Raw genomic sequence first — 53,914 nt, 5'->3', positions numbered from 1 at the left:
CGGAGGCGGCGTCCGCGCAGTCCTGCGCGCGCACGGGCAGGGCCGACAGGCGCAGGCAGGCGGATTCCGGCACGGCCTCCACCTTGATGTTGATGAAATCGGGGTTTCCCTTGCCGTGGCGCTGGGCGCGGGTCACCAGATCATGGGTTAGCGCGGGCACGCCTTGCGCCCCGACAATGCGCTCCGCCCCGGAAATATGCTCTTCCTCACCCCGAACCTTTCGGCTGGCGCGCATTTTCACGCTGAACAACTGCATGCCGTATCCTGTCCTTGATTCTCATGGCCGCCCGTATCCGGCGCGGCCTGCCCAGCATGCCAGACTTGCCCCGCGCGGTCGAGAGGCCCGGCAAAAGGCCGGACGCAAGCCGGCGCGCAGGGCCTTCAGATATGGCTCACGCGCTCAGGGCTCCCTTCATCCGCATGACATTCCTGCGCGGCGGATTGCCGAACAGGCGCTTGTATTCCCTGATGAATTACGTCGGGCTTTCGTAGCCCACGGCAAAAGCGGCCTGGGTCACATCGTGCCCGCCGGACAGCATGAGGCGCTGGGCTTCGCTGAGGCGCAGGCGCTTTTGGTACTGCAACGGGCTCAATGTGGTGATCTGCTTGAAATATTTGTGAAAGGTCGATGGAGCCATATTGGTTTGCCCGGCCAGCTTTTCCACCCGCAACGGCTCTTTGTAATTCTCTTTCAGCCAGGATATGGCCCGCGAAATCTGGTTGCCCTGTGAGCCCAGGGTATTGAGGCTGCGCAGAATGCCGCCGAACGGACCCGCAAGCAACCGATAATGGATTTCATCCAGCAGGAGGTTTTCCATGACAGGAATGTGCTCCGGCGTTTCCGTCAGTTCGAGCAGACGCAAAAACGCATCCAGCAAGCCGGGACCGACAGCCTGCACCGCCGCCCCCCTGGGCGCGGCGTCGCCGGGGGACGGCGGCGGCACCCTGGCCGCAAGGTTCGCAATACGGGCGGCGTCCAGATTCAGCGACATGGACAGGTACGGCTTTTCCTCGCTGGCCTCCATGACGCAACTGGTGACCGGCATGTCCACCCCGGCCACAAAGCAGACATTTTCGCCGTAATGGTACTCATCCCCGCCGATTCTTACCAGCTTCCGTCCCTGGGCCACCACAATGATCACCGGCTGATAAAAGTTGGGCCAGGGATCGGCGCTGCTTGTATTGCAATGCAGCACGAAACCTTTGACCGCTGTGGGATAATTTCCCGCCCCCGGCGCCCCGCCAAGCAGTTTCGCCCTGAGCACGGCCCAGTTCCTGTCCGCATCCACACGTCTGTTTTCCGCCATACAACGCCTCCTTCCTGATCCGTTCTCTCCTCCGCCGCCGTTTCTCGCCGCAACATTTTCCAGGAGAATCAGGCAGATGTGAAAAACTCCGCGCACATGTCTTTTCAGGGACAGCCATATATATTCGTATAATTATCCGAATCACGGATCAAGTGTTTTTCATTCAGCTATAGAGAAACAGGCAGAAAACAGAGAGGAATGTCTCTATCTCCCGGGCCGGGGCGCAGCTATAAGAGCATGCAGCATTTGAAATGCTCGTTTGCGACGGGCAAAGCCCGTCTACTCGCATTTCGCGGCAAGGATTTGTCTGCGAATCCTTGCGGAGCGGCTCACGCATGAAATGCGTCAACCGCTCTGGCGCATCCCATGAAACGCCGTTCGCATCGCGGACATAACCCTGAACACAGGAGAAAACAGATCATGAAAAAAAGACGGCTGGGAAAAAGCGGCCTGGAAGTATCGGCCATCGGCATGGGCTGCATGGGCTTCAGCCACGGCTACGGCGCTGTGCCCTCCGAAGGGGAATCCATCAGGCTTATGCGCAAAGCCTATGACGAATACGGCTGCACCCTGTTCGACACAGCCGAAGTGTATGCGACCTATGCCAATGAAGAGCTGGTGGGCAAGGCGCTGAAGCCCATTCGGGATAACGTGATCCTGACGACAAAGTTCATGCCCGTTTTCCTGCCCGGCCAGGAAATTCCGGAGGGAAAACTCAGCCGGAAAGGACTCAGGAACGCGCTTGAATCCTCTCTGAAACGCCTGCAAACCGAGTATATCGATCTCTACTACGAGCACCGGGTCCCCGAGGACAGCGATCCCGCGGAAGTCGCCTTCTGGATGGGCGAACTCATTCAGGAGGGCAAAATCAGGGCCTGGGGGCAATCCGAACCGACGGCGGAACAGATCCGCATTGCGCACGCCGTAACGCCCCTGGCCGCCGTGCAGAATGAATATTCCCTCATGCAGCGGCGGCCCGAAAAAGAGGTGCTGGCGACCTGCCAGGAACTCGGCATCGGTTTTGAAGCCTACTCTCCCATGGGCGGCGGTTTTCTCAGCGGCAAATACGACAAGGATACGAAGTTTACGGGCGATGACGTGCGGCGCGTCATCACACGATACAGCAGGGAAAACATGGAAGCCAACCAGTCGCTTCTTGACCTGCTGCGGGCCTATGCCGCGGAGAAGCGGGCCACGCCCGCGCAACTCGCCCTGGCCTGGCTGCTGCACAAAAAAGACTTTATCGTGCCCATTCCCGGTATGCGCAAGGACGAACGCCTGGCGGAAAACTTCGGCGCGACGGACGTTGCCCTGTTGCCTGAAGAACTTGCCGAGATCGACAAGGCCCTGGGCAAGATCGCCATACACGGCGACAGAAAAGACAGCGACATCGTCAAACTGGGTACGGTTCAATCCGTTATTCTCGAATAGCGATGCAACTCTCCGTACAGGAGAGATGATCGGAACATGCACGAAACCGGGCAGAGAATAAACCGGGCGACCTACAGCCCGACGCAAAAAAAACGGGCCGGACGCGCGTCATATCGCGTCCGGCCTGGAAAACAGCTCACGCCCGAAGGCGGAGATACGGCTTTAGAACTTGGGGAAGAGTTTGGCGTCCACCGGCTTCAGGCCCTTGAGCAGAGCCTTGGCGCTGTCCAGGGAGCTGCCGAGCACCGTGGTCACGGCAAATTCCTTGCCGTTGGAGCCGAACCAGGACATGCCCTTGCCGGCCCCCTGGCTGAACGAACTCTCATACAGGCCGTTCTTTTCCACCGGATCGCTGGGCGACATGCCGCCGTTCTTCATATTGGCCACGGTCTGGGTGGCCGCGTCCTTGGCGGACATGCCGTTGGCCACCACCGTGATGGTCACGGCGCTGCCGTCCTTGCCGCTGACGAACAGGGCCATCAAAGCGCCGTTGCCTTCCTGCACGGGCTGGGGCTGGGTCCAGTCAGCGGGCAGGTCAATGCTGAAATATTTGGTTTTCACTTCCGCGGCCTGAGCCGGGGCGGCCAGAGCGACGGCCAGCACGGCGGCCGCGACCAGCAGGGAAATCCTGCCGAAAAACTGCAACATGAAAGTCTCCTTTTACAGAAAAAACAAAAGATTATGACGCATGACAACGTCCGGCCAGACCTAATACCATCTCTCCCCGCTGGCAAGTAAAAAATCACGGACGACAGGGCCGCCCCGTAACGCCTCCCCGCAGTTCCCGCGCCCGGTGCCGGGACTTGCGCCCCGGTCTTTTTTGGGCAATACTGCTCCCCCGAATCCACAAGGGGGCTCTAGCATGCAAGACGTCAAAAAAGTCGTGCTCGCCTATTCCGGCGGGCTGGATACATCCGTTATTCTCAAATGGCTCATTGAAACCTACCATTGCGAGGTCATCACCTGCACCGCCGACCTGGGCCAGCCCGAGGATCTTTCCGGCGTGGAGGAAAAAGCGCTGAAAACCGGCGCTTCCAAAGCCTATGTGGTTGACCTGCGCGAAGAAATGGCCCGCGACTTCGTCTTCCCCATGATGCGCGGCGCGGCCCGCTACGAAAACCGCTACATGCTGGGCACCTCTATCGCGCGCCCCTGCATCACCAAGGCCCTTATCGACATCGCCCGCAAGGAAGGCGCCGACGCCATCGCGCACGGTGCCACGGGCAAGGGCAATGATCAGGTGCGCTTCGAATTTTCCGCCAAGGCCCTGGCCCCGGAAATCCGGGTCATCGCGCCCTGGCGCGAGTGGGATCTCATGTCCCGCACGGCCCTGACCGCCTTTGCCGAAAAGCACGGCATCTTCATTTCCAAAGAGGCCAAGCGCTACAGCATGGACGCCAACATGCTGCACACTTCGTTTGAGGGCAGCGAACTGGAAAATCCCGGCAACGCGCCGCACGAAATCTGCCACGACCGCTGCGTGCCCGTGGAACAGGCCCCCAACGAACCTGAAATTATCGAAGTGGGCTTTGAGGCGGGCAACCCCGTTTCCGTCAACGGCCGGAAGCTGTCGCCGTACACCATTATCAAAACCCTGACAGAACTGGCGGGCAAGCACGGCATCGGCCGCGACGACATGGTGGAAAACCGCTATGTGGGCATGAAGTGCCGCGGCGTGTACGAAAATCCGGCGGGCACCCTGCTCTTCGCGCTGCACCGCGACCTGGAAGGCATCTGCATGGACCGCGAACTGCTCGGCATCCGCGACATGCTGGCCGTGCCCTATTCCCACGCCGTATACAACGGCTACTGGTTCTCGCCCGAGCGCGAAGCCATGCAGGCCTTTTTCGACAAGTCGCAGGAGACGGTCACCGGCACCGTGCGCGCCAAGCTCTACAAGGGCGGCGTGTGGCCCCTGGCCCGTACCTCTCCCTACTCGCTCTTCTCCGAGGATCTGGCCACGTTCGAAGGCGGCGACTACGACCACAAGGACGCGGCGGGCTTCATCCGCCTCAACGGCCTGCGCCTGGGCATGTACGCGGCCATCAGAAACAAGATGGCGAAATAGAGCATTCCAACTTTGAAATGCAACGCGTTTCAAAGATAATCCGGTCCAGTCCCGTGCCGGCACGACCGCAAGGCCCCGCTCCCGCTTCGGCACGGGCGGGGCTTTTTTATAACGGAAGCGCTGATTAATGAAGATTTTTGTTCTCTGCCCGCGCCCGGCTCGCTCCGTGCGAAGGTCGAATATATTTGAATATACTCCCTTCGCCCGGAGTTTCCCGTCCTTGGCAGAGAACAAAAATCTTCATTAATCAGCGCTTCCAGCAATGAGGAACGCACGATGAAAACCAATCAGAGTTGGGGAGGCCGTTTCGCCGAAGGCCCCAAAGAGGCCGTGGCCCGCTATACGGATTCCCAGACCTACGACCGGGCGCTCTACGCCCAGGATATCCGCGCTTCCCGGGCTCACGCCCGCATGCTGGGCCGCCAGGGCGTGATCACCCCGGAAGAGGCGCAAATTCTGGCGGACGGCCTGGACAGGGTGCGCGCCGAGATCGAGTCAGGCGGCTTTGTCTGGAAGCCGGAACTGGAAGACGTGCACATGAACATCGAGGCCCGGCTCACCGAACTGACCGGCGATGTGGGCAAAAAGCTGCACACCGGCCGCAGCCGCAATGATCAGGTGGGTCTGAGCTTCCGCCTTTTCGTAGCCGACAGGCTGGACATCTGGCGGCAGCGCGCCGCCGCGCTCTGTGCCGTGCTGGTCAAACGCGCCGCCGAGCATCAGGGGGACATCCTGCCCGGCTGCACGCATCTGCAGCCCGCCCAGCCCGTGAGCCTGGCCCAGCATCTGCTGGCCTATGCCTGGATGTTCCGGCGCGACGCCCTGCGCCTGACCGACACGCTCAAGCGGGTGCGCATCTCGCCCCTGGGCGCGGCGGCCCTGGCCGGCACCACCTACCCCCTGGACCCGCAGAGCGTGGCCGACGAGGTGGGCTTTGCGGAAATTTACGGCAATTCCATGGACGCCGTATCCGACCGGGATTTCGTACTGGAAGCCCTGTTCGACGGCTCCGCCGCCATGATGCACCTTTCCCGCCTCTGCGAGGAAATCATCCTCTGGGCCAATCCGGCCTTCGGTTTCGTGAAGCTGCCCGACGGCTACGCCACGGGCTCCTCCATCATGCCGCAGAAAAAAAATCCGGACGTGGCCGAACTGATGCGCGGCAAGACCGGCCGGGTCTACGGCGCGCTCACGGGCCTGCTCACGGTCATGAAAGGCCTGCCCCTGGCCTATAACCGCGACATGCAGGAAGACAAGGAAGGCTTCCTGGACGCGGACCGCACGGTGGAATCCTCCCTGCGGCTCATGGCCGGGATGCTGGAGGAACTGACCTTTCGCACGGACCGCATGCGCGAAGCCTGCAAGGCGGGCTTTCTCAACGCCACGGAACTGGCCGACTATCTGGTGGGCAGGGGCCTGCCCTTCCGCGAGGCGCATCATGTCACCGGCCAGGCCGTGGCCGCCGCCGAACGCGAAGGCAAGGGCCTGGAAGACCTCACCCTGCCCGAATTACAGGCCCTGGAACCGCGCATCGACAGCGACGTCTACGCGGTGCTGGATTACGCGGCGGCCGTGCGCCGCCGGGAAACGCCGGGCGGCACGGGTCCTCGCTCCGTGGCGCGTCAGCTGGAACAGCTTGAACTGTGGCTTGCCGAGCAGGAGCAACGATGAGCACGACCGGCTCCGACAAGGCCACGGGTTGGAAAATTCCGTTACTGTTCTGCGCCACGGTGATTCTGATCGTGAGCGTTGTCGCTCTCTGGCGGTATCTGAGCCGCCCGGAGATTCCGACTCTGGATCCGGGCCTGCTGGAACAGGCCCGGGCCCTGCATATCGACCTTGAGGCCGACGCCTGGGGCCGATCTTTCAAAAATCTGCTCGTGGACAGCGCCGCCGGCTTTGCCGGGCACGCCCAGAAAGACGCCAAGGTGGAACTGCTGGCAAGGGAAGCCATGGGATCGGGCCGTTTCGACGGCGCTTGCGCGGCCTCGGCACTTGTTTATAATGATTACAAACGCGACGGCCTGCTGGCGGATATGGTACGCCGCACGGCCAATGACTGCGCCGACCTGCCCTGGGGCGCCTTTGCCGCCAAAAAGATGAACGGCGCGGGCGTGCGGGTCGACGCCCACGTTCTGCTCAACACTCGCTGGCGCGAATGTGCCGGTCGGACGGCGGACCGCTAGGAGTTATAGCACATAACGCATACACGCGACCTGCCAACCAACGCTATAAGGAAAGAATCATGCCCGACGCCCTTCAGACGGAACTGACCCGGAAGCCGACGCCTGAGCCGGTTGAAGACACCGCCCGCTGGCCGGAATGGGCGGAAGAGGCGCGTCTGGACGACGAACTGACGGCCAAGGCCTATGAGGCCACGCCGCCTTCCTGCCGGGCCGCCCTGAAAACCGGTCTGGCCCTGGCCCACATGCATTTCGGCCAGAGTCAGGGCTGCCTGCGCGAAGAGCGCCGGGACGGCCATCTGGGCTTCTGGCGGCATAGGGCCTCGTTTCCGGCTCCCTGGGCCGTTCTGGCCTTTACGCCCGAATACGCGGCCGCGGCCCGGTTGACGGCGGCCTGTGCGCCCGCCCTGCTGGCCAACGTGCCCCTGGTGGGCGCGGTCTGTGTGGGCGGCACGCCCCACGGCGCGGCCCTGGTCAGTCTGGAACTCAGCGGCGTGGAAGACATTTTCTGCCTGGACAAAGCCGGACTCTGCGCCCTGCTGGAAGAAAGCCAGCCCGGTCCGGGCCGACTGGTTCTGCTGCACAAGGGGGAACTGGACAGCGTGGCGCACACGGCCCGCGTGCTGGGCCTGCCCTGCTATGAGGAACGCCGGGCTCCGGCCCTGATCCTGCCCGAGCCCGAAGCCTTTGATCTGGATATTCTGTCTTTTGCCCAGGGCGACGCTCTGGAGCAGGCCCTGGAACCCGCGCGTCCCGCCCTGCCCTCGGCCATTTACCTCAGGCCCGAGGCCGCGCGCGGCCACTGCAGGGCCCACCGCCACGGTCCTTTCCGCTATACAGGCTCGCTGGCCCTTTCTCCCGGCTGCGAAGGCTTCTGGCTGCACGAGGATCTCACGCCGGACTTTTTCACGGTTTCACGCCAGGCTTTCGGACCGCTGTAAAAGGAAAAGGCGGGACGCTTTGAACGCCCCGCCCAGACGGACTTACCGCCGCTACAGCCACGAATCTTTTTCAGGCTTTCATGCCGCGCTTGGAAGCCTTGAGAGGGTTGATTTTCTTCTTGGCATCCCCTTCGCCGATTTTCTTCACCCGATGCTGGTTGGCACTGGTCAGGGCCGCCGTGTCCAGTTGCAGGGCCTCCAACCGAGCGGACATGCCGACGCGGGCCGCGGAATAACGGTTGGGATCCGCCAGACTGCTGTCCAGATATTTCTGTGTGGTGAGGTAAAGCCCTTTCTCGTCAATGGCGAGCAGATACTGCGCGCCGTTTTCCTCGACGCTTTGAATGACCATGTCCGAGGTGCTTCCGAAACGATTGACCATATGTTCTCCTTGGGCTGAGCATTTCGTAGAGACACACTCTATATAAAATGAAATTCATTTTCAATATGTCAACCCAAATTAACTCCCACTGTCCCTACCCTGGCAGAAAAAGACTTTTTCCGCCCCCCGCGCACCGAGCAACAGACCGTAACGCGGCAGACGTTTTCCCGTGTCAGTCAGGCCGCACGCACGACGGCGCACAGGCCGGCGTGCATTGTGGATCATACCTCCACATTCAGCTTCTGGCCCACGCCGGTGGCCGCGATGCGCAGTTGTTCGGCCATCTCCGTGGATTCCTGCAAGGTTTTGCCGATAATCAGGTTGCTCATGACCTGCTGCGGCGCAATGCCGTCGCGCAACAGTTCCTCGGTGCTCTGGAAGGTGCCGTTGTCCTGTATGGCTTCCATAGGCGCTCCTTCTCCCTGTTCCCCATTTCTCTTTTCGGCATTCCGCCTCGAAACATTAGGCTCCCCGTCCCCTTTTTCGCGAAAATGACAACGTCTTGCGTTCCGGCTGAAACTGGACCATTCTGAAAAAGTATAAGTCATGGCGTCCGCAAAGGGCACGGCAAGGCAAATACTCCGCAGCCGGAACCCCGGCACGGGAATCACCGGCCTGCCGGGCCGACAAGTCAAGCAAGGATGTGCTGTGAACAGGATCAATCTGATATGTCTCGGTGTGCGGGACATAAAAAAATCTTTGGCCTTTTACAAAAATATCGGCTTCAAGACCTATGAAAAAGCGGACCAACCGGTCGTTGTTTTTTTCGACAACCAGGGCAGCAAACTGGAACTCTATCCTCTTGAGGAACTTGCCCGGGACATAGATGCCGAAAATCCGCCGCCGCTTTCACAGGGCGGCTTCGCCGGCATGACCCTGGCCTGCAATATGAAATCCAGAGAGGAAGTCGACGTCTTCATGAAAATGGTCCAAGAGCACGGCGGCGTGATCGCCAAACAGCCAAGGGACGTTTTCTGGGGCGGCTACAGCGGTTACTTCCGGGATCCGGACGGCTATTACTGGGAGGTTGCCTATGGCCCGGACTGGAAATTTGATGCGCAAGACATGCTGCGGATTGAAGACGCGGACTAGTACGGCGTGCCCGCGGGACTCGGAATACCTCATCCGTGGTTAACCTGCTCCAAATACAAAATCACTCTGCCCACGGCAGGAGAGCGAAATGCCCCTGGGGTTTCGCGCCCGCCCTTGCCGTGGGCCTGAAAAAACCGTACCACTGAAGCAACGCCACCCAGCCGGAGCCAGCCATGCCCCCAATCAGCGACATCCGTAATATCGGTATTATCGCCCATATCGACGCGGGCAAGACAACTCTTTCCGAGCGTATGCTGTTCTACAGCCGCAAAATTCACCGTATGGGCGAAGTCCACGACGGTGCGGCCACCATGGACTATATGCCCGAGGAACAGGAACGCGGCATCACCATCACCTCGGCCTGCACCTCCTGCCAGTGGCGGGAGAAAATGATCAATCTCATCGACACGCCCGGGCATGTGGATTTCACCATTGAGGTGGAGCGTTCTCTGCGCGTGCTGGACGGGGCCGTGGGCGTCTTCTGCGCCGTGGGCGGGGTGGAGCCGCAGTCCGAGACGGTCTGGCGGCAGTCCGAGCATTTCGCAGTGCCCAAGATCGCCTTTGTGAACAAGATGGACCGCCTGGGCGCGGATTTCGAAGCCGCGCTGGAGGCCATACGCCGCCGCCTCCAGACCAATGCCGTGGCCGTCACGGCCCCCTTGGGCCAGGGCGAATCCTTTGCCGGGGTGCTGGATCTGATCAGCGGCGAAACCCTGACCTTCGATCCGGCGGACCAGGGCCGCACCGTGCTGCGCGTGCCGTTCAGCCCGCGCGAGGCTACGCTGGCCGCGCCCTGGCGCGAAACCCTGCTGGAAAAACTGGCCGAGGCCGACGACAAATTTCTGGAGCTCTGGATGGAAGGCTCTTTCAGCCGGGAGGATGTCCGCGCCGCCCTGCGCCGCGCCACGCTTTCCCGCGGCCTGACGCCCGTGCTCTGCGGCTCGGCCCTGCGCAATGCGGGTGTTCAGCCCGTACTGGACGCTGTCTGCGACTATCTGCCCTCGCCCCTGGACGTGCCCGCGCCTGTGGGACGAGATGCGCAAGGCCGCGAAGAAGCCGTGGAGCCGGACCCGGACGCGCCGCCCGTAGCCCTGGTCTTCAAGGTGCTTATGGAAAACGGGCGCAAACTTTCCTTTCTGCGTCTCTATGCCGGGCAAATCAGGGAAGGCGACTCGCTGCGCAATGTGACGCGGAAGAGCGACGACCGCGTGGGGCGCATCTTCCGCCTGCATGCCGACCGGCGCGAACAGCTCGAATCGGCCTCGGCCGGGGAAATCGCGGCGGTGGTGGGCCTGCGCACGGCCCATACCGGCGAAACCTACGCCGCGCGGGCCCGCGAACTCGTGCTGGAATCCATTGAAGCCTACGCCCCGGTGCTCACTCTAGCGCTGGAGCCGCGCAACGCCGATGAGGGCAAAACCCTGGATGAGGCCCTGGCCCGCTATGTGGAGGAGGACCCCACCTTCCAGGTCAGCCTGGACGATGATTCCGGCACGCGCATGATTTCCGGCATGGGCGAACTGCATCTGGACGTGCTGCTGGAGCGCATGCGCCGCGAATACGGCATCAGCCCGCGCGCCGGACAGCCGCAGGTGGTGCTGCGCGAAACCGTGCGCAGGGAAGCCGAGGCTGAAGCCGTCTTCGACAAGGAGTTGGGCAAGGAGCATCACCAGGGAGCGGTGGCCCTGCGCGTGGCCCCCCTGCCCCGCCATACGGGCAATCAGGTGACGGTGGGCGATTTCCTGCCCGCGGATCCGCAGGAGGCCCGTAAAATTCTGCCCCCGGCCCTGCTCCAGGCCGCCTTGGACGGCGTGCGCGACGGCCTGCAAAGCGGCGAGCTGACCGGCTGGCCTCTGGTGGACGTGGCCGTGACCCTGACCAATGTGGAGCGGCGCGAGGGCCTGACCACCATACCGGGCTGTCACATGGCCGCCGGACAGGCTTTGCGCGAGGCACTGTCCAAAGCCGCGCCCGTGGCCCTGGAGCCCGTCATGCGGGTGGAAATCAACGTGCCCGAGGATTTTCTGGGCCCGGCCATCAGCCTGTTCACTGCCGCCGGAGGCAAAGTGGAAGACCTGGAGGACCATGCCGGGCGCAAGCTGCTGCGCGGCACGGCCCCGTTGCGCCGTCTGTTCGGCTTCTCCACCTCCTTGCGCTCGGCCACCCAGGGACGGGCCGGATTGATGCTGGCCTTTGACCGTTTTGATCTGCCCTGAGGCCGCCATGCCCGCATCGCCGGAAAACAGAAATCAGGCCCCCCGCGCCAAGAAAAGCCTGGGCCAGCATTTTTTGCGCCGGGAGGAAATCTGCGACCGTATTGCGGCCCTGCTGCTGCCCCAGGCCGAAGACCGCGTACTGGAAATCGGCCCCGGCCCCGGCGCGCTGACCAGGGCGCTGGAAGCCGCGCCGCACGCCTGCCTGCTGTTGCTGGAAAAGGACCGCCACTGGGCGGCCGAACGGCAGCGCCAGGCCGCTCCGCGCACCCAGGCCGTGCTGACCGACGCCCTGCGCTTCGACTGGCGGCGCATCAGTCCGGAGCACCCTTGGAAAGTCATCGGCAATCTGCCCTATAATGTGGCCTCGCCCCTGATCTGGGATATTGTGTCGCGCGCGGAAGGGCTGAAGCGAGCCGTGTTCATGGTCCAGAAGGAAGTGGGCCAGCGCCTGGCGGCCGCGCCCGGCAACGGCCACTACGGCGCCCTCTCGGTCTGGGTTCAGAGCTACGCCCGCCCGCGTCTGGAATTCGTGGTCGGGCCCGGCGCGTTCAGCCCGCCGCCCAAGGTGGATTCGGCCGTGCTTTCCTTTGAGCCGCTGCCGCCCGAGGCGCAGCCCGCCCATCCCAAGGCCCTGGCCCGCCTGTTGCGGATCTGCTTTCAGCAGCGCCGCAAGCAGCTGGGCGGCATCTTCCGCCGGGCCGGTCTGCCGCAGATGGAAAGGGCTCTGGACCAGGCGGGCCTGGCCCCCAGCCTGCGGCCCGAAGCCTTGAGCACGGATGATTTTCAGCGCCTGTCCTCTTTTTTGGCGCTGAATCTTGACAATCCGCGCTAAAAGAGGTTGAGTTAAGTCCGCTATCATAATGGTATTGCGCGCGGTGGTTTTGCGCCACGGACTTGGGGAGTCAGGCTCGCGGTATCTGTTGGCAAATCTTCAGGAGGATATGCTGATGACTAAAGCTGATCTGGTTGAAAAAATCGCCGCCAAGGCCAATCTGACCAAGGCCGCCGCCGAGCGCGCCCTCAATGCCTTTCTGGCTTCCGTGGAAGACTCGTTGAGCAAGGAAGCCAAACTGACCCTCACCGGTTTCGGCACCTTCGCCGTGGAAAGCCGCAAAGCCCGCCAGGGCCGCAATCCGCGCACCGGCGCCACCTTGACCATTCCCGCCTGCAAAATGGTCAAGTTCCGCCCCGGCAAAATGCTCAAAGACGCCTTGAATTAATTTTTCCCCGCATGCGGCGACACGGCAAGCCCGTACGGGCTTGCCGTTTTTTTCTTGTCCACTGGAAAATGCGCCTTTCCGGACCTTGAGGGCTGTTCAACAATTTTGAAATTGAACCGCTCCAGTGCTTGCTTTTTTTCCAGCCAAGCACTATACAGACTCTTCATATTTTGCAGCGCCGTGCTTTTTACAGCCCGGCCTGTCCGCCGGAGGGGGTGATATTCTTGCCCGGAGTTTTTCTCAACGACGACGATTACAACTTCGACATTGCCTTGCGCCGTTTCAAGAAGCAGGTGGAGAAGGCCGGCATTCTTTCTGAAATGAAGAAGCGCCAGCACTACGAAAAACCGAGCGTCATGCGCAAAAAGAAGAAGGCCGCCGCCCGCAAGCGGTTGATGAAAAAAATCAGAAAAATGAACATGGCCTAGCCCATCCCCACAGCGCGCCATGCCGCGCATTGCGCGGTGCGGTTCCGCTGTCCCGAGGCCATCACGCATTCGGACAGACACTGCGGGAAATCCCTTGGGGATTTCCCGCAGTTTCCGCTTCTTTTCCACTCTTACCCCCGGCACCGCCATGAGCCTATCTGAACAGATCGAGAAAGAATACATCCAGGCCTACAAAGCCAAGGATGCCGTGCGTCTTACCGTGTTGCGGCTTCTGAAAACCGCGGTCAAAAACAAGTTGGTGGACCTTCGGCGGCCCGGCGGCAGCCTTTCCGACGAGGAAATGCTGGACGTCATCATCAAGGAAGGCAAGCAGCGTCAGGATTCCATTGAGCAGTACACCGCCGCCAACCGCGCCGATCTGGCCGAGAAGGAAGCTGCCGAACTGCGAATTTTGCAGGAATACCTGCCCAAAGCCCTCAGCCCCGAGGAACTGGCGGAGATTATCGAGACCACCGTCACCGAGCTTCAGGCCGCCACGCCCAAGGATATGGGCCGGGTGATTTCTGCCGTCATGGGTTCATACAAGGGCCGGGTGGACGGCAAGGCGCTGTCCGAGGCGGTCAAAAAACGGCTCAGCTGAAAACGCGCCTTTTGTCCTCTGGACTGCGTCAGAATGTCGTTTGCAGGCCGGGGTTGCACGGGAAAGTGCTACCCTCGGTCCGCAAGCGACGTCTTCCCTGTCAAAGAACAAAGTCCATGTTTTCAGGGAAACGTTTTGCCGTAGCTCTTTTATTTTTCAATTCCCCTTGGGGGTGTTTCTAGAGCGGATTAACTTTGAAATTTTACAAATTTCAAAGTCGGCATTCCGGCGAAAAATATGGTTATCGTTGCTACTGCTCCCCGTATGGTTCCGTTGTCGCCAACGGGGACAGCCCTTCGGGCTGCCTTCGGTCGCTTTTCCGGAATCCACGCCGCGCTGCTCTCAATGCCTGTACGCCCTTTGGACTACAGGCACGGCCCTACGGGCCGCCCGTCGGGCCGGTCTTCGCGGCGCGCCTCACCGTGTTCGGCGTTAGAGCATTTCAAAGTTGAAATGCTCTAGTGCTGGCGCAACCCTTATGGCACAAAGAAATCATGATTCATACCCGCACTCTCAGTTCCCTCGAATTCGGCAAGATCACGGAATACCTGGCCGGGCTCTGCTGCTCGGGCGTGGGCCGCGAACGCGCCTTGGCCCTTGCTCCCCTGCCGGACTCCGAGGCCGTGACCCTGGCCGCGCGCCTCTATGAGGAAGCCGCCACCTGGGCCGCCCGCCCCGTGGGCGACGGCGGCAAGGGCTTCAGCCTGGCCACCTTTCCCGATGTCGGCGGCCTGCTGCACGCCGCCGAGCGCCCCCAGTCCCGGCCCGACGCCGACGCCTTCTGGGCTCTGCGCGAAGTGCTGCGCCTGGCCCAGAGCGCGCAGGCCGCCATCAATACGCCCGAGGCCCCGCGCCACTGGCCGCATCTGCTGGAGCTGGCCCAGGCCGCGCCCATGCCCGTGCAGCTCACGGCGGCGTTGAGCCGCTGCATTTCCGACGACGGCCTGATCAGGGACGAAAGCTCGCCGGAACTCTATCGTCTGCGCGGCGAACTGCGCCGCCTGCACCAGAGCTGCATGCGCAAGGTCAAGGATTTCGCCCTGCAGTACAATATGCTGCCCTATCTGCAGGACGAGTTCATGACCCTGTCCTCGGACCGCTATGTGCTGCCGCTCAAGGCCAATTTCAAGGGCCGCATGCAGGGCATCATCCACGACTGGTCCCAGACCGGCGAAACCTGCTATTTCGAGCCCATGTTTCTGGTGGAGATCAACAACCGTCTCCAGGAACTCAAGCATGAGGAGCGCGAGGAGGAGCAGAAGGTACTGGCCTATCTGCGCGACCTGCTGGCCGCCGAACTGCCCGGCGCCTGGGCCGCCCTGGACCTGCTGGCCCGGCTGGACGTGTTGCAGGCCATGCGCCGCCTGGCCGATCTGTATGACGGCCGCTGCATCAGCCTCTCGCCGGTGGAGGAAGGCATCAGTCTGCTGGAGGCCCGCCATCCCCTGCTGGCTCTGGCCCGGAGCAAAAACACGGGCGCGGACAAGACCGCCGCCGCGCCGGTCCGGCCCCTGGACATTCTGCTGCGCCCCGGCGAACGGGCCCTGGTTATCACCGGCGGCAACGCGGGCGGCAAGACAGTCTGCCTGAAAACCCTGGGGCTCGTGGTGGCCATGACCCTCAGCGGCCTGCCCGTGCCCGCGGGCAAGGGGTCGCATCTGCCATGGTTCAACCGCATGGACGCCTTCATCGGCGACGAGCAGAGCCTGGATGACAATGTTTCCACCTTCACGGCCCAGATAGACCATCTGGCCAAGGCCTGGAAGCATCTGGACCAGCACGGTCTCGTGCTGCTGGACGAATTCGGCGCGGGCACGGACCCGGCGCAGGGCGCGGCATTAGCCCAGGCGGTCCTTGACGAATTGCTGGACAAACATACCTTTGTACTGGCAGCCACGCATTTTCCGGCGCTCAAGTCCTACGCCCTGACCCGCGAGGGAGCCAGGGCGGCGTCCATGTTGTTTGATCCGGCCACAAAAAAACCGCTGTTCAAGCTGGCCTACGGCCAGGTAGGGGCCAGCCAGGCTCTGGATGTGGCGCGGGAGCACGGCCTGCCCGAAACCATTGTGCACCGGGCCGAACACTATTTGCTGCAGGACGGCCAGGACGCCACGGCTCTGCTGGGGCGGCTCAACGATCTGGCCGCCCGGCGCGAGGAAGAACTGCTCGTCTTGCGGGCGGAGCAGGAAAAAGCCCGCCATGCCGTGCAGCAAAGCCGCGAGCGCCTGGAAAAGGAACGCGTCCGCCTGCACGAGGAAGTGCGCGGCAAGGCCGCCGAACTGATGCGGGCCTGGAAGGAAGGACGGGCCACGTCCAAGCAGGCCCTGAAGGAAATGTCCCGCCTGCGCGCCTCCCTGGCCCCGGCTGTGGAGCCGGAGACGCAGTCCGTGCTGCCCAAACCGCAGCATTTCACGCCGGGTCAGAACGTGCTGCACAGTGTGTTCAACAAGCGCGGCGTGATCACGGACGTGGATGAACGCCGGGGCCGAGTGCGCCTGGACATGAACGGCGTGAATCTCTGGGCCGAGATGAAGGACCTGCGAGAAAGCGGCGGCCAAGCCCCCCAGGCAGCGCCGCGCAGTGCGGTGAAACGCGGGACCGACGAAAACGCCTCCCAGAGCCTGGATTTGCGCGGCATGCGCGCGGACCAGGCTCTGGCCGAAGTGGAGCGTTTTCTGGACAAGGCCCTGCTGGCCGGTTTTTCCGAGGTGGAAATCGTGCACGGACGCGGCACGGGTGCGCTGCGCCGCGAAGTTCACGAATTTCTGCGCGGCTTTCCGGCCGTGGACCGGTTCGTACTGGCCCCGGAGGACAGGGGCGGGGACGGCATGACTATCGTCACATTTCGTTAACCACTGTCGTTACATGAACCTTTTTGACTGCCGATCGCGTCATCGAGGTTGCCTTTATCCGTAGCGCCGCTGCCCTTCTCTGCAGGCCGCATTGCGGCAGAGGCAAAGGCAAGGCGGCAACGCCGCCGACGGCCGAAGCAAACGCGCTTTTTGCCCCGGTCGGGCATGCTACGGGAAGGGCACTCTTCCATCACAAACAACGCGTTTTCCTTGCCGGAAAGCCAAAAATTCTCAGTGTAAGCGGCAGTACTCGGCAAGCGCCCCACGTGGGTGCCTTTTCCGTTTTCCATTGCTGCGTTGACGGCATTCCCCCGCAACGCTAGACCGGAGCACAGGGCTGCATGCAATCCAAAGACGCCATCCGCGCCATCAAGGAGCGCCTGAACATCGTGGACATTGTGCGCCGCTTTGTGGAGCTCAAACGCAACGGCCCGCGCTGGGTGGCCCCCTGCCCCTTCCACCAGGAAACCAAGCCCTCCTTTTCCGTCAATGAGGAACAGGGCATGTTCTACTGCTTCGGCTGCCACGCCTCCGGGGACATTTTTGATTTCTACGGCCGGATCAACGGCCTGGATTTCAAGGAATGTCTGGAGCAACTGGCCGCCGAGGCCGGGATCACCATTGAACGCGGCCGGAGCAACGCCCGCAGCCAGGGCGAGGAGCGGGAGCGCCGCTCGGGCCGCCAGCAGATGCTGCGCATGTATGAGCTGGCCGCCGGGCATTTCAGCGCTGCCCTGCAAAGCCCGGAAGCCGCCGAATGCCGCGAGTATATCGAAAAGCGCGGCCTGAGCGAGGACATCGTGCAGCGTTTCGGCCTGGGCTGGGCCCGGCGCGAATGGCAGTCTCTGGCCGACGCCCTGCGCCGCGCGGGCTTTGACGCCCGTCTGGCCGTGGAGGCGGGCCTGCTGGGCCAGTCCGGCAACGGCCGGGCCTATGACCGCTTCCGGGGGCGGCTGGTCTTTCCCATCAAGAGCCTTTCCAACCAGATCATCGCCTTCGGCGGACGGATCATCGCCGGAGAGGACGAGGCCAAGTACATTAACAGCTCGGACACGCCCATCTATAAAAAAGGCGAGCATCTCTACGGCCTGGCCCAGGCCCGGCGCGGCATCACCACCAAGGGGCGCGCCCTGCTCACCGAAGGCTACATGGACGTGCTCACCCTGCACCAGTTCGGTTACGACAACGCCGTGGGCGTGCTGGGCACCGCGCTGACGCCGGAGCAGATCAAGCGGCTTTCGGGCTTCGCCTCCCAAATGGTGTTGCTCTTCGACGGAGACCGGGCCGGGCGCAAGGCCGCTCTGCGCTCCTGCGAAATGCTGCTCACGCGCGGCCTGGCCTGCAACGTGGTGCTGATGCCCGAAGGCGAGGACATCGACAGCCTGCTGCGCACCGCCGGGCCCGAGGCTTTTGAGGAATTGCAGGCCAAGGCGCCGGACGGGCTGCGCTTCTGCGTGGACGTACTCAAGGCCCTGGCCCCGCGCGAAACAGTGGAATGGGCGCGCAACTTCCTGCGCCAGGTGGAATTGCCTGAACTGGTCAGCCCGTATGTCTCGCGGCTGGCCGGGCATTTGCAACTTTCGGAAAACGAGCTGCGCCAGGGCCTGGCCGCCTGGCACAGCCAGAAACAGGACAGCCGGGGCCGCGCCCCGGCGCAAACGGCCAAACCCAGCCTCGCCCGGCAGAACATGCGCGACCGCCAGATTATGATGTACGCGGTGCGCTATCCCGAACGGCTCGACGACCTGCGCGCTCTCGGCGCGGATCTGACCCTCCAGTCGGCCGTTGCCCGGCGGCTCTGGGACAAGATTGAGGAATTGGGGGAAGAAAGCCCCTATCATCTGGACCAACGCGAAAAAAACTTCTGGACCCTCTGCCGGGGGGCTGAAGCCGCGCCCCGCGACAACGGCGACAAGGAACTGGAATTCCTGCGCCGCGACCTGGACGCCTATTACGCCTCGGCGCAAAAATCGTCTGTTTCCGCAGCCTTACGCGAGAATACCGGTACAGGTGACTTTGCGGCTGATTTGGATTATCTTCGCGCACTGCAGGAAACCTTGGAGAAAGGGCATGAGTAATCTTAAAGATATCCAGCAAATACAATCTCTTATCGCCAAGGGCAAAGGCACGGGCTTTCTGACCTTTGAAGAGGTCAACAAGGCTCTGCCCGTGGAAATGAGCACGCCCGAGCAGTTTGAAGAGATTATCGGCATTTTCGAACAGCTGGAAATCGTCATTGTGGATTCCGAAAAGGACGGCAAAAAAATTTCCGCCACCGCCGCCGAAACCGACGACGACGTGAGTGAAGACACGCTGGACCTGACCGAAGACGAGGAATCAGCCGACTACTCCTCCCGCAGCACCGATCCCGTGCGCATGTATCTGCGCGAAATGGGCGCCGTGCCCCTGCTGGATCGCGACGGCGAAGTGGTCATCGCCAAAAAAAATCGAAATGGGCGAACAGGACGTGCTCTACGCCCTGGTGGAAGTGCCCGTAGCCGTGGAAGAACTCATCAACGTGGGCGAGGATCTGCGCCAGAACCGCGTCAAGCTCAAGGATGTGGTCAAAACCATTGAAGAAGACGACCCCAGCGAAGACGAGATGAACCAACGCTCGCGGGTCATCCTGCTCCTGGACGAAATCAAGCAGGTCTTCAAGAAAAAACGCAAGATCTACAAGAAGCTGGACGACTGTTGCACCCTGGAACGCCGGGTCACGGCCACCCAGAAGGAAATCATCAGCTTCAAGGAAGAGATCGTCACCCGCCTGCGCGACATCAAGCTGGAAAAGACCCTCATCGACCGGATCATCGAGACGGTGGAAGACTATGTGCGCCAGATGCACAACTGCCAGCGCGATCTTTCGGCCTACATCCTCTCCACGGGCCGCACCCAGGTGGAAATCCAGACAATGTTCGACGGCCTGGAAAAGCGCGAGGTCAATCCCACAGAGGCGGCGCGCGACCTCAAGCTCAGCGTTGACGAGCTCTTTTCCTTCAAGGAAATGATCATCGGCAAGATTGAAATCCTCAAGCGCCTTCAGGAAAAATGCTGCCACAATGTGGGTGACCTGGAAGAAGTGCTCTGGCGCATCAAGCGCGGCAATACCGCGGCCATGCGCGCCAAGCAGGAGCTGATCCGCTCCAACCTGCGTCTGGTGGTTTCCATTGCCAAAAAATACACCAATCGCGGCCTGCAGTTCCTGGATCTGATCCAAGAGGGCAACATCGGCCTGATGAAGGCCGTGGACAAATTCGAGTACCAGCGCGGCTACAAGTTTTCCACCTACGCCACTTGGTGGATCCGCCAGGCCATCACCCGGGCCATCGCGGACCAGGCCCGGACCATCCGCATTCCGGTGCACATGATCGAAACCATCAACAAGCTGATCCGCACCTCGCGCTATCTGGTGCAGGAACTGGGGCGCGACCCCACGCCCGAGGAAATCGCCGAGCGCATGGAATATCCGGTGGAAAAGGTCAAGAAAGTGCTTAAGATAGCCAAGGAGCCCATCTCTCTGGAGACGCCCATCGGCGACGAGGAAGATTCCAGCCTGGGCGATTTCATTGAGGACAAGAAGGCCGTGGCTCCGGCCGAGGAAGTCATCAACACCAAGCTCTCCGAGCAGCTGGCCGCCGTGCTGGCGGATCTGACCCCGCGCGAGGAGCAGGTGTTGCGCAAGCGTTTCGGCATTGCGGAAAAGAGCGATCACACCCTTGAGGAAGTGGGCAAGCTCTTCAACGTGACGCGCGAACGCATCCGCCAGATCGAGGCCAAGGCTTTGCGCAAGCTGCGGCATCCGGTGCGGAGTCAGCCTTTGCGCTCCTACTACGAAAACTGATGGCATTTGATTCTTTTTGCCGCTGGCTGTGTTAGGCGGCGCGGCCCGGCTTGGTTACGTAGACAACAGCTTTGGCCGTTGCGACAAAGGAAGCTATGGACAAAGACAGCAACTGGTTACTGCAACTATGTGTGACTAGTTGCTGTCGCCATCCGTAAGCCTCGTGAACTCGGCAACGGCTAGCGCCCGCGCCGGGCCGCTTGCCTGCCGTGCCAGCGACAAAAATTTCTCAAATGCCATTTATTTGCTAAGACGGCACAGGAAAGTAAAATGGCTGCGAGTACAGCGAATTTCAGCAACAGCAAATGGCCCCGCCATGCGGGGAAAGCCGTTCTGCTTCTCCTGCTCTGCTGCCTGCTTCTGCCGTCGGCGGCGCGGGCGGAGGAAGACGCCCTGCCCCAGCCGGAAGGCGTGGTGGCCCGCTGCTTCGACGGTGACACTCTCAAACTTACGGACCGGCGCGTGGTGCGTCTGGCGGGCATCGACACGCCGGAGCTGGGGCGGGACAACAGGAAGCCCCAGTTTTACGCCCGCGAAGCCCGGCAGGAACTGGACGCTCTGGCCAAAGGTCAGAAAGTCCGTCTGTTCGCCGCCGGAGTCAAAAGCAAAGACCGCCACGGCCGCATCGTGGCCGACGTGCGGCTGGAGGACGGCCGGTCCCTGAGCGATCTGATGCTCGAACGGGGCGCGGCCTTTTACTATCCGCATCAGGATCAGAGCCCGCGGTTGCAGGAACGCCTGCGCGGCCTGCAGGAACAGGCCATCAATGCGCGGCGCGGCCTCTGGGCCCATCTGCTCTCCCTGCCCCTGGCGCACCAGAACTACACGGGCAACCGCAATTCCCTGCGCTTTTTTCCGGCGGACTGCCCGGAGGCCCAGCACATCAAACCCCGCAACCGGGTCTATTTCGGCACCCTGATGGACGCCTTTCTGGCGGGCTACGCCCCGGCCAGGGTCTGCCAATTCTGGCCCACCCAGCCATGAGCACCGCTTCCCCCACTCCCCTGCAACAGGAACAGGCCCTGGTCATCTTTTCCGGCGGTCAGGATTCCGCCACCTGCCTGGCCTGGGCTCTGAGCCGCTTTGAGCGTGTCCGGACCCTGGGCTTTGACTATGGCCAGCGGCACAACGTGGAACTGGCCTGCCGTCAGCGTCTGCGTGCGGCTCTGGCGGAACTTGATCCGCTCTGGGCCTCCCGTCTGGGACCGGATACCCTGTTGAATGTGGATATTTTCCGCCAGCTGGCCGACACGGCCCTGACCTCCGAGGCCCCCATCGCCGCCGACGGTCCGGGCGGCCTGCCCACCACGTTCGTGCCGGGCCGCAATCTGCTGTTCATCCTGCACGCCGCTGTCTGGGCCTATGCCAAGAATATCCGCCATCTGATCCTGGGCGTCTGCCAGAGCGATTCTTCCGGTTATCCCGATTGCCGCGACGACAGCATCAAGGCCATGCAGGTGGCGCTCAATTGCGGTATGGACAGCCGCTTCGTCCTGCACACGCCGCTGATGTGGCTGAGCAAGCGCGGAGCCTGGGAGTTGGCCGAGTCTCTGGGGGGGACGGCTCTGGTGGACCTGATTCTGGAAGAAAGCCACACCTGTTACGCGGGCGAGCGCGGCCGGCGTTATGACTGGGGCTACGGCTGCGGGGTCTGCCCTGCCTGCCGCCTGCGGGCCTCCGGTTACGCGGCCTACCGGGAAGCGCGGAAAAACGGAGAACGGGGCCGCACGGAGGTCTGATGTCCAAAAAGCAACTCAGCGCGGCCCAAGGCATTGAAGCGGCCTGCATCCTCTTTCAGCTCAACAGCAAAACCGCCGACATCCTGCGTCTGGCTGAAAATGCTGGGCTGCCTTCCGCGTATGCGCACGGGCCGGAACAGGCCCGGCTCTGCGCCGAATGGCGGGCTTTTGTCCACGCCGTGGTCACGGCCGGGCTCATGCAGCACGCACCCAACAGCGTTCTGGCGGGTTATCTGCGGGAAACAGGCAATCTGCTGCGCGCGGCTGAAACGGACGCGCCCGCCGAAAGCAACAATGCCCCAACAGCGGGAACTCTCGTTCAGGCCGACTTTGTGGACGGCCCTTTTGCCGCCTATATGGCTCTGCTGGGGCACGGCGAGCAGGCCGGTTGCCCGGAGCTCTTCTGCCGCCGCCTGGCCGAAGGGGCAGCGCCCGGCGTTGCGGCCGAACCGGCCGCGGATGCCCGCGCCCAGGCCCGTCTGGCCGCTGCCATGGCACTGGTGATCAGCGCCGTGTGGGATAAGCTGGAAGAGTATGAGATCCTGCCCGATTAGGGGCTGTGATCAACATTCCGGAGTGTTGTTTGCCGACGCCAGCAAGGGAACGTGGTGTTGGAGTAGTCGAGGCATCTTACGGCTGCATGCGGCCTTGGAACACACGGTGTTTCAAGGCCGATCTGTTTTTATTCCCCCGCCTTTTCCCCTCAATCCCCGCGCCGGTTCGCTTTTCCGTAACGGCGGATTCCCCGCAGGCCCCGGACCAGGGGCGATTCCCGGTGAAACAGAAAGAGCGGCAGCACGGCCCCGATAACCAGGGCGCACATGATGAAGAAGGTGGTCAGGCTGTTGTAGACGATGCTTACCAGCAGTTCCTGGCGCAGGGGCATGTCCGCTGTGCCCAGAAACTGCATGGTGGCCAGGATGGCCTTATAGGCGAACATGCCCGGAATCATGGGCAGGAGCGCGGGAAAGGCGAACATCTCCGCCGGAATGTGCCAGCGCCGGGTACACGGCATGCTGCACAGCGAGATCAGCAGGGCCGCGCAGAGTGAGGCGCTGGCGATGCCCACACCTTCCCGCATCAGCGCGAAACGGCCCATATGCCCCACGGCGGCCAGTGCTCCGGCCACAAGCACGACCTTCTTGGGCGGGTTGGAAATGACGGCGAACCCCATGGCCGCCACGGCCGCGAAAAAGCCGTCCGCCAGCATTGTCAGCAAAGGGGTCACAGCGAACTCACCCCCAGCAGGGCCATGGTCAGGGCCAGCCCCAGAGCGATGCAGGCAATCAGAATACTGGCCTGCACGGCCCGGGCAAAGCCCATCAGCGCATGCCCGTCCATGATGTCCAGCATGGCGTTGATCAGGGGAATGCCCGGGATCAAAAACAGCACGCTGGCCGCCAGAGCGGTCTGCGGCGTCGTGCCCCAATGGAACAGCACGCCCGGCGCGGCCAGCAGGGAGGCGGCGAAGGCGCAGAGAAAGAAGACGATCTTGCCGTCCACGCGCCAGCGCACCAGAAGCTGGCGCAGATAAAAACCCGCCAGGGTGGCGATGAAGACCAGGCCCATGGCCGTGGCGTCGCCTTCAAACAAACGGCAGAAGGCGGCATTGGCGCAGGCCACCAGAATGCGCACCAAAGCCGGATGATAGCGCGGCCCGCTTAGGATGGCGTCGAGACTTTGCCGCGCTTCCTCCAAACTCAGACGCTCGTCCACAATGCGCCAGCCCAGAGCGTTGAGGCCCGCCACCTTCTGGAAGTCCGGCGCACCGGCCTTGATGGAGCCCACCGAGGTACGGCGGTCCCGCCCGTCCGCCGAGGTGACGGAGAGCATCAGATGCTTGGGAAAGACCGCCAGATCCACCGCAAAACCAAAGGCCCCGGCAATGCGCACGGCATTGCGGTCCACGCGCGCGGTCTGCGCGCCCAAGGCCAGCAGGGCCGCGCAGAAGACGCGCAGAAAGTCGTTGACCTCCCATGCGCTGGGGGTCTGCGCGACCGGGCCGAGGCTGCCGGAACTTTTGTGCGGGGCACGGGAAAGCGCGGCCGTGGCCGCGCTTTGTTGTGAAGAATCGGACATATCGTGTCTATACTAAAGCAGATTCATTTTGACGGCGGGCAAAGGCCGCCTGCTCACATTTCGTGACAAGGATTTGCAGCTAACAGAGCCGTTGACGCATTTCATGCGTGAATTGCTCTAAACACCTAGGCCGGGCTCTCGTTATCCAGAAACACCCAGTGCAGAATCCGCTTGTGCACACGCAGGCGGTATTCGGCCTGACGCACCAGCCAGGAAGCCGGACTGGAAAGAATCTTCTGGTCCACGGGAATGGCTTCCACGGGCGAAGCGCTGAGCAGCAGGCGCGCGTCGGGATTAGCCTTGCTCATCAGCGCGGCGTCGAGCCGCCAGGAGCCTACATCCTCGGCGCTCATGCCGCCCCGGCAACCGGCAAAGACAAAATTGGCGCCCTTCACGGCTTCCTCCGGCGTTTCCACAAATGTCACCGGGGTTTGCAGCTTGTCCACCACGGCCTTGAGCGGGGCCGGGTCCAGATGCGGGGGCAGGGCCACGCGCAACGCAAAGGGGAAAAAGGCCGTGGCCGCGATGAGGGAATGGAGCGTGCCGTTGGCGCACCCCAGCCAGGAGGCCGTGACGCCCTGCAGATAGCGGGAAGCGCGCAGCATGCAGGCGATGTCGGCCAGGGCGTGGGCCGGATGCGCGTCCGGGCTGCCCGCATTGATGACCGGAAAATTCACATTGGCGGTCCGCATGTCCCAGGTGTTCACCGGCAGGCCGTAGGTGTACAGGCAATCCAGATAATAGCCGAAAATCGGCATCAAATGTTCCTGATAGTCATTGAGCTCCATGCGCCAGGTGCCCTGCTCACCCTCATACACTGTAAAGCCGCCCATCTGGCGTACGGCCGCCGTCACGCAGAGGCGCTCGGACAGGGATTGCTGGGCAAAAATCAGCACGGCCACCCGCTCGGTCATGAAGTCGGTGCGCGCCTTGGCATCCGGAGTGCCTATGGCCTGCTGCACCAGCAACCAGCAGGCGTTCTCTCCCAGATCCTTTATGGTCAGTACATGTCTTGGCATTATTTCCTCCCGTGAGGGGCCGGCACGGGCAATATGCCACGGCCGCATACAATTTGAGTGTAGCAAAGGCAGCCCGGCCCTGTCCAGAAGCCGAACAGCAGGAAACAGCACGATTCAGGCAGGTTGGGGAGTGGAGATCGTCTGGCGTCGTATGGAAAAGCGCGGTGTTGGCGCGGGAACGGAACTCTTTTGGTCCACGAGCCGTGACAACTACGCCCGGACGCGGCATGTTGCCCAACCGATCCGCCATCGTCAGGGCAGACGCATCTAATTCCAGGCTTTGCAGGCCTTTTATTTGCCGTGATGATCCGTCAAAACCAGCCTTTTGTGTGCTGGCTGCGTCATCTGGCGCTTTTTGCTGCTCATGTACTTGAGTACATTCCGCGCAAAAAGCGCCATTTTCCTTGCCGGCACGCAAAAATCTTATTTTTTAGGATTCTCCCGGCACCAGCCATCCGCCTGCGCTTCGCTCCGGCGGAGTAAAGGTAGCTTCGCCTCTTTTTGTTCGTTCCCCGATCTATCGGGGAATAAAGGCTTTTTAGATGTGTCTGCCCTGCCGCCATCGTACGCGACACTTGGGATTATGGCGTTTTTCGGCTATACTGGCAGACAAACTCGCTGACGGCGGATACACCCGAAGGCGGCGCAAAGCCGCGAGGCAACGTTTGTTCAGTAGAATGGAGCGGATATGAAGGCTTTTATTTTTGATCTGGACGGTACCCTGCTGAACACGCTTGAAGACATCGGCCAGGCCTGCAACGCAGTTCTGGCCGCCCACGGCTATCCCACGCATCCCCTGGCGGCCTACCGCCGGATGGTGGGCAACGGCTTCGGCCGTCTGGTACGCAGCGCCCTGCCCCCGGCGGCGCTGCAAGCACTGACGCCCGAAGCGCTCACCACCCTGGTGGACGAGGCTCGCGCCTGGTACGGACGACATATGCACGAGCGCACCTATCCCTATGACGGCATGCCCGAAGCCCTGACGGAACTGGCCCGGCACGGCCTGACCCTGGCCGTGCTGTCCAACAAGCCCGACGACTTCACCCGGACTCTGATCAGCCGCTATTTCCCACAAATTCCCTTTGCCGAGGTACGCGGCGGGCGATCCGGCACGCCGCTCAAGCCCGATCCCGCCGGACCCCGGGCCATCTTGGCCGCGCTGGGCCTGGAGGCCGGGCAGTGCTTTTACGTGGGCGACAGCGACGTGGACATGCTCACGGCGCGCAATACGGGTATGGTTTCCGTAGGCGTGGCCTGGGGCTTTCGCGGCCTTGAAGAAGTGCGCGCCGCAGGCGCGCGACATCTGGTGGACACACCGGCGCAATTGCCGGAACTAGTACTCATGTCGTAACTCGCCATAGGCGATTTACGAGGATCACTGAGCCGGAAAACATGCTTTCCGGCTCTTCCGGCGGTTTTGCCGCCGCGCCGGGCTCTCGCCTGACGAAGGAAGACTATGAAACGACCCATTATTGAGATTGATGAGGAAAAATGCAACGGTTGCGGCCAGTGCGTGCTGGACTGCGCCGAAGGCGCGCTGGCCGTCATTGACGGCAAGGCCCGTCTGGTCAGTGAAGTATTCTGTGACGGTTTGGGAGCCTGCCTGAACTGTCCGCAGGGCGCGCTGACCCTGACCACGCGCGAAGCCCCGGACTTTGACGAGGCGGCGGCCCTGGCGGCCAAGGCTCAGAGGGAGACCCCAAACAGCCCGGACCGGCCCGCGCCGATGATGCCTCCGGCGGGCGGCTGTCCCGGCAGCGCGGCGCGGGTGTTGCGGCCCCTGAACGGGAACGCCGCCGTTCCGGCCGCCCCTGAAGCTCTGCGCGTGGAGCTGCCCACCTGGCCCATCCAGTTGCGGCTGGTGCCGCCGCAGGCCCCCTTTCTGGACGGAGCGCATCTGCTGCTGGCCGCCCATTGCGCGGGCTTCGCCCTGCCCAACCTGCACAAGGACTGGCTGGCGGGCCGCGTGCCGCTCATCGCCTGTCCCAAACTGGAAGACAATACGGTCCTGCTGGAAAAACTGACGGCCATCCTGCGCACCGGGCGCATTGCCGGGCTCACGGTGCTGCGCATGAGCGTGCCCTGCTGCGGCGGGCTGGAGCGCCTGGCCGGACAGGCCCTGGAGGCGGCGGCTTGTGATCTGCCCCTGGAAATCCATGTGGCGCGGCTGAGCTGAACAAAACAAAACCCGGCTTTGGCCACACATCAGGCCAAAGCCGGGAATCAACGGCGCTGACGGCGCCTCGCACGGGGCTGCGGCGCGGGTAAAATTTTTTGTTACGCCTTGACAAAACCTAGCAAACAACTATGTTTTAAGCACGGCTTGATGCAACGACATCGTATATCTGAGGATAAGCACGCTTTGCCTTTGCGCAAGGTCTTGTAAAGGATTGTGGACATGCCCATCAAGATTCCCGCTGATCTCCCGGCCCGCGCCGCCTTGGAAGATGAAAACATCTTCGTCATGACCGAGGACCGCGCCCGCCGGCAGGACATCCGGCCTCTGGAGATCGTCATCGTCAACCTGATGCCCACCAAAATCGCCACGGAAACGCAGCTGCTGCGCCTGCTGGGCAATTCGCCCATCCAGGTCAACATCACCTTGCTGCGCACGGCGGCGCACGAATCCAAGAATACGCCCCTGCGCCATCTGGAGCGTTTTTACAAGACCTTCGCGGAGATCCGCCACCGCAGTTTTGACGGCATGATCGTCACCGGCGCGCCCGTGGAACATCTGCCTTTCGAGGATGTGGACTACTGGCAGGAACTGCTGGAAATCATGGGCTACGCCCAGGGACACGTCTACTCCACGCTTTATCTCTGCTGGGCGGCCCAGGCGGCTCTGTACCATTTCTACGGCCTGCCCAAGTACATTCTTCCGGCCAAGGTCTCGGGCATTTTCTGTCATGAGGTTCTGCATCCGGAATGCCGCCTGTTTCGCGGCTTTGACGACGAATTTCTGGCTCCGCACTCACGGCATACCGAAGTGCGCGCGGAGGACGTGCTCAAGGTGCCCAATCTGCGCGTCCTGGCCGAGTCCGGCGAGGCCGGGCTGGCCCTGGCTGAGAGCCTGGACCACAGCCAGGTCTTCATGACCGGCCATCTGGAATACGATCGGGGCACCCTGGACGCCGAATACCGGCGGGATCTGGGCAAGGGCCTGGACCCCGTGGTGCCCAGGCACTACTATCCCGGCGACAATCCCTCGGCCATGCCGTTGATGACCTGGCGGGCGCACGCCCACCTGTTTTTCAGCAACTGGCTCAATTATTATGTATATCAGGAAACCCCGTTCAGCCTCACGGCCATTTCCAGAAGCCGTGAGACACGGGCGGAATAACCGGCCGGAGCCTCTGTCCGACCAGCGAGGTGCGCATGCGTTTTTCCACCAGAACCCGTTACGGTTTACGTTTTTTGCTGCGGCTGGCGGCCCAGCCCAAGGACAGTCTGCTGCAGCTGGGTCAAGTGGCCCGCGAGGAGAACATCTCCTCGGGCTATCTGGAGCAGATTGTCCGGGCCCTGAAGCCTCTGGGCATCCTGCGGGCCGTGCGCGGCTCGGGCGGAGGCTACGCCCTGGCTAAAGATCCGTCTGAAATCAATATGGAAGATGTCTTTCTGCACCTGGAGGGCGAGATCGCGCCGGTGCGCTGCCTGACCAAGGGGCGGTGCTGCCAGCGTGAACAGCAATGTTCCACACGTGGCTTCTGGAAAGAACTGGACGGCCACATCCGCGGATTCTTGCAGCAGCACACTCTCCGGGAAATCATAGAATCTGAGAAGCATTCCGCTTCAGGAGGCAATTATGTGGAATTATAGCGAAGCCGTGCATGATCATTTCCTGCACCCGCACAACGCGGGCCCCCTGGCCGACGCCAACGCCGTGGGCGAGGTGGGCAGCCTGGCCTGCGGCGACGCGCTCAAGCTCTATCTGAAAATCAATGACCAAGGCGTCATCGAGGACGCCGGTTTTGAAACTTTCGGCTGCGCCAGCGCCATCGCCTCCAGCTCCGTGCTCACGGACATGATCAAGGGCATGACGGTGGACGAGGCGCTCAAGCTGACCAACAAGGACATCGCCAATGCCCTGGGCGGCCTGCCCAAGCAGAAGATGCACTGTTCGGTCATGGGCCAGGAAGCCCTTGAGGCGGCCATCCGCCAGTGGAAGGGCGAGCCGCCCGTGCCCCACGCCCATGAAGAGGGTAAGCTGGTCTGCAAGTGCTTCGGCGTCACGGATGCCCAGATCATCCGAGCCATCCGCGAGAACAATCTGAAGACCGTGGAGGAAATCACCAACTACACCAAGGCCGGTGGCGCCTGTGGTGAATGCCTGGACGAGATCGCCGAAATTCTCGCCACCGAGCTCAAGCAGAAGCCTCTGGCCGAACTCAAGCCCAAGCCGCGCATGACCAACGTGCAGCGCATGCAGCAGGTGCTCAAGACCATTGACGAGGAAATCCGGCCCCAGCTCGCGGCCGACGGCGGCGACATCGAGCTGGTGGACGTGGACGGCAAGCGGGTGACCGTTTCCCTGCGCGGACGCTGCTCGCACTGCCGCTCCAGCGAGGTGACCATCCGCAATCTGGTGGAGCGTCTGCTGCGCGAGCATGTGGAACCCGACATCGTGGTGGAGGAGGCTTAAGCCATGAAGACCATCTATCTCGACAACAACGCCACCACGGCCGTGGCCCCGGAAGTGCTCGCGGCCATGCTGCCCTATCTGGGCGAACTCTACGGCAACCCTTCCAGCATGCACAGCTTCGGCGGCCAGGTGGGCGAAGCCGTGGACACGGCCCGCGAACGCATCGCCGCCCTGCTGGGGGCCGGTCCGGATGAAATCATTTTCACCTCCTGCGGCTCGGAGAGCGACAATACGGCCATCTGGTCCGCCCTCCAGACCCAGCCGGAAAAGCGCCACCTGATCACAACACGGGTGGAGCATCCGGCGGTGCTCAATGTAGTTCAGTACTGGGAGCGCCAGGGCTATCACGTGACCCTGCTCGGCGTGGACGGCAAGGGCCGCCTGGACCTGGACGAATACGCCGCCGCCCTGTCCGACGACACGGCCTTGGTGTCCATCATGTTCGCCAACAACGAGGTGGGCGACATCTACCCCATCCAGGCCATGGCCGAAATGGCCAAGGAACGGGGCATACTCTTCCACACCGACGCTGTACAGGCCGTGGGCAAAACCCCCATCGACCTCAGGCATCTGCCGGTGGACATGCTCTCCCTGTCCGGGCACAAAATCCACGCGCCCAAGGGCATAGGCGTGCTCTACGTGCGCAAGGGCGTGCGCTTCAGACCGTTTCTGCGCGGCGGCCATCAGGAACGGGGCCGCCGGGCGGGCACGGAAAACGTGCCCTACATTGTGGGCCTGGGCATGGCGGCCCAACTCTCCAGCGACCATATGCAGGAAGAGCGCGTCAATGTGGCCCGGCTGCGGGACAAGCTGGAAAACGGCCTGCTGGAGCGCATCCCCGACTGCATGGTCAACGGCGATGTGGAAAACCGCCTGCCCAACACCAGCAATATCGCCTTCAAAAATGTGGAAGGCGAGGCTATCCTGCTGATGCTCGACCGTCTGGGCATCTGCGCCAGCTCCGGTTCGGCCTGCACCTCGGGCAGCCTGGAGCCGTCGCATGTGCTCAGAGCCATGGGCGTGCCCTTCAACTACGCCCACGGTTCGGTGCGTCTCTCCCTCTCCCGCTACACCACGGAAGAGGATGTGGATTACGTGATTGAAAACTTCCCCGGCGTCATTGAAACCTTGCGGGCGATTTCCCCCTTCAAGAACTGATCCGGAATGCGGCAAAACGCCGGAGGGCATGCCCTCCGGCGTTTTCATATGCCTCCCGCAGGACAGACGGTGAAAACGCCCGGCGGCGGGCCATGGCTTACAAAAAAGTGTGCATTACATAAAAACGGCGTACCCGCTTGCCTCCCGAACCACTATGATTTAGTTTTGCTCAGCCCTTCAGGGTATTCTTCCGGTGAGGGCAACAGCGTGAGGCTTTATGCGGACGATCCGTCTTTTTGATTTGCTCAGAGGCTTTTCCACCGCGCTGGACATGGTGACGCCGGCTCTGGCCGGACATCACGCGCGCGTGGCCTATCTGAGCCTGCGCATGGCGGAGAAACTGGGCTACAGCCGACGCAGGCGCAGCCAGCTGCTGACCGCGGCCATCCTCCACGATATCGGCACCGTGCCCTTGAAAACGGAAACCAGGGATCTGGTTTTTGAAATCAACGAGGGCCCCCACTCCCGTGCGGGCTGGGCCTTCTGCAAAACAGCGGGACTGCCGGAGGCCATCCATACCCTGGTCCTCCACCACCATACCCCTTGGAGCACGGCCCGCGCATGCGGTGGGGACGCCCGTCTGGGCAATCTCATCCATCTGGCCGACAGGCTGGACATTGCCCTGCGTGCGCAGAAAAATACGGATTTCACCGCCGTGGCCGAGCATCTTTCCCGCCAGAGCGGCAAGTTCGCCCCACGCTACCTGGAGGCCCTGCGCGCTTTGGCCGAAGACCGGGAGTTCGTAGAACAGGCCGGCCATGCGGAAGCCATGCTCCAACATTTGGGCGAAATCGCCCCCACAGAATGCCTGGGGCCACGGAAATTGCTGAAGGTCTGCGGGCTGTTTTCCCTGATCATCGACTCCAAAAGTCCGTTCACGGCCACCCATTCCAGCGGCGTGGCCTGTACGGCCCGTGCCTTGCTACAGCGCAGCGGCCTGGCAAGCGCAGAGGAATATACCACCATTTTTGTGGCCGGTCTGCTGCACGATATCGGCAAACTGGCCGTGCCCACGGAGATCCTGGAAAAACCCGCTGCCCTCACCCCCGAGGAATTCGCCGTCATTCAGCGTCATGCCGAAGTCGGCCTGGATCTGCTGGGCAGCGTGCCCGGTTTTGCCTGCATCCGGACCTGGGGCGGCCTGCACCACGAGCGGCCCGACGGTTCGGGCTATCCTCTGGGCCTCAGCGGACGGCAACTCCCCCTGCCCGCGCGGATCATGGCCGTGGCTGACGTGTTCACCGCCCTGACTGAGGACAGGCCCTACCGCCAAGGCATGCAGATCGACGATACCCTGACGATCATGCGGGACATGGCCGGTCGGAGTGCCCTGGACGCCGACGTGGTGCGTCTGCTGGCCGACGACGTGGCCCGGATCAATCGGGCCCGCCTTGACGGGCAGCGTAAGGCCGCTGAAAATTTTCAGCAACTGCGCGCCCTGTGCCGCAAGCCGGACAAAACCGGCCCCGAGGGCGAAGCGCCCGTCCACGACGGCGAGCCTTACGGCCACAGAGCATTTTGATACTGTCAAAATATTCCGCGCACGCTTGCTTGACCGTCAAGGAACAATTTCAAGCGCGACAGGCTCCAGGAGCTGTTATGCGCAAGGCAGGATATAACGATGCGTACCACTCTCTTTCTGCTGCTGGCCTGTGGGCTGCTGGCGGGTGCGGCCACGGTTCTGGCCCCCGCCGCGCCCCTGGACTGGATATTGCCGGTTCTGGCCCTGCTGCTGGGCGGCTGCGGCCTGATTCTGCTCTACCGGGCGGTATTCGCCCCGGCAAAGGCGCTGGAACGGGATCTGCTCGGCCTGAAGGAGACCGCCGCCCTGCCCTGCGACGCGGCCTACGGCCTGCTGCGCCCAGTGGCGGACGCGGCGGCCGGACATGCGGAGCTGTTACGGCGCGAACTGGCCCAGGCCCGGTGGGACGCCGAGGAGGCGACCCAGTCGTTGGAGGAGTGGCGCGAAAAATACAAACTGATACAGGCCGGTCAGCAGCTGATCCGCGAGAACTTGGCGGCAAGCGCCACGCGCATCCACATACTTTCCGATGAATTATCCCGCTTGCTGCCTTCCCTGGCCGAATCCGGTCCCGGCGCGGCCCCGGCCGGTGAGGAAGCGCTCTCGCGCCGCGCGCGCGGCGCGGATGCGCTCATCACGCAATTTCTGAAAAAATTCAACAGTGATCTGGATTTTCTCAATGCCTGTCTGGCGCAGGTGGAAAAATTCACCGACATGGCGCAGACAGAACAACCAGCCGTGTTCCGACCCAGCGGCGACGCCATTGTGACCTGGTCCGACAGTCTGTCCACGGGCGTACCGGCCGTTGACGGGCAGCACAAACTTTTGCTTTCCTACATCAACAAGCTGCACCGGGCCATCCGGGACGGCAGGGATGAAAAGACACTGCTGGAAGTGCTGGACGCTCTGGCGGGCTATGCCTTCACCCACTTCAATACAGAGGAAATCTTCTTCAGCCACTCCGACTACCCGGATGTGGAGAAGCATATCCGCGTGCACGACCAGTTCAAGGCCAAAGTGGTGGAATTCCGCGACGCGGTTTCAGACGGCAAGGCCAATGTGGATACGGAAGTGCTGGACTTTCTGAAAAACTGGCTCATTGAGCACATTCAGGGCATGGATGTCGCCTTTGCCCCCTATCTTGCCAAAGCGTCGGGCGACGGTCGGGAATGATTCCGGCCGGACCGAATTTACGCTGAAACACATTTGTTCAGGCGCCGCCATTCTTCACAGCGGCGCCTGAACTTTTTTTATACGCTCATTTTTCGTCATGGCCATTCGCGACAAGGACTGCCGCACGGCGGAAAAGATCGGAATCAGCCCGGCTCAGGCCGCGTTCTTTGCATGCTTTCCTGCAGCGTGCGCCAGCTGACGCCGCTGCTCCCTGTCCAGCAGACGCTGGTTGGAACTGCCCCGGAAGGGCAGATCCAGATCCCGCAGAGCTTCCAGATACGGCCCGTCAATGAGCAGATCGGTCAGCTCCAGCAGGCGGGCTATTTCCGGAGCGTCTCCGCGTTCCGCCCGCGCCAGCAAAGATTCATAGGTATAGCCGGTGTACGTGACCACATCCCCGCCCCGCGCGCGGACCCTCTCGGCCACGGCGCAGAGCGCCGCAGCCTGGAGAAAGGGTTCGCCGCCGGAAAAGGTCACTCCGGCCAGCAACGGATTTTCGTCATACACAGCGAGGAGTTCGTCCACGTCGCGGATGAAACCGCCCTCCAAGCTGTGCGTTTCCGGATTGTGGCAGCCCTTGCAGCCGTGCGGACAGCCCTGGGTAAAGAGCACAAAGCGCAGGCCCGGGCCGTCCACAATGGATTCTTCGACAATGCCGGACAGACGCAGAGACGGGCGCGCTTCACTGTCCGACTGCAACCCCGCCCGCGCGCGGGCCGCAGCGGGCGACGCGGACGCGGTCCGCTCAGGCATGGCGAACCCGGTCATGCTCCTCGGCTCGCTTGGCATTGTTGAAGCGGTCCAGGGTGCCCACCAGATAACCGGTGATCCGGCGGATGCGCTCAAAGCCCATGCCCTGGCCCACCATCTTCTGTTTCGTTTTCGTTTCCTCAAACAAGCGCGATTCCATCAGCATTGCCGCAATCTCCTTTCTGGTTCTGAAAGTTGTAAAAAATTTCCCACCGGTTCGGGAACCGGGGTTCAATAACGCGGATCAACTTTGAGAAGTTACATTCTCAGAGTATCTGAGACGCCCGCTTCGGCGCTTAACGGCGCAAGTGAATCGCGCCCTCGCCTTCGCAGCCGCCAGAGCAATTTCAAGTTGAAATTGCTCCACTATGATATTCCACCTCGACCATTCATTCCCACTTGGGCATCTGGGGGTATTTTCTGCGGAGTTCCCGCAGCGCCTCCAGACTGATCCCCTCGCCCTCGCGGCGGCCGCAACGCGGGCAGACGTCGTTGATGACGCCCGTGTAGCCGCAGACCGGGTCGCGGTCCAGGGGATGGTTGATGGAGCCGTAGCCCACGCCCTGATCATGCATGTAGCGGATGATGCGCTCAAAGGCCTCGAGATTTTTGCAGGTATCCCCGTCCAGCTCCACATAGGTGATGTGCCCGGCGTTGGTCATGGCGTGGTAGGGAGCTTCCAGCTGGATCTTCCTGAAGGCCTTGATGGGATAGTAAACCGGTACATGGAAGGAATTAGTGTAATAATCGCGGTCCGTGACGCCGGGAATACTGCCGTAGCGCTCCCGGTCCAGGGACACGAAACGCCCGCTTAAGCTTTCCGCCGGGGTGGCGATGAGCGTGAAGTTCAGGCCGGTCTTTTCCGCTTCCTCGTCGGCGCGACGGCGCATATGCCCGATGATTTCCAGGCCCAGCTTCTGGGCCTCCTCGCTTTCGCCGTGATGCGCGCCCACCAGGGCCTTGAGGGCCTCGGCCAGACCGATGAAGCCGATGGTCAAGGTGCCGTGCTTGAGCACTTCCCCTATGCCGTCGTCCCAGTCCAGCTTGCCGGAATCCAGCCAGATGCCGTTGCCCATGAGGAAGGGATAGTTGCGCACCTTTTTGGCGCTCTGGATCTTGAGCCGGTGCAGCAACTGCCGGAAGACCAGGTCGATCTTCTCATCCAGCAGGGCGTAAAACTTTTCCGGATCATTACGGGCTTCCAGGCCCAGGCGCGGCAGGTTCACGGAGGTGAAGCTCAGATTGCCGCGTCCGCAGGTCACCTGGCGCTCCGGATCATACACATTGCCCAGCACACGCGTGCGGCAGCCCATATAGGCCACTTCGCTGTCGTAATAACCGTCCCTGTAGTACTGGAGGTTGAAGGGGGCGTCAAGAAAGCTGAAATTGGGGAAAAGGCGTTTGGCCGAGGTTTCCATGGCCAGTTTGAACAAATCGTAGTTGGGGTCCTCAGGATTGTAGTTGACCCCTTCCTTGACCTTGAAAATCTGCACCGGGAAAATGGAAGTCTCGCCGTTGCCCAGACCGGCCTGGGTGGCCAAGAGCAGGTTTTTCATGACCATCCGGCCCTCGGCGGAGACGTCCGTGCCGTAGTTGATGGAGCTGAACGGCACCTGGGCCCCGGCCCGGGAATTCATGGTATTCAGGTTATGGATAAGGGCCTCCATGGCCTGGTACACGCGCCGGTCCGTATTGGCCAAAGCTTCGTCCACGGCATAGGCGTGGGCGCGTTCCGTCAGTTCTTTCCACTGTTCGGGAGCCGCTTCGGTCAGCGCGCGGCCCAGAGCATCGGCTCCGGCCATGCTCGGGCGCACGCCCACGGCATCCAGCAGTTTCCCGGCCAGTTCCTCCGCAGCGGCCGCGTCCAGGCCCCCGGCAATGCGCAGGCAGGCGCAGAAGGCCTTGCGGTATTCCTTGGCATAGGTCTTGATCACGCCCTCGGCCATGGCATAGTCAAAGTGCGGCACGCTCTGGCCGCCGTGCATTTCATTCTGGTTGGCCTGAATGGCTATGCAGGCCAGGGCCGAATAGCTTTCAATGGAATTGGGCTCACGCAGATAGCCGTGCCCGGTGGAGAAACCATTTTTGAACAGCGGGATCAGATTGATCTGGCAGCAGGTTTCGGTGAGCATGTAGAAATCTTTGTCATGAATATGGATATCGCCGTTAAGGTGCGCGGCCGAGGCGTCCTTGGGCAGGATATAATTGTCGATGAAGAATTTGGAGCCCTCGGAACCGTACTTGAGCATGGTGCCCATGGCCGTGTCGCCGTCAATATTGGCGTTCTCCCGCTTGATGTCCTCCCGGATGGCCGGGGAGTACGTCAGCTTTTTGTAGATATCCATCAGGTAGGATTCCGCGTTGCGGATCTTGGCGTGCTCCGCGCGGTAGAGAATATAGGCCTTGGCGGTTTTGGCGTAATCGTACTGGATCAGCGTTTCTTCCACCACGTCCTGAATTTCTTCCACATGGCGGAGGCTGCGCTCATCCAGCTTTCTGCAGACTTTTTCGGTGACGAAAAGCAGGTCCGTGGGCGACATGTCCTCGCCGCCCACAGCCTGATTGGCTTTGGTGATGGCGTTGAGAATCTTGACCGAATCAAAGGGCACGGACGCACCGTCCCGTTTCATAATACTGGCGGGCATGAAAAACTCCAGGCATGGAGGGGCTGTATGGAATAAAAAACCTCCGCCCGCAACACAGGCGGAGGAGGAAGCGCATTTATCCTCACTGCAAGACCTGACGGCAAAAGCCCCGTTGCCGGCGGTCCGTCCTCAAAGACGATGAATGAAAGCAGGTCTTCCGGCTTGCCGGCTCGCTTTTCGGCCTTCCCGGAGCGAATCCAGTGGCGCGCAAGGAAAAGCGGCATCAGTTCGGCGCACGGCGGCGGGTCCGCTCCCGATTTGAACGGGATTCCCTATTAAGCCCCGAAGGGCGCTTCCGTATCTCTAGAGATAGTCAAAACAGCCCCTTTCTGTCAATCAGAGGCGCGAAAAAAGGCTTCCTTGCTTCGTAGCAACATATTGAATTTAAAAGATAAATTTTAAGGGTACGGCCCTACGGCGACGACCGTCAGCGCTCCGGCCACAGTGCCGGGCCGCCATGCCCTCCAAAAGGTAGCGCCGGATGGTTTCATCGCCGACGATGCCGGGCAGGAGCATCTTGCCGCCCCCGCCGGTTCACCGCGCCGGGGCGGCCTGGCTTTCGGCTCCTCTCCCTGACGGGCCGCCGAGCCGCGCCGTGATCCAGAGGTCCAGACCGGGCACGCCCTCCTCGCCCACTGGCTGCCAGTCCAGCACGGCATCCCGCCGCGCTGCGGACAGATAGCGCACAAAACGCAAATGCAGATTCAGAGCGCTGTCCTTTTTATTCCGACCGACAAGCACGCTGTGGGCAGCCAGAAAAAACTTGCGGGACTCTCCTTCCGGGCCGTTGCAGTCCAGATAGAGCAGGCAGAGCGTATTCTGATCAATATCAATGTCGTTGAGCAGATCGTAATCGACCAGCCGCACGAACGCACCACCGGCGGAGACGTCGATCAGGCGTATTTTCCGTTCCAGATCCTGGCTGTAACGGCTCATATAGATCTGCACCTGGCCGCGCTGCTCCGGCAACATGGGCGCGAACCAGAAGCGGAATTTTTTGAGCATGCCCGGCCCCAGGCGCAGCCGTTCGTGCCGACGCAACTCCCGCCATAAGGAACGGAAAGGCGTCTTGAGCGTGATCTCGGTCAGGGCGTTTCCGGCGTCGCGCCGCACGTCCTGCACGCGGCAGTTGCAATAAAAACCGTGCCGCGCGACGGCAGCCTTACCGCTCTCTTCCTGCCCGTCCCTGGCCTCTTCCGGCTTCGCCTCGATATCCGGCTTGAAATAGATGCGGCACTCCCCGCCCTTCAGTTCAGCGGGAATCAGGGGCTCCGCCGTGGACAGGACCGTGATGTCGCGGGCGGTAAAGGTTACGGTGCAGAGCAGAGGTCCCGCTTCGCGCGGACGGCCGTCAAAGGTGAGTTGGACCGGAAGGGCCCGGTCACGGGCGTATTCCAGGGCGGTTGCGATATTCGGACGCCAGAGGCAGAGGGGCATTACGCGGATCTCCTGTCATCACCAAGGATGCATGCCATGTCCTTTGGCACAGAGCAAGTTGGGGAATTGCCATTCTCAAAGCCGGCGCTGACCTCAGCCGGCTGTTGTCGTTATTCGCAGCAATGCTGTCCTCGTCTGTCGCGTTGCGGCTACAGCCAGGCTTCGCCATGAACGGTTCAGGCAAGCCCCGGCGGCAATAGCTGACGCCCGGTGGGACTGAGTTTCAGCCCTTTGCCTCAGGCGCGGGCGGCCACGCGAGTGAGCACCGGAGCAGGGGATCTTTCAACGTTAACCTGCCCTATTTCCCAAGGATTTTTCATGGATAGCTCACGCGGACGCGTTCTGTAAAGTCGCAACAGCGCCCCGTCCCGGTCGAACTTGACCGCGACGGGGCGCTGTTCAGACAAAACCTGCGAACGCCGGGGATATTCTAAGCAGATTAACTTTGAGAATTGACATTCTCAAAGTTTTTAAGCCGCTCGCTCTGCTCTCGATGTCCGTACGGCGGCATAGCCGCCAACGGCTGACGCTCGTGGCGAGCGCCTGCTTACGCAGCCGCCAGAGCAATTTCAAAGTGAAATGGCTCTAGGTTGGAAGTTTCATTCCCTGCCCAAGAAAGCGAATTCCGGCGCAGGACGCATGGTAAAGCATATTCGAACTTCGCATGGAACGGGCCTCGCGCAGGAGAGAATGAAAGCACGTTGGGAGCGGCTCCTACGGCAGCAGGGTTACCTCATAGGCATTGGCCGGTTCCAGATACTTGCGGGCCACGGCCTGCAAATCAGCCGGGGCCAGCGTGGCGGCCTTGTCCAGCAACTGCTTCTGGAAATCCTGGGGATAGTGCAGCACGGCATCCGTGGCCGCCTCACCGGCGCGGTCCGCCAGGCTTTGCCTCTCGCGCAGGTATTCGCCCAGCAGGCGGTTGCTTCCGGCGGCCAACAGGGCCTTGGGCAGCGGCTTGGCCTTGATTTCGGCAATGATCCCGGCAAAGCCCCGCCGGGCCTGCTCCAGCTTGTCCGGCGTGGTGCCGATGTAAAAGGCCATGAAGCCCGTCTCCGGCATGCTGCGGTTGAAGGCGGTTACGGTATAGCCCAGGCCCTGCTCGTCGCGCAGGCTGGCAAACAGCAGGCCGCTCTGGCCCGAAAGCACGGATTGCAGCAGCATCAGGGCAGGCGCGTCCGGATGGGTGGGCGGCACGGTTTTGAAGATCTGCAGGAGATGGGCCTGATTACGGCCCGGCAGATTCAGGCTGAGCGCTCTGTCCTTGCCCCAGTCGGGCGCGGCCACGGCCAAGCCTTCCCCTTCCGGCGCGGGCAGGCCCTGGGCGAAGGCCAGCACGGCCTCGCGGTCAAAGCTGCCTGCCACGGAAAGCACCCACGGCTGGCCGGACTGACGGGCCCAGAAAGCCTGCACGTCTTTGCGGTCAAAGCCGTCCAGGCTCCGGGGCGTGCCCAGGCCGTCAAAGCCATAGGACTGTCCGCCGGGATAGAGGAAGGGATTCAGCTTGGAGAACATATAGGCCAGAGGATTGTCCGAGCGCTGGCGGATGGCGGATTTCATGTTATCCACCTCACGGCGCAGTTCCTTGGTTTCGAAACGCGGCTTGGCAAGCACATCGCCCAGCGCGCTGAAATACTCCGCGTTGAAGCGCGAGGGCCCGGTCAGGGAGATGCCGAAGGTCTGCAGGCCCGCCTTGGCGGCAATGGAGGCCGCGCGTTCCGCGAAATAGCGCTCCACGCCCTGGGCATCCAGATTGCCGCTGCCGTCGGTGAGCAGGCGGGCGGTCAGATCCGCCAAGCCCTGCTGTTCGGGCTTGAGCAGTGCGTTGCCGCCGGGCAGCATCAGGTCCAGGGAAATATAGGGCACCGTGGCGTCGGGGATCATGATCAGGGTGCGGCCCTGGCCCAGTTGAACCACCTCGCGCTTTCCGGCGGCCACAGCTGCCGCCGCCACGCTTTGCGCATGCGCAGCGGCGGGCCAGTTCTTCCGCAGCACGGCTTCCAGGTCGGGCAGGGCCGCGCCTTCCGGTGCCAGCACGCGCACTCGCGCCCGTTCCGGCACGAGCCACTGGCTGACGGCATTCTGCAACTGATTTTCATCCACATTGCGCTGGGCGAAACGCATGTTGCGCTCCCCCTGCTCCCCGCCCAGATCAAACTGGATGGTTCCCTTCCAGGATGCCAGACCGTTGAGGGTTTCCCCGGCCCGGTCCATGCTGTCCTCCAGATTGAACTTGGCCCGGCGCACGGCGTCGGCGCTGAAGTCCTTGGCCGTCAATCCGGCCAGATCCCTGGTCAGCTCCTGCCAGAAAGGTTCCAGCTTGTCGGCGTCCAGCTGGGCGGTGATGGTCAACAGGCCCGCGCGGGCCAGACTCATATTGTCCACGCTGATGCCGTCCACCAGTTGTTTTTCATACTTGTACTTGCGGTAGAAGGTCGAGGTGCCGTCGCCGCCGAGCAGATAGCTCAGCACGTCCAGATCCACGGCGCGCAGGTCGCGCAGGCCGGGCGCGGGAAGGGAAATGCCCAGATAAACCTTGTTCCAGGGTCCCCGGCTCACTTCCACGCGCGGACCACCCGCCGCGCCGGACAGGTCCAGCGGCTGGGGCACGGGCAGGTCGCCGCCGTTCTTCAGGCCGCCGAAAATCTTCTGGGCATAGGCCAGCACCGCGTCGGGCTCAATGTCGCCCGCCACCAGCAGCATCATGTTCTGCGGCTGGTACCAGCGCTTGACATAGTCGCGCAGATCTTGGGCGGTAATGGCCTTGATGGTGTCCACATAGCCGATAATCGGACGGCCGTAAGGCGTATTTTTGAGCCCGGCCACCTGAAGGTTTTCATAGAGCTTGCGCATGGGCGAATCCTCGCCGCGCTGGAGCTCGGAAATGACCACGTTTTTCTCGGCTTCCAGTTCCTTGGGATCGAGCTGGGCCTGGAAGGCCATATCCTTGACCACGTCCATGCCGGTGCGCCAGTGCGCGGCGGGCATGTCGGTCAGATACCAGGTTTTGTCAAAGCTGGTGGCCGCGTTGAGATAACCGCCCAAGGCCTCCACCTCACGGGCCACCTGGCCTTTGGGCCGGTGCTCCGTGCCCTTGAAGACCATATGCTCAAGCACATGGCTGATGCCCGCATGGCGCGGCTCTTCATTGGCCGAGCCCGTGCGCACATACAAGCGGGTGCAGACCAGGGGGAAACGCGTGTCCTTGAGAATATAGACGGTGAGCCCGTTGGGCAGCCGGGTCAGCACCTCGTTCGCCGAAACGGAAGAGGCAGCGGCTGCGCGCCCGGCGGCAAAGGCCTGACCGATGGAAAGCAGGACGGCGGCCGCGCAGAACAGCGCCGCTGTCAGAAAGGAGATACTATGTCGCATGAAAACTCCTGAAAACTGGTTTCAAGTCTTCCGGCAGTCTCCGCATGATGCGGATTTTTTCCGGAGGGTCGCTCATTACAGCATGTTGCGTTTGAAATATGTAATATTTCAAATTCTACGCAGCCCGCGTACCGTGGAAGCGGCAACCGTTGGCAAGTCTCCGAGCCTTACGGATGCCGACAGCAACGCTAAAAAAATAGTTTATCGCTGCTGTCGATACCCGTATTTGGGGCCAACGGCACGGCTGCGCCGCCTCCGGGCGCTTTCTTGCGCCTGGGCGCGGGCGTCTGCTCCGGCTGTAAAAACACAACCGGATGGAAGGCATGACGCATTCCATCCGGGAATAGTAGTTTTTGCCGCCGCTCAAGGCAAGCGGGGAAAAAACAGCGGATTCCGGCAAAAGGCCGGGACACCCGAGGTTTTCCGGCTCAGCCCTGCAAGGCGGGCACAAGTTCGCGCAGCACTTCCTCGGCCCGCTCGTTGGGCACCTGGCAGGTTCCGGCGGCCAGATGCCCGCCCCCGCCGTGGGCCAGCATGACCTGACCGATATTGACCGTGCTGGACCGGTCCAGAATGGATTTGCCCACGGCAAAGACCGTGTTCTGCTTTCTCAGGCCCCAGAGCACATGCATGGAAATGTTGCACTGCGGGAAAAGCGCGTAAATCATGAAACGGTTGGTGCACCAGATGACATCCTCATCGCGCAGATCCAGCACCACCAGTTTGCCGTGCACCGAGGAACAGCGTTTGATCTGCTCCGCGGCCTTGGGCTGCTGCTCAAAATAGAGCTCCGTCCGTTCCTTCACGTCCGGCAATTGCAGGATATCCTCAATGAGATTGGTGCGGCAATGCTCGATAAGCTCCATCATCAGGTCGTAGTTGCTGATCCGGAATTGGCGGAAGCGCCCCAGGCCGGTGCGCGGGTCCATGATATAGTTGAGCAGGGTCCAGCCCTCCGGCGCAAGGATGTCCTCCCTGGAATACCGGGCGGAGTCGGCCTGGTCCACGGCGCGCATCATTTCCTGCGGGATGCCCACAAAGCGCTCCCGCCCGCCGAAATATTCGTAGACGACCCTGGCCGCCGAGGGAGCTTCGGGATCAATGACGTAATTCTCGGGCCGCGCGCCGCCCAGGCGCAGGGTTTCCGAGAGGTGGTGGTCGAAGACCAGATGAGCCTTGGAATTGTACGGCAGATTGGTGGTGATGTCGTTTTCGGTGATCTCCACCTTGCCGTCCTGCATATCCTTGGGATGAACGAATTTGATGCTGTCCAGTATGTCCATTTCTTTTAACAGAACGGCGCAGACAAGGCCATCGAAATCGCTGCGGGTCACAAGCCGGTATTTTTTCTCAGCCATGCCGATCAGCTCCTGTGATGTATGAAGATATGACCATGATGCGGGATGGGCGGCATATTTTCAAGAGGCCGTCCAAGAGCCGCCTCAGGCATTTTGTTTGCTTTGCCTGATCACATCCGCGAACGTTTCAAGCGTGTAGGATGCGTTGAGATCCACATCCTCTTTGACCAGCTTCACAAAACAATTGGGAATTTCCCGAAGACGCAAATTCTTTTCAATACAGGGAGAACAGCCCTTATCATGCCTGGAAGGATGCAGAGGGCAGGCTTTGTTCGCGCAGGTGCAGAAATCTTTCATGGATATTCTCCGTATCCGCCGCTCCCGGCATAAAGGAGCTTTAGCCGTAGGCAAACCTTGTGATCCGTAACACGGCTTCGCCGTGAACGGCTCAAGCAAGCCGCCGGCGCGGTAACGGCTAGTGCCCTTGGCAGAGAATGGAAATCCTAATTTAGAAACAGCCCACAGAACAGTCAAGACTTGAAATGCTCTGGCCGCCCACGCATCAGCCGCCCAGATAGGCTTCCTTGACTTTGGGATTTTCCAGCAGTTCCCGGCCCGGACCTTCCAGCACAACCCGGCCCACTTCCAGAATATAGGCGTAATGGGCCACGGAAAGCGCGGCAAAGGCGTTCTGCTCCACCAAGAGCACGGTTTTGCCTTCCGCGTTGATCCGTTTGATGATTTCAAAAATTTCACGCACCAGCAAGGGCGCAAGGCCCAGCGAGGGCTCGTCGAGCATGAGCAGGTCCGGACGACTCATGAGCGCCCGGCCCACGGCCAGCATCTGCTGCTCGCCGCCGGACAGGGTGCCTCCCTTCTGCCAGCTGCGCTCCTTGAGGCGCGGGAAAAGGGTGTAAACCCATTCCAGGTCCGCCGCGATCTCGTCCTTTTCCTTGCGGGAATACGCGCCCAGATAGAGATTTTCCTCCACGCTCAAATGCGGCAGGATGCGGCGGCCCTCGGGCGAAAGGGAAATACCCTTGCGCACCATGCCCTCGGGCTTCAGGCCCATCAGGGACACCGGCTCCTCGCCCTCATGCCGGGTAAAAAGAATTTCGCCGCTGATGGTCTTGTTCAGACCGGCGATGGAACGGATGATGCTGCTTTTGCCCGCGCCGTTGGCCCCGATCAGGGTCACGATGCTGCCGCGCGGAATGGAAAGGCTGACGCCCTGCACGGCCTGGATGCCGCCGTAACGCACATGGAGATCACGTATTTCAAGCATGTTGCACCACCACATCCTCACCCAGGTAGGCGCGGATGACCACAGGATTGTTGCGTACGGATTCGGGATCGCCCTGGGCGATCAGCGCGCCGTACTCCATCACCCAGATATACTGGCACACGCCCATGACAACCTTCATGTCGTGTTCAATGAGTAGAATCGTCAGATTGAATTCGTCCCGGATGTGCCCGATGAAGTGCATCAGATCCAGGCTTTCCTGAGGGTTCATGCCCGCCGCCGGTTCGTCCAGGAGCAAAAGGCGCGGCTCGGTGGCCAGGGCGCGGGCGATTTCCAGGCGGCGCTGGGCCCCGTAAGGCAGGCTGCCCGCCTTTTCGTCCAGTTGGTCGCCCAGATTCACGCGCTCGGCCAGCAGCCGCCCCTTGCGGGCGATCTCCGCCTCTTCCCGGTAGAAACGGGGCAGGCCCAGGGGAGCCATCCACCAGGGGCAATGGCGGCGCACATGGCAACCCACCATGATGTTTTCCAGCACGGTCATCTGGCGCGAAAGCCGGATGTTCTGAAAAGTGCGGGCCATGCCCAGGCGGCAGATATCATAGGGTTTGCGCCCCTTGATGCTCTTGCCCGCGAAAATCACGTCGCCTTCCTGCGGCGTGTAGAAGCCGCTCAGCACGTTGAATACCGTGGTTTTACCGGCGCCGTTGGGGCCGATGATCCCCGCGATGGCCCCCTGGGGGACGGCCAAGGTCAGCTCGCTCACCGCCGTCACCCCGCCGAAGCGCATGGTCACGTCGCGGGCCAGCAGCAGCGCGCCCTCATAGTCGGGCGGCGTGGGCAATGCAAAGCCGCTCATGCCTTATGCCTCCTCAGGAAGGCGAAAATTCTCGTCCAGGTCAGCTCGCGCGTGCCCATGATGCCCTCGCGCCGATAGAGAATGATCGCCAGCAACACCAGTGAAAAGACCACCATGCGCATGCCCGGAATGCCCGGCAGCTCGATGAAGCCCAGATTCATGGGTTCCTCGATGGCCCGCAGCCATTCCAGCAGGATGGTGATCACCGTGGCCCCCAGGATGCTGCCGGTCAGGGAGCCCAGGCCGCCGGCCACCACGAACATGAGCACGTTGAAGGTCAGCAGAAAGTTGAACATCTTCGGGTCGATGGTGGAAAGATGGCTGCCCAGCAGCGCGCCGCCCACGCCCGCGAAAAAGGCCCCGATGCAGAAGGAAAGCACCTTGTAGCGAAAGACGTTGATGCCCATGACGCTGGCCGCGATTTCATTGTCGCGGATGCAGCGCAGCACGTTGCCGAAATTGCTGAAGACCAGACGCGCCAGCACAATAAGAGTAAACAGCGTCCAGCCGTAACAGGCCAGCAGGGTGGCGTGGCTCGGTATGCCCTTGATGCCCAGGGAGCCGTTGGTCACGGCCGTGGCGTTGACGATGAGCACGCGGATGATTTCAGCAAAGCCCAGGGTGGCGATGCCCAGATAGTCGTCGCCCAGGCGCAGCACGGGCACGGCGATGAAAAAGGCGAAAATCATGGCGACAAAGCCGCCGGCCAGCACGGAAGTCCAGAAGGGAGTGAACAATTCGGAGAAAGGCCAGATGATGGGTTCCAGAATCCACATCATTTCTTTCTGCTCGGGCGGCAGGATACACAGTGCCGAGACATAGGCCCCCACAGCGATGAAGCCCGCCTGCCCCAGGGAAAACAGGCCCGTGAAACCGTAAATCAGGTTCAGGGAAAGAGCCAGGATGATATTGATGAAGATCAGCTTGGCGATGTAGATCTGGTAGTCGCCCAGAAAGCTTTCCGCCTGCCAGAGCACACAGCCCAGCAGGAACATGGCCACGATGTTCAGGAGGGTGCTGCGGTTCAGGCGCATCAGATTTTCTCCTCCATGCGTTCGCCCAGCAGGCCCGTGGGTTTGATCAGCAGAACCAGCACCAGCAGCACAAAGGCGAAGGCGTCGCGGTATCCGGAAAGCTCGGGCATGAAAGCCACGGTCATGATTTCCACAAAGCCCAAGGCCACGCCGCCGATCACCGCGCCCTGGATGGAGCCGATGCCGCCGAACACCGCCGCGATAAAGGCTTTCAGGCCGGGCATGATGCCCATGTAGGGATGCACCTGCGGATACCGCAGGGCCCACATGATGCCCGAGGCCGCGGCCAGGGCCGAGCCGATGCAGAAGGTGAAGGCAATGATGTTGTCCACCCGCACGCCCAGCAGACGCGTGGTCTCAATATCCTTGGAAATGGCCCGCATGGCCAGGCCAGGCTTGGTGCGGTAGACGATGTAGAGCAGTATGCCCACCAGCACGGCGGTCATGGTCGGCACGAAGGCCGTCAGGCGCAGGATGCGCAGGCCGCCCACCTGCCATTCCGAAACCAGCCACTCCGGCTGGAGCACGGGCCTGGGCTGTCCGGTAAAGACCACCACGGCGAGGCTTTCTATGAAAAAGGATACCGCAATGGCGCTGATCAGAGCCGAAATGCGCGGAGCGTCGCGCAAAGGCCGGTAGGCCACCCGCTCAATGATCACGCCCAGCAGGCTCGCCCCGGCAATGGACATGATGGCGGCCACGCCCCAGGGCCAGCCGAAGGCGAAGGTGCCGAAAAAGACGAAATACGCGCCCACCATCAGGATGTCGCCGTGGGCGAAGTTGATCAGGCGCAGGATGCCGTAGACCATGGTATAGCCGATGGCGATCAGCGCATAGAGCGAGCCCAGGGTCAGGGCGTTGAAACAGTGCTGCAAAAACATCTCAAGGCTCATGGGCCACCTCTGGGCGCGGCCGTGCCGCGAAGCCCGGACACTGGCGGTCCGGCCTCGGGTCAACGGCGATCACAGCGGAAAAAGAGACGACAGCGGCCCCGCGACGGCAAGCCGCCGCGGGGCCCAGATACTGCAACCGTTTTACTTGGGCGTCACTTCGCCCACATAGACGCGCTGCCCATTCTTGTATTCGATGATGCCCACAGGCATTTCGGCATCGTGGGTCTTGTTGATGGAGAGCTTGCCCAGAGCGGTGGGCAGATCCTTGGTTTCGGCCAGGGCCTTGGCAATGGCCTGGGGGTCGGCCGAATTGGCGCGCTTGATGGCGTCCACGATCAGGAAGTAGCAGTTGTAGCCCAGAGCGCCGTTCACGTTGGTTTCCTTGTCGGGATAGGCCTTTTTCCAGGCCTCGGTGAAGCGCTTGGCCTCGGGGCTCATGTTGGTCATCTTGGAATCATAGGGGAAGGTGGTGTGCAAAAAGCCTTCCGCGGCCTTGCCGCCCAGCTTGACGGTGTCGGGATTGTCCATGGCGTCAGCGCCCATCAGGCGGAAGGTGGCGCCCAGTTCGCGGGCCTGCTTCATGATGATGGCGCCTTCGGCGAAGTAGGCGGGCATAAAGACGATGTCGGGCTTTTTGGCGATCAGCTCGGTGAGCTGGGCCGTGAAGTCCTGGTCGCCGGAGCTGTATTTGAGGTTGGCTACCACTTCGCCGCCCAGCTTCTTGAAGGAGCGGGTGAAGAAGCTGGAGAGACCCACGGCATAGTCGTTGGTCATGTCCATAAGCACGGCGGCCTTTTTAAGGCCCAGGTTTTCATAGGCATAGGTGGCCGCGGCAGCGCCCTGATAGGGGTCGATGAAGCAGGCGCGGAAATAGTATTTCTTGCCCTGGGTCACCAAAGGATTGGTGCAGGAGGTGCCCACGCCGGGCACCTTGGCCTTTTCGGCCACTTCAGCGCCGGCCATGGCCAGGGAGGAACCGTAGGTGCCGATAAGGGCCACGACCTTGTCGCGTTCCACCAGGCGTTTCACGGCATTGGCCGCTTCCACCTTGTCGGACTTGTTGTCCACCACCACAAGCTCCACGGGGCGGTCCAGAACCGTGGGCATTTCCTTCTGGGCCAGGCGCACGCCTTCCAGCTCCAGCTGGCCGCCGAAGGCGTTCTGCCCGGTCAGCGGCAGATACACGCCGATTTTAATGGGATCCTTGTCCGCGGCGGACGCGGCCTGCGCGCCAAAACCCAGCGAAAGCGTCAGCGCGGCCAGCACCGCAAGATGTTTGCCCAGTTTCATCCTAACCCTCCAGGTTGTGCGGTTCACGACACGACAGTCCTGCACGGGCCGTTTCAGCGGCCCGCAACGGCAGTCCTCCCGCCGCTGTGACAGGTATGTGACAGCAAGTATAGACCACTTGGCCTCTTGTCGCAATTCACAAAAAAAGCGGAGATATCAGTGCGTTATTTATACATGGCCGCGTAACGCGCAAAAAGCCGGAGGCTCGGCCGCGAAAAACTGTCCCATTCCGCGGTAAGCTCCAGACCCGGAATCAGAACGCGGACCACGGGCAGATTCAGATCCGTCCGGGTCAGGTCCACATAGAGCGGGCTTTTGCCGTGCCCGGCCAGCACGCTTTCCAGCAAGCGCAGATTGGCCTCGGCCGACGGCAGGCTGTAATCCGGCAGATCTTCCAGCACGCGCTCGGGCAACGCCGCCAGGCCTGGCCCGGATGCTTTGCCGAAAGGGGCCGGACGCGCCCAGGCATAGGGCCAGGGCGTTTCGGTCAGGGCGGCCAGGGCCGCGCGCGCGCCGCTCAGATTGGCGCCGGTGGCCCGCGCCACGGTACCGTCAAGAGCCGTGACGAAACACTGGTACACGGGCAGGCCCAGTTCCGTGGTGAGGTCCTGAAACTGCACGCGGATGCCGCGCGCGGCATAGTCTTCCAAAAGGCTCTGAATGCGCTGGTCGCGGCTTCTGAGGGTAAAACAGCGCGCCCGGCTGAAGGGCGTGGTGGCCTCGGCGTCCCGTTCCAGAATCTCCGTGATCGCCGCCACCTTGGCCTCGTCCAGGCTGTTGCCCGAGGCCAGTCCCGTGGAGCCCCCGGCCAGAAAGAGGCCCGGCTCGTCCAGATTGCAGAACAGAAAAACGGCCTGGGCCGGAACCAGCACTTCCGCGCCGTCCACGGCAAGGGCCGTCAGCCAGTACAGGGGCGCGTCCGGACAAGATGCCTCCAGAGGCAACAGTCCGGGATCAAACACCGCCCTTCCCTGCGCTTTGAGGTCCGCATAACGGGCTTTGATCAACAACAGGGGCAGCTTGCGGTCCAGCACTTCGCCGCCAATCCCGGCTTGGCCTGGTCCCACGCTGACGTAGGCGCTGGCCCGCTCCACGATTTCCATGGCGTAAGAGGCGCGGGCCTGGGCCAGCGAAAGCCCCCGGCCATAGGCCGTGGCTTGGCCGCGCAGACTGTGGTTCAGACGGCTGTTGCGCACGCTGATGTCCACCTGCCAGGAGCGCAGCAGGGCAATGGGCGAAAGCGAGGCTTCATGCCGCATTTCCGGTCCGGCGATGAAGCCCGCCTCCATCAGGGCGTCCAGGGCGCGCAAAAAAGTTTCCTTGGCCGGAGGCCGTTCCCGAGGCTCCCAGTCTTCGCTTTTCCAGCGGGCATGTTCGCGGGCCAAGATATCGGCGCGCGACGCGAGTTCCTCGGCTCTTGCCGCCAATTCTCGCGGGCAAAACAGCGGGGGGATGTCCGCCTCGTCCGGCCGGGGAAGCGGATGATGGCCGCAGATATTGGCGCGGAACAAAGCGCTCCAGGCTGCGGCGGCCTCCCGGTCGGATTGAAGCGCGGCCCGCAGGTAGACTGTCGGGCTGGCTGGAGCCAGCCGCGCGGCGGCGTCGGCGGGAAAGCCATTGCACACTTCCCGGCAGGCGGGCAGCAGCAAGGCGCATTCCAGCAGCAGACCGGCCAGGGCGGGTCTGATGAAAACATCGGCGGCGGCGTCATAGCAGGTTGCGGCCAGAGAACGCAGCTCGCCCGGACTTTTCTTACTCAGAACCCGCAGAAGATGCTGGTGCAGAAAGTCGTCCAAGGGTGTTGCCTCCAGCCGTTCCAAGGCCGCCTCCAGACTTAGGGAGGACGGCGGTTCGCAGGAGAAATAGCCGGTGGTCGCCAGGGTTTCGGCGTGGGTGTAGGTGTAGTCGATGGGGGAAGGCGCAACAGGCGATCCTTCCGGTGCCGGATAGGGTCCGGATGCTTGGGAATGGCCGGGCATCATGGTTCCTCGCGCGGAACAATAGCTACAAAAAAAGCGGGCCGCATGGGACGGCCCGCTTGTCGCGCAGATATATTCCGGAAATCCCCGGCAGGAGGGATTTCCGGAATAAAAGGCGGATTAACGCTTGGAATACTGGTACCGGGCGCGGGCCGCGCGCAGACCGTACTTTTTACGTTCCTTCTTGCGGGCGTCGCGGGTCAGGAAACCGGCCTTCTTGAGCACAGGGCGCAAAGCCGGGTCCACCAGCAGAAGGGCGCGGGAAATGCCGTGGCGCACGGCCTCGGCCTGACCGGTCACGCCGCCGCCGGCCACATTGACGCGCACGTCCAGCTTTTCAGCCAGCTTGGCCAGCACCAGGGGCTGGCGGATGATCATCTGCAGGGTCTTGCGGGGAAAATACTCCTCAAAGGAGCGCCCGTTAACCGTGATGCCGCCCGAACCGGCGTAAATGCGGGTACGGGCCGTGGCGGTCTTGCGGCGTCCGGTGCCGTATTCAAATTTCTCGCTCATGGCGTGCACTCCTTAGTAAGGCAGGGTCAGCGGCTGGGGATTCTGGGCCATGTGCGGATGCTCGGGCCCGGCATAAACCTTGAGTTTCTTCAATATGGCGCGGCCCAGGCGGTTCTTGGGCAGCATGCCGCGCACGGCGGCCGTCAGAACGCGCGAAGGCTTGTCGGCCAGCACATCGCCCAGGGTCGTGGTCTTGAGGCCACCCACCCAGCCGGAGTGCCGGTAGTATTTCTTGTCGGTCATTTTCGCGCCGGTCACCTTGATCTTTTCACAGTTGACCACCACGATGAAATCCCCGTTATCCATATGCGGGGCGAACTCAGGCTTGTGCTTGCCGCGCAGGCGATGGGCAATCTGGCTGGCCAGACGGCCAAGAACCTGATCCTGGGCATCAACCACAAACCACTGGCGGTTGATGTCTTTGGGGGTAGGGCTGAACGTCTTCATCAGAATGAACTCCTCAGGGTCTGCTGGAATAAGCAGCAAAAAATATACGGCAGCCGTCAGGCTGAAAAAAATTCGTCCAGTGTCGCGCCGTCTAACGGGGGGTGGCGGCAGGATCACTGCAAAGGTCGATTTGATACGCCAAAGGCCGGGACGTGTCAAGCGCTATCCGCGCCTGACAGAGATTTTCCGTCGGCTTCGCAGCGCTTGAGCTTTGTAGCACATGCCCCTATACTTTCGCCATTACTTTTTAAGACCCACAGCGGCGGCCCGCACCACGCCCCGCCGCCGTGCGCGTCTTTAGTTGAGGATACCGTATGCCGGTCATTCGCAAGAGCCTGCTGCAACTGATCTTTTCCGGCGCGTACCTGTTGCGCTGGAACGACAAGCTGCGCCCCGCGGAACTGCTGGAAATCGACAAGCAGGCTCATAAAATGCTGCTGGCCTGCGTGCTCTGGCATGAAAATTCCCGCACGCTGCCGGACGGGCAACGTCTGACCCTGGCGCGCGACATCATTGAAGGCGGTCTGTTCGACTATTTCTATCGCCTGATCATCACGGACATCAAGCCGCCGGTCTTTTACAAAATCAAGGAAAATCCCGCCCACTTCCGCCAGCTCACCGAACATGTGCTGGCCCGGCTTGAGCCGGTGCTCTCCCCGCTGGGAAATTTCTGGGAACGGATGCGCGCCTGGCACCTCACGGGCGACGAGAGCGGCCCGGCCCGGCGTATCCTCACCGCGGCCCATCTCTATGCCTCGCAATGGGAATTCCATCTCATCAAGCCGCTCAACGGTTTTGACGATGAAATGGACGAGATCGACGACTCCTTTGTGGAGCGTCTGGATACCTTCCGTGATCTGGAGGGAATGGAGGCCATCCTCACGCCCAACACAGCCCTGGCCCGTTTTGCCAATCTCTGCGGGCAGTTGCGCTTCCAGATCCGCTGGACGCAGGCTCCGCGCATTCCGGCCACTTCGGTGCTCGGGCACATGTTTATTGTGGCGACCTTCGCCTACTTCTTCAGCCTTTCGGTGGACGCCTGCACGGCCAGAGCCAACAACAATTTCTTCTGCGGCCTGTTCCACGACCTGCCCGAACTGTTGACCCGCGACATCATTTCCCCGGTCAAGCAGTCCGTGGCCAGCCTGCCCCTGATCCTCAAAGAATACGAGGAAGCGGAACTGGAGCGGCGCATTTTCCGCCCCCTGCGCGACGAGGGCTTCGCACCCCTGGTGGAACGGATTTCCTACTATCTGGGTCTGGGCGTAGGCTCGGAATTTCAGGAATGCCACCGGGAGGGCGGCAATATCATCAAAGTGGATGGTTTTGAGACCCTTCAGCGTAGTTGCAACGCCGACGCCCTGGACCCCAAGGACGGCCAGATGCTCAAGATCTGCGACTGGCTGGCCGCCTTTCTGGAGGCGCACAGTTCCATCCGCAACGGCGTTTCCTCTCCGCATTTGCAGGAGGCCCAGGCCCGGCTCAAGGCCAAACTTTGTGAAAGCCCGCTGGAATGCCTGCATCTGGGCGCGCTGCTGGCCGACTTTGACTAGGGTCTGTTAACGCTATTTGACAAAGAGCGAGTATTCCGTAAGAATGTCTTATGCAAATTACTCGCGAACAATATGAGAGAATCGCTGACTGCTTCCCGCGCCAAAGAGGTAATGTCCATTTTGACAATCTCCAGGTGTTGAATGCGATTCTGTACGTTGCGGAGCATGGGTGTAAATGGCGTGGACTGCCGAAAAATTTTGGCTGTTGGCACAGCATCTACACGCGTATGAACCGCTGGAGCAAGAACGGAGTTCTTGACCGTATATTTGAACGCCTTCAACAAGAGCAGATACTCCGCCTTAAAATAGAAGCAGTTTCTCTCGACAGTACTATTGTTAAGGTTCATCCCGATGGAACAGGGGCCTTAAAAAAACAGGTCCGCAGTCCATCGGAAAGTCCAGAGGCGGCTGGACGACCAAGCTTCATATGGTTGCCGCGAATGCTGAATGCGCGTTGAATTTCAGCCTCACTCCCGGCAACGCCGGCGATGCCCCCGAGGGGCGCAGGCTGCTTGTCCAGTTGGGGCCGATGCCAGCGCCGTGCAGCTTGCTTATGGATGGCGCATATGAGGGTAATGAAACGACTCGCTTGGGACGTGAGTTGGGCTTCACTCCGGTGGTGCCGCCCAATCCCAACCGACTGAAACCGTGGGAGTATGACAAAGAGCTATACAAAAGACGTAATGAGGTAGAACGGCTTTTCAGGAGGCTCAAAG

Annotated in this window: 48 protein-coding genes, 2 pseudogenes and 1 riboswitch; of the genes and pseudogenes, 27 read left to right on the top strand and 23 right to left on the bottom strand. The window is 61.7% G+C overall.

Annotated elements, in window-relative coordinates:
* Together HMPREF1022_RS18485 and HMPREF1022_RS06245 are read right to left on the bottom strand one after the other, a co-directional pair.
* Positions 1–256 (bottom strand): 6-carboxyhexanoate--CoA ligase (locus HMPREF1022_RS18485; protein WP_009302375.1); only part of this gene is annotated, 256 nt, incomplete at its 3' end.
* Between the two features lie 217 nt (positions 257–473).
* The gene (locus HMPREF1022_RS06245; RefSeq protein ID WP_009302374.1) at positions 474–1,307 is read right to left on the bottom strand and encodes an AraC family transcriptional regulator; all 834 of its coding nucleotides are present in this window, start codon (positions 1,305–1,307) and stop codon (positions 474–476) included.
* Between the two features lie 420 nt (positions 1,308–1,727).
* Between HMPREF1022_RS06245 and HMPREF1022_RS06240 the strand changes: the two genes are divergently transcribed.
* The gene (locus HMPREF1022_RS06240; RefSeq protein WP_009302373.1) at positions 1,728–2,738 is read left to right on the top strand and encodes an aldo/keto reductase; all 1,011 of its coding nucleotides are present in this window, start codon (positions 1,728–1,730) and stop codon (positions 2,736–2,738) included.
* Positions 2,739–2,900: 162 nt separating this feature from the next.
* Here the strand turns inward: HMPREF1022_RS06240 and HMPREF1022_RS06235 are convergent, their stop codons facing one another.
* Entirely contained in the window at positions 2,901–3,386 is a 486-nt protein-coding gene (locus HMPREF1022_RS06235) for a hypothetical protein (RefSeq protein WP_009302372.1), read from the bottom strand.
* A gap of 214 nt (positions 3,387–3,600) precedes the next feature.
* Between HMPREF1022_RS06235 and HMPREF1022_RS06230 the strand changes: the two genes are divergently transcribed.
* From HMPREF1022_RS06230 to HMPREF1022_RS06215, 4 genes are all read left to right on the top strand, one after another.
* Positions 3,601–4,806 carry an argininosuccinate synthase gene (locus HMPREF1022_RS06230; protein WP_009302371.1) on the top strand — a complete coding sequence of 402 codons (1,206 nt, stop codon included), beginning with the start codon at positions 3,601–3,603 and terminating at the stop codon, positions 4,804–4,806.
* A gap of 276 nt (positions 4,807–5,082) precedes the next feature.
* Positions 5,083–6,477 (top strand): argininosuccinate lyase, encoded by a 1,395-nt coding sequence (gene argH, locus HMPREF1022_RS06225; protein ID WP_008684881.1) that lies wholly within the window; start codon positions 5,083–5,085, stop codon positions 6,475–6,477.
* On the top strand, positions 6,474–6,992 hold the full coding sequence (locus HMPREF1022_RS06220; protein ID WP_009302370.1) for a hypothetical protein: 519 nt from the start codon (positions 6,474–6,476) through the stop codon (positions 6,990–6,992). Before argH ends, HMPREF1022_RS06220 begins: the two co-directional genes overlap by 4 nt.
* 59 nt (positions 6,993–7,051) lie before the next feature.
* Entirely contained in the window at positions 7,052–7,930 is an 879-nt protein-coding gene (locus tag HMPREF1022_RS06215; RefSeq protein ID WP_009302369.1) for a hypothetical protein, read from the top strand.
* A 70-nt stretch (positions 7,931–8,000) separates the two neighbouring features.
* On the opposite strand, the gene HMPREF1022_RS06210 is transcribed toward HMPREF1022_RS06215, so the two are convergent.
* Together HMPREF1022_RS06210 and HMPREF1022_RS06205 are read right to left on the bottom strand one after the other, a co-directional pair.
* On the bottom strand, positions 8,001–8,312 hold the full coding sequence (locus HMPREF1022_RS06210) for a hypothetical protein (protein WP_009302368.1): 312 nt from the start codon (positions 8,310–8,312) through the stop codon (positions 8,001–8,003).
* A 221-nt stretch (positions 8,313–8,533) separates the two neighbouring features.
* Entirely contained in the window at positions 8,534–8,719 is a 186-nt protein-coding gene (locus HMPREF1022_RS06205) for a hypothetical protein (protein ID WP_009302367.1), read from the bottom strand.
* A gap of 241 nt (positions 8,720–8,960) precedes the next feature.
* Here HMPREF1022_RS06205 and HMPREF1022_RS06200 point away from each other — a divergent pair, with 241 nt between their 5' ends.
* The 12 genes and pseudogenes from HMPREF1022_RS06200 to HMPREF1022_RS06145 all read left to right on the top strand — a co-directional run bounded on the left by HMPREF1022_RS06200 (position 8,961) and on the right by HMPREF1022_RS06145 (position 22,855).
* Positions 8,961–9,404, top strand: a complete 444-nt coding sequence (locus tag HMPREF1022_RS06200; RefSeq protein WP_009302366.1) for a VOC family protein — start codon at positions 8,961–8,963, stop codon at positions 9,402–9,404.
* A gap of 173 nt (positions 9,405–9,577) precedes the next feature.
* Positions 9,578–11,620, top strand: coding sequence for an elongation factor G (gene fusA, locus HMPREF1022_RS06195; RefSeq protein ID WP_008684896.1), 2,043 nt, complete (start codon positions 9,578–9,580; stop codon positions 11,618–11,620).
* Positions 11,621–11,627: 7 nt separating this feature from the next.
* Entirely contained in the window at positions 11,628–12,452 is an 825-nt protein-coding gene (rsmA, locus tag HMPREF1022_RS06190; protein ID WP_008684898.1) for a 16S rRNA (adenine(1518)-N(6)/adenine(1519)-N(6))-dimethyltransferase RsmA, read from the top strand.
* Positions 12,453–12,480: 28 nt separating this feature from the next.
* The gene (locus HMPREF1022_RS06185) at positions 12,481–12,840 is read left to right on the top strand and encodes an HU family DNA-binding protein (protein ID WP_223300001.1); all 360 of its coding nucleotides are present in this window, start codon (positions 12,481–12,483) and stop codon (positions 12,838–12,840) included.
* 224 nt (positions 12,841–13,064) lie between these two features.
* Positions 13,065–13,268 carry a 30S ribosomal protein S21 gene (gene rpsU, locus HMPREF1022_RS06180; RefSeq protein ID WP_009302365.1) on the top strand — a complete coding sequence of 68 codons (204 nt, stop codon included), beginning with the start codon at positions 13,065–13,067 and terminating at the stop codon, positions 13,266–13,268.
* 148 nt (positions 13,269–13,416) lie between these two features.
* On the top strand, positions 13,417–13,869 hold the full coding sequence (locus tag HMPREF1022_RS06175) for a GatB/YqeY domain-containing protein (protein WP_035060924.1): 453 nt from the start codon (positions 13,417–13,419) through the stop codon (positions 13,867–13,869).
* Positions 13,870–14,363: 494 nt separating this feature from the next.
* Positions 14,364–16,721, top strand: coding sequence for an endonuclease MutS2 (locus HMPREF1022_RS06170; protein ID WP_009302363.1), 2,358 nt, complete (start codon positions 14,364–14,366; stop codon positions 16,719–16,721).
* Positions 16,722–17,062: 341 nt separating this feature from the next.
* Positions 17,063–18,799: a DNA primase gene (gene dnaG / locus HMPREF1022_RS06165; protein ID WP_009302362.1), complete on the top strand. Its 1,737-nt coding sequence runs from the start codon at positions 17,063–17,065 to the stop codon at positions 18,797–18,799.
* Positions 18,792–20,562 (top strand): annotated as a pseudogene (rpoD, locus tag HMPREF1022_RS06160) (RNA polymerase sigma factor RpoD). The gene dnaG and the pseudogene rpoD overlap by 8 nt, the downstream one beginning before the upstream one ends.
* A gap of 270 nt (positions 20,563–20,832) precedes the next feature.
* Positions 20,833–21,546, top strand: coding sequence for a thermonuclease family protein (locus tag HMPREF1022_RS06155; protein WP_009302360.1), 714 nt, complete (start codon positions 20,833–20,835; stop codon positions 21,544–21,546).
* Positions 21,543–22,301: a 7-cyano-7-deazaguanine synthase QueC gene (gene queC, locus HMPREF1022_RS06150; RefSeq protein ID WP_009302359.1), complete on the top strand. Its 759-nt coding sequence runs from the start codon at positions 21,543–21,545 to the stop codon at positions 22,299–22,301. Before HMPREF1022_RS06155 ends, queC begins: the two co-directional genes overlap by 4 nt.
* Positions 22,301–22,855 carry a hypothetical protein gene (locus tag HMPREF1022_RS06145; protein ID WP_009302358.1) on the top strand — a complete coding sequence of 185 codons (555 nt, stop codon included), beginning with the start codon at positions 22,301–22,303 and terminating at the stop codon, positions 22,853–22,855. Before queC ends, HMPREF1022_RS06145 begins: the two co-directional genes overlap by 1 nt.
* 149 nt (positions 22,856–23,004) lie before the next feature.
* On the opposite strand, the gene HMPREF1022_RS06140 is transcribed toward HMPREF1022_RS06145, so the two are convergent.
* The 3 genes from HMPREF1022_RS06140 to HMPREF1022_RS06130 all read right to left on the bottom strand — a co-directional run bounded on the left by HMPREF1022_RS06140 (position 23,005) and on the right by HMPREF1022_RS06130 (position 25,399).
* Entirely contained in the window at positions 23,005–23,529 is a 525-nt protein-coding gene (locus tag HMPREF1022_RS06140) for a threonine/serine exporter family protein (protein ID WP_008684911.1), read from the bottom strand.
* Positions 23,526–24,380 carry a threonine/serine exporter family protein gene (locus HMPREF1022_RS06135; RefSeq protein WP_008684912.1) on the bottom strand — a complete coding sequence of 285 codons (855 nt, stop codon included), beginning with the start codon at positions 24,378–24,380 and terminating at the stop codon, positions 23,526–23,528. Before HMPREF1022_RS06135 ends, HMPREF1022_RS06140 begins: the two co-directional genes overlap by 4 nt.
* 125 nt (positions 24,381–24,505) lie before the next feature.
* Positions 24,506–25,399, bottom strand: coding sequence for a hypothetical protein (locus tag HMPREF1022_RS06130; protein WP_009302357.1), 894 nt, complete (start codon positions 25,397–25,399; stop codon positions 24,506–24,508).
* 688 nt (positions 25,400–26,087) lie between these two features.
* Between HMPREF1022_RS06130 and HMPREF1022_RS06125 the strand changes: the two genes are divergently transcribed.
* The 8 genes from HMPREF1022_RS06125 (at position 26,088) to HMPREF1022_RS06090 (ending at position 33,891) form a co-directional block, all read left to right on the top strand.
* Complete coding sequence (locus HMPREF1022_RS06125) at positions 26,088–26,750, top strand: HAD family hydrolase (protein ID WP_009302356.1); 663 nt, start codon at positions 26,088–26,090, stop codon at positions 26,748–26,750.
* A 105-nt stretch (positions 26,751–26,855) separates the two neighbouring features.
* The gene (locus tag HMPREF1022_RS06120) at positions 26,856–27,575 is read left to right on the top strand and encodes an ATP-binding protein (protein WP_008684915.1); all 720 of its coding nucleotides are present in this window, start codon (positions 26,856–26,858) and stop codon (positions 27,573–27,575) included.
* Positions 27,576–27,797: 222 nt separating this feature from the next.
* Complete coding sequence (gene metA, locus HMPREF1022_RS06115) at positions 27,798–28,739, top strand: homoserine O-acetyltransferase MetA (protein ID WP_009302355.1); 942 nt, start codon at positions 27,798–27,800, stop codon at positions 28,737–28,739.
* Positions 28,740–28,774: 35 nt separating this feature from the next.
* The gene (locus HMPREF1022_RS06110; RefSeq protein ID WP_009302354.1) at positions 28,775–29,215 is read left to right on the top strand and encodes an RrF2 family transcriptional regulator; all 441 of its coding nucleotides are present in this window, start codon (positions 28,775–28,777) and stop codon (positions 29,213–29,215) included.
* Positions 29,202–30,038: a Fe-S cluster assembly protein NifU gene (nifU, locus tag HMPREF1022_RS06105; RefSeq protein ID WP_008684918.1), complete on the top strand. Its 837-nt coding sequence runs from the start codon at positions 29,202–29,204 to the stop codon at positions 30,036–30,038. Before HMPREF1022_RS06110 ends, nifU begins: the two co-directional genes overlap by 14 nt.
* A 3-nt stretch (positions 30,039–30,041) precedes the next feature.
* Positions 30,042–31,196, top strand: a complete 1,155-nt coding sequence (gene nifS / locus HMPREF1022_RS06100; protein WP_008684919.1) for a cysteine desulfurase NifS — start codon at positions 30,042–30,044, stop codon at positions 31,194–31,196.
* 217 nt (positions 31,197–31,413) lie between these two features.
* Positions 31,414–32,718 carry an HD domain-containing phosphohydrolase gene (locus HMPREF1022_RS06095; protein WP_009302353.1) on the top strand — a complete coding sequence of 435 codons (1,305 nt, stop codon included), beginning with the start codon at positions 31,414–31,416 and terminating at the stop codon, positions 32,716–32,718.
* Positions 32,719–32,817: 99 nt separating this feature from the next.
* The gene (locus HMPREF1022_RS06090; protein ID WP_009302352.1) at positions 32,818–33,891 is read left to right on the top strand and encodes a bacteriohemerythrin; all 1,074 of its coding nucleotides are present in this window, start codon (positions 32,818–32,820) and stop codon (positions 33,889–33,891) included.
* A 153-nt stretch (positions 33,892–34,044) separates the two neighbouring features.
* On the opposite strand, the gene nrdG is transcribed toward HMPREF1022_RS06090, so the two are convergent.
* From nrdG to rplM, 15 genes are all read right to left on the bottom strand, one after another.
* A complete protein-coding gene (nrdG, locus tag HMPREF1022_RS06085; protein ID WP_147568346.1) occupies positions 34,045–34,644 on the bottom strand; it encodes an anaerobic ribonucleoside-triphosphate reductase activating protein in 600 nt (199 codons plus the stop codon).
* Entirely contained in the window at positions 34,637–34,807 is a 171-nt protein-coding gene (gene nrdD, locus HMPREF1022_RS18015; RefSeq protein ID WP_008684923.1) for an anaerobic ribonucleoside-triphosphate reductase, read from the bottom strand. Before nrdD ends, nrdG begins: the two co-directional genes overlap by 8 nt.
* Before the next feature lie 223 nt (positions 34,808–35,030).
* Positions 35,031–37,286, bottom strand: a complete 2,256-nt coding sequence (locus HMPREF1022_RS06075) for an anaerobic ribonucleoside triphosphate reductase (RefSeq protein WP_009302350.1) — start codon at positions 37,284–37,286, stop codon at positions 35,031–35,033.
* A gap of 130 nt (positions 37,287–37,416) precedes the next feature.
* A riboswitch (cobalamin riboswitch) is annotated at positions 37,417–37,598 on the bottom strand.
* A gap of 222 nt (positions 37,599–37,820) precedes the next feature.
* Complete coding sequence (locus HMPREF1022_RS06070; RefSeq protein ID WP_009302349.1) at positions 37,821–38,723, bottom strand: hypothetical protein; 903 nt, start codon at positions 38,721–38,723, stop codon at positions 37,821–37,823.
* Between the two features lie 714 nt (positions 38,724–39,437).
* The gene (locus tag HMPREF1022_RS06065) at positions 39,438–42,095 is read right to left on the bottom strand and encodes a M16 family metallopeptidase (RefSeq protein WP_009302348.1); all 2,658 of its coding nucleotides are present in this window, start codon (positions 42,093–42,095) and stop codon (positions 39,438–39,440) included.
* Between the two features lie 428 nt (positions 42,096–42,523).
* Complete coding sequence (locus HMPREF1022_RS06060) at positions 42,524–43,453, bottom strand: exopolyphosphatase (protein ID WP_009302347.1); 930 nt, start codon at positions 43,451–43,453, stop codon at positions 42,524–42,526.
* Between the two features lie 84 nt (positions 43,454–43,537).
* Complete coding sequence (locus tag HMPREF1022_RS06055; protein WP_008684929.1) at positions 43,538–43,750, bottom strand: DUF6485 family protein; 213 nt, start codon at positions 43,748–43,750, stop codon at positions 43,538–43,540.
* Positions 43,751–43,955: 205 nt separating this feature from the next.
* Positions 43,956–44,678: an ABC transporter ATP-binding protein gene (locus tag HMPREF1022_RS06050; RefSeq protein ID WP_008684931.1), complete on the bottom strand. Its 723-nt coding sequence runs from the start codon at positions 44,676–44,678 to the stop codon at positions 43,956–43,958.
* Positions 44,671–45,489: an ABC transporter ATP-binding protein gene (locus HMPREF1022_RS06045; protein ID WP_008684933.1), complete on the bottom strand. Its 819-nt coding sequence runs from the start codon at positions 45,487–45,489 to the stop codon at positions 44,671–44,673. The genes HMPREF1022_RS06050 and HMPREF1022_RS06045 overlap by 8 nt, the downstream gene beginning before the upstream one ends.
* On the bottom strand, positions 45,486–46,523 hold the full coding sequence (locus tag HMPREF1022_RS06040; protein ID WP_009302346.1) for a branched-chain amino acid ABC transporter permease: 1,038 nt from the start codon (positions 46,521–46,523) through the stop codon (positions 45,486–45,488). Before HMPREF1022_RS06040 ends, HMPREF1022_RS06045 begins: the two co-directional genes overlap by 4 nt.
* The gene (locus tag HMPREF1022_RS06035; RefSeq protein ID WP_008684938.1) at positions 46,523–47,416 is read right to left on the bottom strand and encodes a branched-chain amino acid ABC transporter permease; all 894 of its coding nucleotides are present in this window, start codon (positions 47,414–47,416) and stop codon (positions 46,523–46,525) included. Before HMPREF1022_RS06035 ends, HMPREF1022_RS06040 begins: the two co-directional genes overlap by 1 nt.
* Before the next feature lie 141 nt (positions 47,417–47,557).
* On the bottom strand, positions 47,558–48,706 hold the full coding sequence (locus HMPREF1022_RS06030) for an ABC transporter substrate-binding protein (RefSeq protein WP_009302345.1): 1,149 nt from the start codon (positions 48,704–48,706) through the stop codon (positions 47,558–47,560).
* A 164-nt stretch (positions 48,707–48,870) separates the two neighbouring features.
* Positions 48,871–50,685 carry a YcaO-like family protein gene (locus HMPREF1022_RS06025; protein ID WP_009302344.1) on the bottom strand — a complete coding sequence of 605 codons (1,815 nt, stop codon included), beginning with the start codon at positions 50,683–50,685 and terminating at the stop codon, positions 48,871–48,873.
* A 120-nt stretch (positions 50,686–50,805) separates the two neighbouring features.
* Positions 50,806–51,198 carry a 30S ribosomal protein S9 gene (rpsI, locus tag HMPREF1022_RS06020; RefSeq protein ID WP_008684943.1) on the bottom strand — a complete coding sequence of 131 codons (393 nt, stop codon included), beginning with the start codon at positions 51,196–51,198 and terminating at the stop codon, positions 50,806–50,808.
* Between the two features lie 12 nt (positions 51,199–51,210).
* On the bottom strand, positions 51,211–51,645 hold the full coding sequence (rplM, locus tag HMPREF1022_RS06015) for a 50S ribosomal protein L13 (RefSeq protein WP_009302343.1): 435 nt from the start codon (positions 51,643–51,645) through the stop codon (positions 51,211–51,213).
* A gap of 314 nt (positions 51,646–51,959) precedes the next feature.
* Between rplM and HMPREF1022_RS06010 the strand changes: the two genes are divergently transcribed.
* Positions 51,960–53,198, top strand: coding sequence for an HD domain-containing protein (locus HMPREF1022_RS06010; protein WP_009302342.1), 1,239 nt, complete (start codon positions 51,960–51,962; stop codon positions 53,196–53,198).
* A 50-nt stretch (positions 53,199–53,248) separates the two neighbouring features.
* Positions 53,249–53,914 (top strand): annotated as a pseudogene (locus tag HMPREF1022_RS18010) (IS5 family transposase); the annotation flags it as partial.

Source organism: Desulfovibrio sp. 6_1_46AFAA (assembly GCF_000224635.1).
In the GTDB taxonomy this organism is placed as follows: Bacteria; Desulfobacterota; Desulfovibrionia; order Desulfovibrionales; family Desulfovibrionaceae; genus Desulfovibrio; species Desulfovibrio fairfieldensis.
Note: the sequence above shows the minus strand (reverse complement) of the source record. Positions and strands in the feature narration are given on the sequence as shown.

Bases quoted from the DNA above. Each gene is read 5' to 3' on its own strand.
- HMPREF1022_RS06120 (WP_008684915.1), top strand. From the start codon at position 26,856: ATGAAACGACCCATTATTGAGATTGATGAGGAAAAATGCAACGGTTGC.
- rsmA (WP_008684898.1), top strand. From the start codon at position 11,628: ATGCCCGCATCGCCGGAAAACAGAAATCAGGCCCCCCGCGCCAAGAAA.
- HMPREF1022_RS06130 (WP_009302357.1), bottom strand. From the start codon at position 25,399: ATGCCAAGACATGTACTGACCATAAAGGATCTGGGAGAGAACGCCTGC.
- nifU (WP_008684918.1), top strand. From the start codon at position 29,202: ATGTGGAATTATAGCGAAGCCGTGCATGATCATTTCCTGCACCCGCAC.
- HMPREF1022_RS06040 (WP_009302346.1), bottom strand. From the start codon at position 46,523: ATGCGCCTGAACCGCAGCACCCTCCTGAACATCGTGGCCATGTTCCTG.
- fusA (WP_008684896.1), top strand. From the start codon at position 9,578: ATGCCCCCAATCAGCGACATCCGTAATATCGGTATTATCGCCCATATC.
- HMPREF1022_RS06175 (WP_035060924.1), top strand. From the start codon at position 13,417: ATGAGCCTATCTGAACAGATCGAGAAAGAATACATCCAGGCCTACAAA.
- HMPREF1022_RS06215 (WP_009302369.1), top strand. From the start codon at position 7,052: ATGCCCGACGCCCTTCAGACGGAACTGACCCGGAAGCCGACGCCTGAG.
- nifS (WP_008684919.1), top strand. From the start codon at position 30,042: ATGAAGACCATCTATCTCGACAACAACGCCACCACGGCCGTGGCCCCG.
- nrdG (WP_147568346.1), bottom strand. From the start codon at position 34,644: ATGCCTGAGCGGACCGCGTCCGCGTCGCCCGCTGCGGCCCGCGCGCGG.
- argH (WP_008684881.1), top strand. From the start codon at position 5,083: ATGAAAACCAATCAGAGTTGGGGAGGCCGTTTCGCCGAAGGCCCCAAA.
- HMPREF1022_RS06095 (WP_009302353.1), top strand. From the start codon at position 31,414: ATGCGGACGATCCGTCTTTTTGATTTGCTCAGAGGCTTTTCCACCGCG.
- HMPREF1022_RS06220 (WP_009302370.1), top strand. From the start codon at position 6,474: ATGAGCACGACCGGCTCCGACAAGGCCACGGGTTGGAAAATTCCGTTA.
- HMPREF1022_RS06210 (WP_009302368.1), bottom strand. From the start codon at position 8,312: ATGGTCAATCGTTTCGGAAGCACCTCGGACATGGTCATTCAAAGCGTC.
- HMPREF1022_RS06110 (WP_009302354.1), top strand. From the start codon at position 28,775: ATGCGTTTTTCCACCAGAACCCGTTACGGTTTACGTTTTTTGCTGCGG.
- HMPREF1022_RS06050 (WP_008684931.1), bottom strand. From the start codon at position 44,678: ATGCTTGAAATACGTGATCTCCATGTGCGTTACGGCGGCATCCAGGCC.
- nrdD (WP_008684923.1), bottom strand. From the start codon at position 34,807: ATGCTGATGGAATCGCGCTTGTTTGAGGAAACGAAAACGAAACAGAAG.
- HMPREF1022_RS06070 (WP_009302349.1), bottom strand. From the start codon at position 38,723: ATGCCCCTCTGCCTCTGGCGTCCGAATATCGCAACCGCCCTGGAATAC.
- HMPREF1022_RS06090 (WP_009302352.1), top strand. From the start codon at position 32,818: ATGCGTACCACTCTCTTTCTGCTGCTGGCCTGTGGGCTGCTGGCGGGT.
- HMPREF1022_RS06045 (WP_008684933.1), bottom strand. From the start codon at position 45,489: ATGAGCGGCTTTGCATTGCCCACGCCGCCCGACTATGAGGGCGCGCTG.
- HMPREF1022_RS06055 (WP_008684929.1), bottom strand. From the start codon at position 43,750: ATGAAAGATTTCTGCACCTGCGCGAACAAAGCCTGCCCTCTGCATCCT.
- dnaG (WP_009302362.1), top strand. From the start codon at position 17,063: ATGCAATCCAAAGACGCCATCCGCGCCATCAAGGAGCGCCTGAACATC.
- HMPREF1022_RS06155 (WP_009302360.1), top strand. From the start codon at position 20,833: ATGGCTGCGAGTACAGCGAATTTCAGCAACAGCAAATGGCCCCGCCAT.
- HMPREF1022_RS06010 (WP_009302342.1), top strand. From the start codon at position 51,960: ATGCCGGTCATTCGCAAGAGCCTGCTGCAACTGATCTTTTCCGGCGCG.
- HMPREF1022_RS06240 (WP_009302373.1), top strand. From the start codon at position 1,728: ATGAAAAAAAGACGGCTGGGAAAAAGCGGCCTGGAAGTATCGGCCATC.
- HMPREF1022_RS06145 (WP_009302358.1), top strand. From the start codon at position 22,301: ATGTCCAAAAAGCAACTCAGCGCGGCCCAAGGCATTGAAGCGGCCTGC.
- rpsI (WP_008684943.1), bottom strand. From the start codon at position 51,198: ATGAGCGAGAAATTTGAATACGGCACCGGACGCCGCAAGACCGCCACG.
- HMPREF1022_RS06065 (WP_009302348.1), bottom strand. From the start codon at position 42,095: ATGCGACATAGTATCTCCTTTCTGACAGCGGCGCTGTTCTGCGCGGCC.
- HMPREF1022_RS06060 (WP_009302347.1), bottom strand. From the start codon at position 43,453: ATGGCTGAGAAAAAATACCGGCTTGTGACCCGCAGCGATTTCGATGGC.
- HMPREF1022_RS06235 (WP_009302372.1), bottom strand. From the start codon at position 3,386: ATGTTGCAGTTTTTCGGCAGGATTTCCCTGCTGGTCGCGGCCGCCGTG.
- HMPREF1022_RS06035 (WP_008684938.1), bottom strand. From the start codon at position 47,416: ATGAGCCTTGAGATGTTTTTGCAGCACTGTTTCAACGCCCTGACCCTG.
- metA (WP_009302355.1), top strand. From the start codon at position 27,798: ATGCCCATCAAGATTCCCGCTGATCTCCCGGCCCGCGCCGCCTTGGAA.
- HMPREF1022_RS06170 (WP_009302363.1), top strand. From the start codon at position 14,364: ATGATTCATACCCGCACTCTCAGTTCCCTCGAATTCGGCAAGATCACG.
- queC (WP_009302359.1), top strand. From the start codon at position 21,543: ATGAGCACCGCTTCCCCCACTCCCCTGCAACAGGAACAGGCCCTGGTC.
- HMPREF1022_RS06185 (WP_223300001.1), top strand. From the start codon at position 12,481: ATGGTATTGCGCGCGGTGGTTTTGCGCCACGGACTTGGGGAGTCAGGC.
- HMPREF1022_RS06030 (WP_009302345.1), bottom strand. From the start codon at position 48,706: ATGAAACTGGGCAAACATCTTGCGGTGCTGGCCGCGCTGACGCTTTCG.
- HMPREF1022_RS06025 (WP_009302344.1), bottom strand. From the start codon at position 50,685: ATGCCCGGCCATTCCCAAGCATCCGGACCCTATCCGGCACCGGAAGGA.
- rplM (WP_009302343.1), bottom strand. From the start codon at position 51,645: ATGAAGACGTTCAGCCCTACCCCCAAAGACATCAACCGCCAGTGGTTT.
- HMPREF1022_RS06075 (WP_009302350.1), bottom strand. From the start codon at position 37,286: ATGCCCGCCAGTATTATGAAACGGGACGGTGCGTCCGTGCCCTTTGAT.
- HMPREF1022_RS06205 (WP_009302367.1), bottom strand. From the start codon at position 8,719: ATGGAAGCCATACAGGACAACGGCACCTTCCAGAGCACCGAGGAACTG.
- HMPREF1022_RS06135 (WP_008684912.1), bottom strand. From the start codon at position 24,380: ATGTCCGATTCTTCACAACAAAGCGCGGCCACGGCCGCGCTTTCCCGT.
- HMPREF1022_RS06230 (WP_009302371.1), top strand. From the start codon at position 3,601: ATGCAAGACGTCAAAAAAGTCGTGCTCGCCTATTCCGGCGGGCTGGAT.
- HMPREF1022_RS06125 (WP_009302356.1), top strand. From the start codon at position 26,088: ATGAAGGCTTTTATTTTTGATCTGGACGGTACCCTGCTGAACACGCTT.
- HMPREF1022_RS06245 (WP_009302374.1), bottom strand. From the start codon at position 1,307: ATGGCGGAAAACAGACGTGTGGATGCGGACAGGAACTGGGCCGTGCTC.